General features: G+C 73.5%; 37 protein-coding genes. 23 read left to right on the top strand and 14 right to left on the bottom strand.

From position 1 onward, the window contains the following. Positions 1-341: 341 nt before the first annotated feature. Positions 342-1,364 carry a Gfo/Idh/MocA family protein gene (locus ACZ7N4_RS37395; protein ID WP_471368079.1) on the bottom strand — a complete coding sequence of 341 codons (1,023 nt, stop codon included), beginning with the start codon at positions 1,362-1,364 and terminating at the stop codon, positions 342-344. A gap of 130 nt (positions 1,365-1,494) precedes the next feature. Between ACZ7N4_RS37395 and ACZ7N4_RS37390 the strand changes: the two genes are divergently transcribed. The 8 genes from ACZ7N4_RS37390 to ACZ7N4_RS37355 all read left to right on the top strand — a co-directional run bounded on the left by ACZ7N4_RS37390 (position 1,495) and on the right by ACZ7N4_RS37355 (position 12,274). Beyond that, positions 1,495-2,232 (top strand): GntR family transcriptional regulator, encoded by a 738-nt coding sequence (locus tag ACZ7N4_RS37390; protein ID WP_471368084.1) that lies wholly within the window; start codon positions 1,495-1,497, stop codon positions 2,230-2,232. A gap of 164 nt (positions 2,233-2,396) precedes the next feature. Continuing rightward, positions 2,397-3,401 (top strand): sugar ABC transporter substrate-binding protein, encoded by a 1,005-nt coding sequence (locus tag ACZ7N4_RS37385; RefSeq protein WP_471368077.1) that lies wholly within the window; start codon positions 2,397-2,399, stop codon positions 3,399-3,401. Beyond that, on the top strand, positions 3,398-4,441 hold the full coding sequence (locus tag ACZ7N4_RS37380; protein ID WP_471368074.1) for an ABC transporter permease: 1,044 nt from the start codon (positions 3,398-3,400) through the stop codon (positions 4,439-4,441). Before ACZ7N4_RS37385 ends, ACZ7N4_RS37380 begins: the two co-directional genes overlap by 4 nt. Further along, a complete protein-coding gene (locus ACZ7N4_RS37375; RefSeq protein ID WP_471368072.1) occupies positions 4,438-5,208 on the top strand; it encodes an ATP-binding cassette domain-containing protein in 771 nt (256 codons plus the stop codon). The genes ACZ7N4_RS37380 and ACZ7N4_RS37375 overlap by 4 nt, the downstream gene beginning before the upstream one ends. Before the next feature lie 61 nt (positions 5,209-5,269). Beyond that, complete coding sequence (locus tag ACZ7N4_RS37370) at positions 5,270-6,415, top strand: ROK family glucokinase (protein WP_471368070.1); 1,146 nt, start codon at positions 5,270-5,272, stop codon at positions 6,413-6,415. After that, positions 6,412-6,993: a sugar kinase gene (locus ACZ7N4_RS37365; protein WP_471368068.1), complete on the top strand. Its 582-nt coding sequence runs from the start codon at positions 6,412-6,414 to the stop codon at positions 6,991-6,993. The genes ACZ7N4_RS37370 and ACZ7N4_RS37365 overlap by 4 nt, the downstream gene beginning before the upstream one ends. 95 nt (positions 6,994-7,088) lie before the next feature. After that, the gene (locus ACZ7N4_RS37360) at positions 7,089-9,944 is read left to right on the top strand and encodes a DEAD/DEAH box helicase (protein WP_471368066.1); all 2,856 of its coding nucleotides are present in this window, start codon (positions 7,089-7,091) and stop codon (positions 9,942-9,944) included. Positions 9,945-10,504: 560 nt separating this feature from the next. After that, the gene (locus tag ACZ7N4_RS37355) at positions 10,505-12,274 is read left to right on the top strand and encodes an SWIM zinc finger family protein (RefSeq protein ID WP_471368081.1); all 1,770 of its coding nucleotides are present in this window, start codon (positions 10,505-10,507) and stop codon (positions 12,272-12,274) included. Positions 12,275-12,320: 46 nt separating this feature from the next. Here the strand turns inward: ACZ7N4_RS37355 and ACZ7N4_RS37350 are convergent, their stop codons facing one another. From ACZ7N4_RS37350 to ACZ7N4_RS37330, 5 genes are all read right to left on the bottom strand, one after another. Continuing rightward, positions 12,321-13,532, bottom strand: a complete 1,212-nt coding sequence (locus ACZ7N4_RS37350) for an LLM class flavin-dependent oxidoreductase (RefSeq protein ID WP_471368064.1) — start codon at positions 13,530-13,532, stop codon at positions 12,321-12,323. Continuing rightward, positions 13,529-14,908: an NtaA/DmoA family FMN-dependent monooxygenase gene (locus ACZ7N4_RS37345; RefSeq protein WP_471368062.1), complete on the bottom strand. Its 1,380-nt coding sequence runs from the start codon at positions 14,906-14,908 to the stop codon at positions 13,529-13,531. Before ACZ7N4_RS37345 ends, ACZ7N4_RS37350 begins: the two co-directional genes overlap by 4 nt. 160 nt (positions 14,909-15,068) lie before the next feature. Continuing rightward, entirely contained in the window at positions 15,069-15,758 is a 690-nt protein-coding gene (locus tag ACZ7N4_RS37340) for a response regulator transcription factor (protein ID WP_471368060.1), read from the bottom strand. After that, entirely contained in the window at positions 15,755-17,002 is a 1,248-nt protein-coding gene (locus ACZ7N4_RS37335) for an IS701 family transposase (protein ID WP_471368058.1), read from the bottom strand. The genes ACZ7N4_RS37340 and ACZ7N4_RS37335 overlap by 4 nt, the downstream gene beginning before the upstream one ends. A 341-nt stretch (positions 17,003-17,343) precedes the next feature. Beyond that, positions 17,344-18,585 carry an MFS transporter gene (locus ACZ7N4_RS37330; RefSeq protein ID WP_471368056.1) on the bottom strand — a complete coding sequence of 414 codons (1,242 nt, stop codon included), beginning with the start codon at positions 18,583-18,585 and terminating at the stop codon, positions 17,344-17,346. Positions 18,586-18,830: 245 nt separating this feature from the next. On the opposite strand from ACZ7N4_RS37330, the gene ACZ7N4_RS37325 reads away from it, so the two are divergent. Beyond that, positions 18,831-22,436 carry an AfsR/SARP family transcriptional regulator gene (locus ACZ7N4_RS37325; protein WP_471368054.1) on the top strand — a complete coding sequence of 1,202 codons (3,606 nt, stop codon included), beginning with the start codon at positions 18,831-18,833 and terminating at the stop codon, positions 22,434-22,436. Between the two features lie 13 nt (positions 22,437-22,449). On the opposite strand, the gene ACZ7N4_RS37320 is transcribed toward ACZ7N4_RS37325, so the two are convergent. Beyond that, a complete protein-coding gene (locus tag ACZ7N4_RS37320) occupies positions 22,450-22,845 on the bottom strand; it encodes a MerR family transcriptional regulator (RefSeq protein ID WP_471368052.1) in 396 nt (131 codons plus the stop codon). Positions 22,846-22,946: 101 nt separating this feature from the next. Here ACZ7N4_RS37320 and ACZ7N4_RS37315 point away from each other — a divergent pair, with 101 nt between their 5' ends. The 9 genes from ACZ7N4_RS37315 (at position 22,947) to ACZ7N4_RS37275 (ending at position 31,489) form a co-directional block, all read left to right on the top strand. Further along, complete coding sequence (locus ACZ7N4_RS37315) at positions 22,947-23,687, top strand: SDR family NAD(P)-dependent oxidoreductase (RefSeq protein ID WP_471368050.1); 741 nt, start codon at positions 22,947-22,949, stop codon at positions 23,685-23,687. A gap of 259 nt (positions 23,688-23,946) precedes the next feature. Continuing rightward, positions 23,947-25,098, top strand: a complete 1,152-nt coding sequence (locus tag ACZ7N4_RS37310) for an isopropylmalate synthase (RefSeq protein ID WP_471368048.1) — start codon at positions 23,947-23,949, stop codon at positions 25,096-25,098. A gap of 99 nt (positions 25,099-25,197) precedes the next feature. Further along, the gene (locus ACZ7N4_RS37305; RefSeq protein WP_356162895.1) at positions 25,198-25,383 is read left to right on the top strand and encodes a lysine biosynthesis protein LysW; all 186 of its coding nucleotides are present in this window, start codon (positions 25,198-25,200) and stop codon (positions 25,381-25,383) included. 1 nt (position 25,384) lies between these two features. Beyond that, positions 25,385-26,233, top strand: a complete 849-nt coding sequence (locus ACZ7N4_RS37300) for an ATP-grasp domain-containing protein (RefSeq protein ID WP_471368046.1) — start codon at positions 25,385-25,387, stop codon at positions 26,231-26,233. Next, positions 26,230-27,288: an N-acetyl-gamma-glutamyl-phosphate reductase gene (gene argC / locus ACZ7N4_RS37295; RefSeq protein ID WP_471368044.1), complete on the top strand. Its 1,059-nt coding sequence runs from the start codon at positions 26,230-26,232 to the stop codon at positions 27,286-27,288. Before ACZ7N4_RS37300 ends, argC begins: the two co-directional genes overlap by 4 nt. Next, complete coding sequence (locus ACZ7N4_RS37290) at positions 27,285-28,088, top strand: amino acid kinase family protein (protein ID WP_471368041.1); 804 nt, start codon at positions 27,285-27,287, stop codon at positions 28,086-28,088. The genes argC and ACZ7N4_RS37290 overlap by 4 nt, the downstream gene beginning before the upstream one ends. 11 nt (positions 28,089-28,099) lie before the next feature. Next, positions 28,100-28,663, top strand: coding sequence for a type 1 glutamine amidotransferase (locus ACZ7N4_RS37285; protein WP_471368039.1), 564 nt, complete (start codon positions 28,100-28,102; stop codon positions 28,661-28,663). Positions 28,664-28,697: 34 nt separating this feature from the next. Continuing rightward, positions 28,698-29,819: a Glu/Leu/Phe/Val dehydrogenase dimerization domain-containing protein gene (locus ACZ7N4_RS37280; RefSeq protein WP_471368037.1), complete on the top strand. Its 1,122-nt coding sequence runs from the start codon at positions 28,698-28,700 to the stop codon at positions 29,817-29,819. After that, complete coding sequence (locus tag ACZ7N4_RS37275; RefSeq protein WP_471368035.1) at positions 29,816-31,489, top strand: AMP-binding protein; 1,674 nt, start codon at positions 29,816-29,818, stop codon at positions 31,487-31,489. Before ACZ7N4_RS37280 ends, ACZ7N4_RS37275 begins: the two co-directional genes overlap by 4 nt. 73 nt (positions 31,490-31,562) lie before the next feature. Here ACZ7N4_RS37275 and ACZ7N4_RS37270 read toward each other — a convergent pair whose 3' ends face one another. The 5 genes from ACZ7N4_RS37270 to ACZ7N4_RS37250 all read right to left on the bottom strand — a co-directional run bounded on the left by ACZ7N4_RS37270 (position 31,563) and on the right by ACZ7N4_RS37250 (position 36,421). Then, positions 31,563-32,651 carry an LLM class flavin-dependent oxidoreductase gene (locus ACZ7N4_RS37270; RefSeq protein WP_471368033.1) on the bottom strand — a complete coding sequence of 363 codons (1,089 nt, stop codon included), beginning with the start codon at positions 32,649-32,651 and terminating at the stop codon, positions 31,563-31,565. 79 nt (positions 32,652-32,730) lie between these two features. Beyond that, the gene (locus ACZ7N4_RS37265) at positions 32,731-33,624 is read right to left on the bottom strand and encodes a fumarylacetoacetate (FAA) hydrolase (protein WP_471368031.1); all 894 of its coding nucleotides are present in this window, start codon (positions 33,622-33,624) and stop codon (positions 32,731-32,733) included. Between the two features lie 16 nt (positions 33,625-33,640). Next, the gene (locus tag ACZ7N4_RS37260; protein ID WP_471368029.1) at positions 33,641-34,879 is read right to left on the bottom strand and encodes an MFS transporter; all 1,239 of its coding nucleotides are present in this window, start codon (positions 34,877-34,879) and stop codon (positions 33,641-33,643) included. 65 nt (positions 34,880-34,944) lie between these two features. After that, positions 34,945-36,231 carry a pyridoxal phosphate-dependent aminotransferase gene (locus ACZ7N4_RS37255; RefSeq protein WP_471368026.1) on the bottom strand — a complete coding sequence of 429 codons (1,287 nt, stop codon included), beginning with the start codon at positions 36,229-36,231 and terminating at the stop codon, positions 34,945-34,947. A gap of 4 nt (positions 36,232-36,235) precedes the next feature. Further along, the gene (locus ACZ7N4_RS37250; RefSeq protein ID WP_189306927.1) at positions 36,236-36,421 is read right to left on the bottom strand and encodes a lysine biosynthesis protein LysW; all 186 of its coding nucleotides are present in this window, start codon (positions 36,419-36,421) and stop codon (positions 36,236-36,238) included. A gap of 203 nt (positions 36,422-36,624) precedes the next feature. Here ACZ7N4_RS37250 and ACZ7N4_RS37245 point away from each other — a divergent pair, with 203 nt between their 5' ends. Further along, positions 36,625-37,380: a maleate cis-trans isomerase family protein gene (locus tag ACZ7N4_RS37245; RefSeq protein ID WP_471368023.1), complete on the top strand. Its 756-nt coding sequence runs from the start codon at positions 36,625-36,627 to the stop codon at positions 37,378-37,380. A 101-nt stretch (positions 37,381-37,481) separates the two neighbouring features. Beyond that, positions 37,482-38,240, top strand: a complete 759-nt coding sequence (locus ACZ7N4_RS37240; protein ID WP_471368021.1) for an SDR family NAD(P)-dependent oxidoreductase — start codon at positions 37,482-37,484, stop codon at positions 38,238-38,240. A gap of 111 nt (positions 38,241-38,351) precedes the next feature. Here ACZ7N4_RS37240 and ACZ7N4_RS37235 read toward each other — a convergent pair whose 3' ends face one another. Then, positions 38,352-39,374 carry a LuxR C-terminal-related transcriptional regulator gene (locus tag ACZ7N4_RS37235; RefSeq protein ID WP_471368019.1) on the bottom strand — a complete coding sequence of 341 codons (1,023 nt, stop codon included), beginning with the start codon at positions 39,372-39,374 and terminating at the stop codon, positions 38,352-38,354. 490 nt (positions 39,375-39,864) lie between these two features. Between ACZ7N4_RS37235 and ACZ7N4_RS37230 the strand changes: the two genes are divergently transcribed. Beyond that, a complete protein-coding gene (locus tag ACZ7N4_RS37230) occupies positions 39,865-40,800 on the top strand; it encodes an NAD(P)/FAD-dependent oxidoreductase (RefSeq protein ID WP_471368017.1) in 936 nt (311 codons plus the stop codon). Here ACZ7N4_RS37230 and ACZ7N4_RS37225 read toward each other — a convergent pair. Further along, positions 40,790-42,136 carry an aminotransferase-like domain-containing protein gene (locus ACZ7N4_RS37225; RefSeq protein ID WP_471368015.1) on the bottom strand — a complete coding sequence of 449 codons (1,347 nt, stop codon included), beginning with the start codon at positions 42,134-42,136 and terminating at the stop codon, positions 40,790-40,792. The two genes, ACZ7N4_RS37230 and ACZ7N4_RS37225, sit on opposite strands and share 11 nt — an antisense overlap. Before the next feature lie 144 nt (positions 42,137-42,280). Here ACZ7N4_RS37225 and ACZ7N4_RS37220 point away from each other — a divergent pair, with 144 nt between their 5' ends. Together ACZ7N4_RS37220 and ACZ7N4_RS37215 are read left to right on the top strand one after the other, a co-directional pair. Further along, positions 42,281-42,907, top strand: coding sequence for a hypothetical protein (locus ACZ7N4_RS37220; protein WP_471368013.1), 627 nt, complete (start codon positions 42,281-42,283; stop codon positions 42,905-42,907). Further along, the gene (locus tag ACZ7N4_RS37215) at positions 42,900-43,547 is read left to right on the top strand and encodes a LysE family translocator (protein ID WP_471368011.1); all 648 of its coding nucleotides are present in this window, start codon (positions 42,900-42,902) and stop codon (positions 43,545-43,547) included. The genes ACZ7N4_RS37220 and ACZ7N4_RS37215 overlap by 8 nt, the downstream gene beginning before the upstream one ends. The last annotated feature ends 217 nt before the right edge of the window (positions 43,548-43,764 follow it).

The following is a 43,764-nucleotide window of genomic DNA, read 5'->3' as shown; positions in this document are numbered from 1 at the left end:
CACCCCCCAGGTCATCCGATCGACAGGGGGCAACAGTCATGCCGGGCCCGGAGGCCAGCGGCCCTCTTGCAGGACCGCGAAGAAGATAACGGGGGTGTCCGGCGGGGGCCTGGGGCGGGGGCCGGATCCCCGGGCGGCGTCCGGACCGGGTCCAGGGGGCGTCCGAAGGGGCCTGGGCGCGCAGCGGATCCCGGGCGGCGACCGACGGGGCCAGCGGGCGACCCGGTCCCGACCGGACCTTGGGCGGCGTCCGGCGAAGGCCCGGGTGCGCAACGCATCCCGGGGCGGCCGACAGGGCCTGGGCGGCGTCCGACGGGCGCCGACCGGCGGTCGTACGCCTCTCAGCCGTACGCCGTCTGCCGGCCGCCCGGGATCTCCGCGAGCGGTACCGGGCGCCGCTCGCTGCGGGAGCGCTCGCAGGCCTCGGCGATCCGCAGGGCCTGCAGTGCCTCCCGGCCGTCGCAGGGGTTGGGCCGCTCGCCGCGCACGACCTCCACGAAGGCGTTCAGCTCGGCCTCGTAGGCGGGGCCGAAGCGCTCCAGGAAGCCCGTCCACGGCTTGTCCGCGGGCGGCGGGCCGGTCGGCTCGGTGGACGCGAGGGGCGTCCGGTCGTCCAGGCCGACCACGACCGTGTCGCGCTCCCCGGCCAGCTCCATGCGGACGTCGTAGCCGGCGCCGTTCAACCGGGTCGCGGTCGCCGAGGCCAGGGTGCCGTCGTCCAGTGTGAGCAGCGCCGCGCCCGTGTCGACGTCCCCGGCCTCCCGGAACATCGCGGGACCGCGGTCCGAACCGGTGGCGTACACCTCGCGGACCTCACGGCCCGTCACCCAGCGCAGCACGTCGAAGTCGTGGATCAGCGTGTCCCGGAACAGCCCGCCGGACAGCGGCAGCCACGCGGCCGGGGGAGGGGACTGGTCGCAGGTCAGGGCCCGCACGGTGTGCAGCCGGCCGAGCCGGCCGGCGCGGACGGCCTCCCGGGCGCCGGCGTAGCCCGCGTCGAACCGCCGCTGGAAGCCCATCTGCAGGATTGTCCCGGCCGTCTCCACCTCGGCGAGCGCGTGCAGGGTGCCCGGCAGGTCCAGCGCGATCGGCTTCTCGCAGAAGACCGGCAGACCCGAGCGGGCCGCCCGGCCGATGTACTCGGCGTGGGCCGCCGTCGCCGTGGTGATCACCACGGCGTCCACGCCCCACCGGAAGATCTCGTCGACGCCCGGCGCCGCCGTCTCGCCCAGCCGGTGCGCCAGCTCCTGCGCCCGCGCCGGCTCCGCGTCCGTGAGGATCAGGGATCCGACCTCGCGGTGGCGGCTGAGCGTCCTCGCGTGAAGGGCGCCGATGCGGCCCGTACCGATGACCCCGATGCGCATGGAAACAAAGTGAGGGCGGACCCCGTACCCTGTCAATGTGTATGTCCGGACAACCGGACTACACGACTTCCCGTCAACCGGGCACCGGACTACGCTCGGGCCCGTGCCGAAACCAGATGTGGACCCGACCGTGTCGCTCGACCTCCGTGTGGACCGAAGCTCCCCGGTGCCGTTGTACTTCCAGCTCTCCCAGCAGCTGGAGGCCGCCATCGAGCGGGGCAGCCTCACCCCGGGCAGCCTGCTGGGCAACGAGATCGAGCTGGCCGCACGGCTCGGCCTGTCCCGGCCCACCGTCCGCCAGGCCATCCAGTCCCTCGTGGACAAGGGGCTCCTCGTGCGGCGCCGGGGCGTGGGGACCCAGGTCGTGCACAGCCAGGTCAAGCGCCCGCTGGAGCTGAGCAGCCTCTACGACGACCTGGAGGCGGCCGGGCAGCGCCCGGCGACGAAGGTTCTCGTCAACACGGTCGTCCCGGCCTCCGCCACGGTCGCCGCCGCCCTGGGGGTCGCCGAGGGCAGTGACGTCCACCGCGTCGAGCGGCTCCGCCTCGCGCACGGCGAACCGATGGCGTACCTGCTCAACCACCTGCCGCCCGGCCTGCTCGACCTCGACACCGACCAGCTGGAGGCCACCGGCCTGTACCGGCTGATGCGCTCCGCCGGGATCACCCTGCACAGCGCCCGCCAGTCCATCGGCGCCCGCGGCGCCACGGCCGCCGAGGCCGAGCGCCTCGGCGAGTCCGAGGGAGCCCCGCTGCTGACCATGCAGCGCACCACCTACGACGACACCGGCCGCGCGGTCGAGTTCGGCGACCACACCTACCGCCCGGGCCGCTACTCCTTCGAGTTCCAGCTGCTCGTACGCCCCTGAGCGACCGCCCCGCTTCGTCGCAATGTCCGGACAAGGCGACCCCTGGGGGCTCCCCCGGTCGTGTCACGGGTGTTCCCCGTGTTCGATACTGGAGTGTTTGGGGCCGCTGACGCGATCGACGGCCCCTTGCGCATGGAAGAACACGGCAAGAAGGGCACGGCCTCGTGGCACGGTTTCGGACCTGGGTAGGCATAGCGCTGGCGGGGGCACTCTCCGTGTCCCTGGCGGCGTGCAGCAGCACCGGAGGCAAACGGGCGGAGGACGCCCGCAAGGCCGCCGCGGCCCAGGGGCGGGCGGCGGTGAACACCCCCCGCTGGACCTTCGCGATGATCACCCACTCGGGAGACGGCGACACCTTCTGGGACATCGTGCAGAGCGGTGCCAAGCAGGCCGCCGTCAAGGACAACATCAACTTCCTGTACTCGCACGACGACGAGGCCCAGCAGCAGGCCCAGCTGGTGGACGCGGCGGTGGACAAGAAGGTCGACGGCATCATCGTCACCCTCGCCAAGCCGGACGCCCTGAAGGCCGCCGTGGCCCGCGCCGAGAAGGCCGGCATCCCGGTGGTCACGGTGAACTCCGGCTCCGACGAGTCCAAGGCCTTCGGCGCGCTCACCCACATCGGCCAGGACGAGACCATCGCCGGCGAGGCCGTCGGGGACGAGCTGAACGAGCGCGGGAGGAAGAAGGCCCTGTGCGTCCTGCACGAGCAGGGCAACGTCGGCCACGAGCAGCGCTGCGACGGCGTCGCCAAGACCTTCCACGGCTCCCTGCGCAAGCTCTACGTCAACGGCACCAACATGCCCGACGTGCAGTCCGCGATCGAGGCCAAGCTCCAGGCCGACACCTCCATCGACTCCGTGGTCACCCTGGGCGCCCCCTACGCCGACACCGCCGTGAAGGCGAGGACGGACGCGGGCAGCAAGGCCGAGATCGACACCTTCGACCTCAACGCCAAGGTCGCGGCCTCGCTGAAGGACGGCACGCTCGGCTTCGCCGTGGACCAGCAGCCGTACCTCCAGGGCTACCAGGCCGTCGACCTGCTGTGGCTGTACAAGTACAACGGTGACGTCCTCGGCGGCGGCAAGCCGGTCCTGACCGGCCCGCAGATCATCACCAAGGACCAGGCGTCCGCCCTCGCCGAGTACACCGAGCGGGGCACCCGATGAGCGCGGTCACCGACGAGAAGACGTCGGACGAAAGGATTCTGCGGACCTCTCCGCTGCGGAGGCTGCCGGCCCGCCCCGAACTCGGCTCGGTCGTCGGCGCCCTCGCCGTCTTCGTCTTCTTCGCCTTCGTCGCCGACGGCTTCCTGCGCGCCTCCAGCCTCAGCACGGTCCTGTACGCCTCCTCGACCATCGGGATCATGGCCGTACCCGTGGCCCTGCTGATGATCGGCGGCGAGTTCGACCTCTCGGCGGGCGTCCTGGTGACGTCCTCCGCGCTGGTCTCCTCGATGTCCAGCTACCAGATGACGGCGAACACCTGGGTCGGCGTGGGCGTGTCCCTGCTGGTCACGCTGGCCATCGGCGCCTTCAACGGCTTCATGCTCACCCGCACCAAACTGCCCAGCTTCATCATCACGCTGGGCACCTTCCTGATGCTGACCGGCATGAACCTCGGCTTCACCAAGCTGATCGACGGCACCGTCTCCACCAAGACCATCGCCGACATGGAGGGCTTCGCGAGCGCCCGCACCGTCTTCGCCTCGACGATCGAGGTCGGCGGCGTCGACGTCAAGGTCACCATCCTGTGGTGGCTGGGCCTCGTCGCCCTCGCCTCCTGGATCCTGCTGCGCACCCGCACCGGAAACTGGATCTTCGCCGTCGGGGGCAACGAGGACGCGGCCCGCGCGGTCGGCGTCCCGGTCGCCCGCACCAAGATCGGCCTCTACATGGGCGTCGCCTTCGGCGCCTGGATCTCCGGCCAGCACCTGCTCTTCTCCTTCGACGCCGTCCAGTCCGGCGAGGGCGTCGGCAACGAGCTGATCTACATCATCGCGGCCGTCATCGGCGGCTGCCTGATCACCGGCGGCCACGGCAGCGCGATCGGCTCCGCCGTGGGCGCCCTGCTCTTCGGCATGACCAGCAAGGGCATCGTCTTCGCCGAGTGGAACCCCGACTGGTTCAAGTTCTTCCTCGGAGCGATGCTGCTCCTCGCGACCCTGCTCAACGCCTGGGTCAAGAAGCGCGCGGAGGCCACCAAGTGACACTCGTGGAGCTGACCGACGTCAGCAAGCACTACGGCACCGTCCGCGCCCTGGAAGGGGTCTCACTGGAGGTCCACGCGGGGCAGATCACCTGCGTCCTCGGCGACAACGGCGCGGGCAAGTCGACGCTGATCAAGATCATCGCGGGCCTGCACCGGCACGACGGCGGCACCCTGCGCATCGAGGGCGAGGAGACCACCCTCTCCTCCCCGCGCGACGCCCTGGACCGGGGCATCGCCACGGTCTACCAGGACCTCGCCGTCGTCCCCCTCATGCCGGTCTGGCGCAACTTCTTTCTCGGCTCCGAGCCCCGCAGGGGCACAGGCCCCTTCAAGCGCCTCGACACCGACCTCATGCGCCGCACCACCCGCGAGGCGCTCCTGCGGATGGGCATCGACCTCCGCGACGTCGACCAGCCCATCGGCACGCTGTCGGGCGGCGAGCGCCAGTGTGTCGCCATCGCGAGGGCCGTCCACTTCGGCGCGAAGGTCCTGGTCCTGGACGAGCCGACGGCGGCCCTGGGCGTGAAGCAGTCCGGTGTGGTCCTGAAATATGTGGCGGCGGCACGGGACGAGGGCCTGGGAGTCGTCTTGATCACCCACAATCCGCATCACGCGTACCTGGTGGGCGACCGTTTCGTGTTGTTGCGGCGCGGCACCATGGTGGGCCATCACACACGGGACGAGATCACCCTGGACGAGCTGACGAAGCAGATGGCGGGCGGAGCCGACCTGGACGCGCTGGTCCACGAACTGCAGCGAACCTGAGGACGCGCACCCCCCGCCCTGCGCGGCACTCGGTGTGAGCGTGCGGCAGAATCGACCAACGATGAGCACCTACCGCGACCTCACCGCCCCCATCGGCTCCCGCCGAGCCCCGGTCCTGCGCACCGTCGGCACCCGGGAGCGCAGGTCCCACCTGACCGCGCCCCGGGTGCCCACGGTCGGTATCGACATCGGCGGCACCAAGGTCATGGCGGGTGTCGTGGACGCCGACGGCAACATCCTGGAGAAGCTCCGCACGGAGACCCCGGACAAGTCCAAGAGCCCCAAGGTCGTCGAGGACACCATCGTCGAGCTGGTCCTGGACCTGTCCGACCGGCACGACGTGCACGCGGTCGGCATCGGCGCCGCGGGCTGGGTCGACGCCGACCGCAACCGCGTCCTGTTCGCCCCCCACCTGTCCTGGCGCAACGAACCCCTGCGCGACCGCATCGCCGGCCGCCTCGCCGTACCGGTCCTGGTCGACAACGACGCCAACACCGCCGCCTGGGCCGAGTGGCGCTTCGGCGCCGGCCGCGGCGAGGACCACCTGGTCATGATCACCCTCGGCACCGGCATCGGCGGCGCCATCCTGGAGGACGGCCAGGTCAAGCGCGGCAAGTTCGGTGTCGCCGGAGAGTTCGGCCACATGCAGGTCGTCCCCGGCGGGCACCGCTGCCCCTGTGGCAACCGCGGCTGCTGGGAGCAGTACAGCTCCGGCAACGCGCTCGTCCGGGAGGCGCGCGAACTGGCCGCCGCCGACTCCCCGGTCGCCTACGGGATCATCGAGCACGTCAAGGGGAACATCGGCGACATCACCGGCCCGATGATCACCGAGCTGGCCCGCGAGGGCGACGCGATGTGCGTGGAGCTGCTCCAGGACATCGGCCAGTGGCTCGGCGTCGGCATCGCCAACCTCGCCGCCGCCCTCGACCCCTCCTGCTTCGTGATCGGCGGCGGTGTCTCGGCCGCCGACGACCTGCTCATCGGCCCGGCCCGGGACGCCTTCAAGCGCCACCTCACCGGCCGCGGCTACCGCCCCGAGGCCCGCATCACCCGCGCCCAGCTCGGCCCCGAGGCCGGCATGGTGGGCGCCGCCGACCTGGCCCGGCTGGTCGCCCGCCGCTTCCGCCGCGCCAAGCGGCGCCGGGTGGAGCGGTACGAGCGCTACGAGCGGTACGTCCAGGGCCGCCGCGACCAGGACACCGCATGACCTCGTCGCTGCCCCACCAGGGCGGCCCGCCGGACGAGCCGCGGCGGCCCGCCGAGGACCCCCGGCACAAGGCGAAGCGGCGGGCCCTCACCCTGCTGATCATCGTCCTGCTCATCGGCGTCCCGGCCGGCTACCTGGTGATCTCCGCGAACCAGAGCCGCAACAGCGGCAAGGACAAGGAGGCCAAGTACTCGGCGACCGGCCTCACCCCGGGCTGGCCCTCGAAGGTCCAGCGCCGCCTGTACCAGGTGACCGTCCCGCACCCCGCCGACGACGTCGCCTACTACGAGACGAACAACTGGAAGACCAGCCGTCTCTACGTCCAGTTCCGCACCAACCCCGCCGGCCTGGACAGCTTCCTGGGCACCATGGGCGTCCGCCGCGACCAGCTGAAGAAGAACGAGATCGCCGTCGGCGAACGCGACCGGAAGGTCAGCGGCTGGACCTTCGGCGGCCCGGGCCCGTGGTACGGCCTGACCCACGAACAGCGGAACCCGGCACCCACCCAGGACGTGGTCGTCAACCTGTCCGACCCGCAGCTGCCGATGGTGTTCGTCGTCTCCCGCACGGTGCCGTAACCGGGGCCCCGACCGGCCCCGGAGCCGATTGTCAGACCCCGCCCGTAGAGTCGGAGACGAATGATCCGGGACACGGGCGGGAGGCGGCAGGACGTATGAGCGGCACGGCTGCGCAGGCCGAGCGCACAGGGGGTTCCCCGCAGGCGGGGGCCGGGCACCGGGTGCCGGTGCGCCTCGCGTCCGTCTACCTCCCCGCGCCCCTGCCCCGCCAGGGCCGCCTCGCCTTCTGGGACCCCGACGGCGCCCCGCTGCCCGAGAGCGCCGGTGCGACCGCCGAGGAACTGACGGTCGTCCGGCCGCACGGCCCCGGAGTGCGCCGACGGCAGGTGCCCGCCCTGACCCTGCCGCTCGCCGACGCCCTGCCGCTGCTGGTCCGCGCCCGGCGCGACCCGGCCGCCCACCCGGCCACCGCCTGCTGGGGCGCCGCCGCCCTGCACGCGCTGCGGCTCGTCGCCCGCGGACGGCTGCTGCCGGGCCTCACCCCGGGCGGCCACGACGCCTGGCGGGCCGGCCCGCTGGAGCCCGGGGACATCGCCCACCTGCGTGCCGTCGCCGCGGCCCTGCCCGCGGAGGGCCACGCGGTGCCGCTATCCGGCCCGGGCCCGCTGTGCCTGCCCGAGCCGGAGGCCCTGGTCCGCTCCTTCCTCGACGCGGTCGCCGACACCCTGCCCCGCACGCCCGCGGCCCCCTTCACCGCCGGCCGGCCCTACGCCGCCCGCGAGCCCCAGCACCTGCCCGACGCCCACGCGTGGGCGGCGGAGGTCGCCGCCGGGATGGACGCGGGCGTGCGGATCTCGCTGCGGCTGGACCTGTCCGCGTACGACGTGTTCGACGCCGGGGCGCGGGAGGGGACGCGTGCCGCGGGGGCGGCGATCGTGCAGGTGCACAGCCTCGCCGACCCCACGCTGGTGGCCGACGCGGCGGCGCTCTGGACGGGCGAGGCAGGCGCGGCGTTCGGGCCTCGCGCGCGCGTGGACGCGGCCCTCGCCGTCCGGCGCGCCGCCCGGGTGTGGCCGCCCCTGGACCGCCTCGCCGAACAGGACGTGCCCGACGTCCTCGCCCTCACCGAGGAGGAGCTGGGCGAACTGCTCGGCGTGGCGGCGGGCCGGCTGGCCGCCGCCGGGGTCGCCGTCCACTGGCCCCGCGACCTCGCCCGCGACCTGACCGCCACGGCGGTGGTCCGCCCGGCGCCCGGCTCGGCGACCGACGGCACCGGCTTCTTCGAGAGCGAGGAACTGCTCCGGTTCCGCTGGCAGCTGGCGCTCGGCGGCGACCCGCTCGGCGAGGCCGAGATGGACGCCCTCGCCGAGGCCCACCGCCCTGTCGTACGGCTCCGGGACCGCTGGGTGCTGGTCGACCCCGCCCTGGTCCGCAAGGCACGCAAGCGCGAACTCGGACTGCTCGACCCGGTCGACGCGCTGTCCGTCGCCCTCACCGGCGAGGCCGAGGTGGACGGCGAGACCGTCGACGTCGTCCCCGCCGGCGCGCTGGCCGCCCTCCGCGACCGGCTCACCGCCGGCCTGCACCCCGCCACCCCGCCCCCCGGCCTGAACGCCGTCCTCCGCGACTACCAGCTGCGCGGCCTGGCCTGGCTCGACCTCATGACCTCCCTCGGCCTCGGCGGCTGCCTCGCCGACGACATGGGCCTCGGCAAGACCGTCACCCTCATCGCCCTGCACCTGAAGCGGGCCCGCACCGAGCCGACCCTCGTCGTCTGCCCGGCCAGCCTCCTCGGCAACTGGCAGCGGGAGATCACCCGCTTCGCCCCCGGCGTCCCCGTCCGCCGCTTCCACGGCCCCGAGCGCACCCTGGAGGACGTGACCGGCGGCTTCGTCCTCACCACGTACGGCACCATGCGCTCCACCGCCGAGCAGCTGGCACGGCAGCCCTGGGGCATGGTCGTCGCCGACGAGGCGCAGCACGTGAAGAACCCCTACTCCGCCACCGCCAAGGCGCTGCGCACCATCCCGTCCCCCGCGCGCGTGGCGCTCACGGGCACCCCCGTGGAGAACAACCTCTCCGAACTGTGGGCCCTGCTCGACTGGACCACCCCCGGCCTCCTCGGCCCGCTGAAGTCCTTCCGTGCCCGGCACGCCCGAGCCGTCGAGAACGGCGAGGACGCGGAGGCCGTGGAGCGCCTCGCCCGCCTGGTCCGGCCCTTCCTGCTGCGCCGCAAGAAGTCCGACCCCGGCATCGTGCCCGAGCTGCCGCCCAAGACGGAGACCGACCACCCGGTGCCGCTCACCCGGGAGCAGGCCGCGCTGTACGAGGCGGTGGTGCGCGAATCGATGCTGGCCATCGAGACGGCGCAGGGCATGGCGCGCCGGGGCCTGGTGCTGAAGCTGCTCGGCGCGCTGAAGCAGATCTGCGACCACCCCGCGCTCTACCTGAAGGAGCAGCCGGACCCCGACCGCCTGGCCGCCCGCTCCGGCAAACTCGCCCTCCTGGACGAGCTGCTGGACACCCTCCTCGCGGAGGACGGTTCGGCCCTCGTCTTCACCCAGTACGTCGGCATGGCCCGCCTCCTCACCGCCCACCTGGCCGCCCGCGCGGTCCCCGTCGACCTGCTGCACGGCGGCACGCCGGTACCCGAGCGCGAGCGCATGGTCGACCGTTTCCAGAGCGGCGGCACCCCGGTCCTGGTGCTGTCCCTGAAGGCCGCCGGCACCGGTCTCAACCTCACCCGCGCGGGCCACGTCGTCCACTTCGACCGCTGGTGGAACCCGGCCGTCGAGGAACAGGCCACGGACCGCGCGTACCGCATCGGGCAGACCCAGCCCGTCCAGGTCCACCGCCTGGTCACCGAGGGCACGGTGGAGGACCGCATCGCCGAGATGCTCGCCTCCAAGCGCGCCCTAGCCGACGCGATCCTCGGCTCCGGGGAGGCCGCGCTCACCGAACTCACCGACCGTGAACTCTCCGACCTGGTCTCCCTGCGGAGGACGCCATGACCGGCTCCGACGCCCCCCGCCCCGCGGACGCCGCCCGCCGCGCCCTGCGGGCGGCCCGCCGACACGCCGACGCCGACGGCACGGAGAGGGAACCGGGGGACCTGCCGCCGCGAGTGCCATCGGATGCCGGTGCCGGTGCCGGTGCCGGTGAGGCCGGCGGTGCCGGTGAGGCGGGCGGTGTGGTGCGTGGGGCGCTGCCGGACTCCGGCGGGCTCGGGGCGGAGGAGCCGACGCGCGGGGTGCCGTCCGGTGCCGGCGGTGGTGAGGTGTCGTCCCGTGAGGGCGCGGCGCGGCCCGGGGACGTGGCGCGGGCGGCGCTCCGGGCCGCCTTCTCCACGCGGCGGGGGGACGCGTCGCCGGCTGACGGCGGGGGGCCGGCGGGTGACGTCGCCGACCCGGTGGCGGGCGAGGAACAGGAGCCTCCGGCGCGTGCCGTGACGGAAGCGGGGACGGGTGGGTCGGGTGCGGCTGGTTCCGGTTCGGCCGGTGCGGGTGCGGCTGGTTCCGGTTCGGCTGGTGCGGGTGCGAGTGTGGCCGGTTCCGGTGCCGTCGGTTCCGGGGTGGCTGGTGCGGGTGCGGCTGGTGCGGATGTGGCTGGTTCCGGGGTGGCGGGTGCGGGTGCGGCCGGGTCGGGTGCCGCTGGTTCCGGGGCGGCCGGTGCCGATGCCGGCGCTGGTGTCCGGGGTGCCGGTGCCCCGGGAGGGCGTCCCGGTGACGCCGCGCGGGAGGCGTTGCGCGCGGCCCGCCGGGAGGCCCTGCGGGCCGAGGCGGCGGAGCCCCGGCGTGCGCGGCGGACACCGGCGCCTTCCGGTCCCGCGGCGCCCGCGCCGGAGGGGGAGACCCGGGCCACCAGGGCCAAGGCCGCGCAGGAGATGCGGCACTACTTGGCGACCGCCTTCCGCATGCCCACGTGGACGGACACTTCCGACGAGCCGGAACATCACGCTCACGACACCCCCGCCGCCACCCACAACCCCGCTCCCGCCGAGCCGACCCCGCCGACGTCGGCTCCGTCGTCCCCGGCCCCCACCTCGGTCACCCCTGCCACCCCCCACACGCCCCCCACCATGGCCACCCCCCACCGCGACACCGAACTCCGGCGCACCTTCCCGGCGTTCGCGGTGCGGGAGCGGGCGGGGCAGGAGACCCCGTTCGCCGGGACCTGGTGGGGGAACGCTTGGGTGGCGGCGCTGGAGCGGGGGGCGCTGGACGGCGAGCGGCTGGCGCGCGGACGGGGCTACGCGGAGCGGGGGCACGTGGACGCGATCACAGTCACCCCGGGGCTGGTGCTGGCCTATGTGCGCGGAAGCCGGCCCCGCCCCTACCGGGTGCAGGTCCGGGTGCGGACCCTGGGGGACGAGGACTGGGAGAGGTTCCTCGACACCGCGGCCGACCGGCCCGGGCACATCGCGGCGCTGCTCGACAAGGAACTGCCCCACTCGCTCGCCGACTGCGGTGTCCCCCTGCTGCCCGGACCCGGCGACCTCACCCCCCGGTGCAGTTGCCCGGACTCCGGCCACCCCTGCAAGCACGCCGCCGCCCTCTGCTACCAGACGGCCCGCCTGCTCGACGCCGACCCGTTCGTGCTGCTCCTGCTGCGCGGCCGGGGCGAGAAGGAAATCCTGGACGCGCTGTCCCGGCGCAGCGCCGCCCGTGCCGCCCGGGAAGCACAGCCGCAGACCCTGCCCGGCGTCCGGGCCACCGAGGCCCTCGCCGCGCGTGAACGCCCGCCGCTGCCCCCGCCGGCGCCGGTGCCCCCGCACCCCGGGCAGCCCCCGGTCTATCCCTCGGCACCCGGCGGCCCGGACCCCTTCGCCCTGGACCAGCTGGCCACCGACGCCGCCGCCCGCGCCCACGCCCTGCTCGGCACCGGACGCGACCCGGTCGGCGAGCTGACCCTGTGGCAGGACGCGGTGCGGCTCGCCGCGGCCCGCCCCGGTTCCGGGCTGACCGCGGCCACGCGGGCGCTGTACGCCACGCTCGCCGACGCCGCCGGCCGCACCCCGGCCGACCTGGCGCGTGCCGTCGCCGCGTGGCGGCAGGGCGGCCCGGCCGGCCTGGCCGTCCTGGAGGAGCCGTGGGACCCGCCGGCCGGGCGTTTCGACCGGGCCCGCCCGCTGCTGCTCGCCGCCGACCTCCCGGCGTTCCGCCCCTGGCGCAACCGGCTCACCCACCCCCGCGGCCACGTCCAGCTCCGCCTCGGCCGCGACGGCCTCTGGTACGCCTACGAGTCGGAGCCCGGCCAGGACGACTGGTGGCCCCGCGGCACCCCGGACCTCGACCCGGTGGGCGCGCTGACCGGGCTCGGCACACCCGACGACGCGCGGTGAACGACACCCGCTGAAGGATGCCCCGCGCACCGCCGGCCGGCCGTGATCAGCCCTGCCGCGCGTACCGGTTGCGGGGTCTCGGCAGGCCCAGCCGCTCGCGCAGGGTCCCGGTGCCGTACGCGCTGCGGAACGCGCCGCGGCGGCGCAGTTCCGGGACCAGCCGCCGGGTGACCGCGGTGAGGTCGTGCGGCAGCGCGCCGGGGCGCAGACGGAACCCGTCCAGTCCGGCGGTGCGCCAGTCCAGCAGCAGGTCGGCCAGTTCACCGGGGGTGCCCGTGAAGACCAGGGCGTCCGAGGTGTACTCCGCGCCGTCCAGCGCGTCCAGGCGCTCCTTGCGGCGGGCGGCGGCGCCGGGCTCGTCGTCCAGGAAGACGACCAGGTCCGCGAACCTGCGCAGCGGCCGGTCCCGCAGGTCCCGGCCCTCCCGGTCGGCGGCCTCGTCCACCTGCGCCAGGACGGCCTTGGCGCCCGCGCGGTCGAACGGCGTCACGAAGACGACGTCGCTGCCGCGCGCCGCGAACTCGTACGGCGTCGAGGCGTGCGCGAGGCTCGCCACCACCGGCTGGCCCTGCGGCGGGCGCGGGGTGATCGAGGGGCCCTTGACGCTGAAGGAGGCCCCCTCGAAGTCGATGTGGTGCAGCTTGTCGCGGTCGAGGAAACGGCCCGTGGCCGTGTCCCGTATCTCCGCGTCGTCCTCCCAGCTGTCCCACAGCCGCCGGGCCACCTCCACCACGTCGGTGGCCTCCGCGAACAGCGGGCGCAGCCGCGCGGCGATCAGCTCGGGGTCGCGGAGGTCGTCGTCGGTCAGCTGCGGGGTCGTGCGGCGGCCGAAGTGGGCGGCGTCGGCGGCACGCGCGGCGATCTGCGGACGCCAGCCCGCGCGGCCCTCGCTGACATGGTCGAGGGTGGCGATGCCCACGGCGACGTGGAAGGGCTCGGTGTGGGTGACGTTGACCGTGGGGACCAGGCCGATGTGCGTGGTGAGCAGGGCGAGATGGGAGGCGAGCAGGGCCGCGTCCAGGCTGCCGCGGACCTGGTCGGTCCGGTCGTCGGGACGGTGCGGTGCGGCGGACTGCGGGCCGAGCGCGTCCTCGAAGGTGACGAGGTCGACCAGGCCGCGCTCGGCTTCGGCGACCAGGTCCGCCCAGTACCCGGGCGTGAACAGGGCGCCGGGCCGGGCTCCGTCGGACCGCCAGGCCGCGGGATGCCAGCCGGCGCCGTCCAGGGCGACGGCGAGGTGCAGGGAGTCGTCGTTCACGATGCGCTGCCTTCCCGTGGGGCCGAAGCGGCTGCGGACGTGCGCCCGGTGCCCGGCAGCCCGGGCAGGCCGAGGTGGTCCCGCAGCGTCGTGCCGGTGTAGTCGGGGCGGTGGACACCCTTCTCCTGGAGCAGGGGCACCACCCGGTCGACGAAGTCGTCCAGGCCGCCGGGCGTCAGGTGTGTGGCGAAGACGAAGCCGTCCGCGCCGTCGGTCTGCACGAAGTGGTCGATGGCGTCGGCGACGGTGTGCGGGCTGCCGACGAAGGTCTGTCCGCCGTGCACCTCGATGACCAGTTCGCGGATGCTCAGCCCGCGTTCCCCGGCGAGGGCCCGCCAGCGCCGGGCGGTCTCGGCCCGGCCCGTGCGGAACACGGAGTGCCCCTTCAGGACCAGTGAATCCGGTTCGGGGTCGATGTCGGGCAGCGGGCCGTCCGGGTCGTACGCGGACAGGTCGCGGCCCCAGACGGCCTCCAGGTGGGCGATCGCGGTCTGCGGGCTCACCTGGGCGCGGGTGATCTCGTCGGCGTAGGCCGCGGCCTCCGCGTCGGTGTCGGCGACGACGACCGTGGCGGTGGGCATGATCCGCAGGTCGTCCGGTGACCGGCCGTACCGGGCGAGCCGGCCCTTGACGTCCCGGTAGAAGGCGCGGGCCTCCTCCAGCCGGTTGTACTTGCTGAACACGACCTCGGCGTCCGACGCCGCGAAGTCACGGCCCGCGTCGGACTCCCCGGCCTGGATGACCACGGGGTGCCCCTGCGGACTGCGCGGGGTGGTGAACCGCCCGGCGATGTCGAAGTGCCCGCCGTGGTGGACGAACTCACCGGCCCCGGACCGCACGAACCGCCCGGCCACCGGGTCCGCGGGAACGTCCCCGGCGGCCCAGCTGTCCCACAGCTCACGCGCCGTGGCCAGGAACTCGGCGGCGCGGGTGTAGCGGTCGGACTCGGCGAGGAAGCCGCCGCGGCGGAAGTTCTCCCCGGTGAAGGCGTCGAAGCTGGTCACCACGTTCCAGCCGGCCCGTCCGCCGCTGAGGTGGTCCAGGGTCGCCAGCCGGCGCGCCACCTCGTACGGTTCGTTGAACGTGGCGTTGACGGTGGCGGCGACCCCGAGCCGTGTGGTGGCGGCGGCCAGGGCGCTCAGCATGGTCAGGTTGTCCGGGCGACCGGCCACGTCCAACTCGTAGACGACGCCCTTGTGTTCGCGCAGTCGCAGTCCTTCGGCAAGGAAGAAGAAATCGAACTTCCCGCGTTCCGCGGTCCGCGCGAGGTGCACGAAGGAGCCGATGGCGATCTGGCTCCCGGAGCGCGGGTCCGACCAGACGGTGACGTTGTGGATGCCCGGCAGCTGGGCCGCGAGATGGATCTGTTTCGGCACGATGCTCCTTCTGAAGCGCGGGTCTCAAGTACGGGGCCTGAGTACGGGGTCTCGCGCGCGGGCCTCACGCGCGCGCTTCCGAGCGCAGGGGAACGGCCCCGGGCACGCGCGGTGACCGGCACCGCGCGTGCCCGGGGTCCTCGACAACGGTCCGGGCGGGTCAGCCCGCGGACACCTCGGGGAGCTGCCCGACGTGTCCCATGCGGTAGCCGACTCCGCGCACCGTGATGATCCAGCGGCTGGAGCCGAGTTTCGCCCGCAGGCTGCTCACGTGCGTGTCGATGGTGCGGCTGGTGCTCACCCAGTTGCTGCCCCAGACCTTGGCCATCAGCTCCTTGCGCGAGACGACGGAGTCGGGCCGGGCGGCCAGGGTGTAGAGCAACTCGAACTCCGTGGCCGTCACGTCGACGACACGGTCGCGCAGCCGCACCTCCCGCGTCCGCGGGTCGATGTGCAGCGGCCGGAGCGAGATGCTGTCGGCGCCGACGGAGTGCGGGCGGGTCCGCCGCAGCACCGCTTCGATCCGCGCGCCGATCTCACGTGGACTCCAGGTCCTCAGCACACAGTCGTCCGCTCCCGCCTTGAGCGCGAGCACTCTTTCCAGTTCGTTGTCCCGGTGCGTGCAGGCGATCAGCGGAATATCGCTTTCCGCCCGCAGCGTGCGGCAGACCTCCAGTCCGTCGATGTCGGGCAGGTCCAGGGACAGCAGGACCAGATCGGCGTCGTGGTAGGAACGCAGGATCCGTGACCCCCGGTCGACGGTGTGGGCGGCATAGCCCTGCCGACGCAGATCACCCGCCGTAGTCTCGGCCGCGGTGGCGTCCGGCTCTACGACCAGCACTTTCTTCACGCTCCCAGGCCTTTCGCTCCGGCGTCCGCCCAATAGCCCGCGGCATCGGCGCCGGCCGCGGCCAGCCCCGTGGCCGGCGCGGGAACGGCGCCGGGAGCGCCGTGCAGCTGCTGGTAGGCGTACGCTGCCGAGACCATGGTCATGTGGTGGTGCCAGCCGGGGAAGGAACGGCCCTCGAAGTCGAGCACCCCGTACCCCTCCCGCAGCGTGGTGACGGTCCGGCGGGCGAGGGCCTGGCTCCGGGCCAGTGCGAGGACCTCCTCCACGCCCCGGTCCATCAGGCTGGTGACCCAGTACCGGGCGGGCTGCCCGCCGTCGGCGGAGACCTGTTCGAGGACGTGGTACGTCCGCGAGACGCCGTCCTTGGCGGCCCCGCGCTGGGACAGACGGACCGGCCCCGTGTACACGTTGACCCGTACGGCCCGGGAAACTCCCTGCTCGGTCGGGCGCAGCAGCACATGCGGCTGCCGTGCGTGCGGTTCCTCCATCAGCTCCCCGACGGTGATCACCCTCGGGGAGGGACGTCCGACGAGGACGATCTGCCCGGAGTCGACCTCGCACACGAAGTCGAGGCCCCGGCGGGCGAGTCCGGCCATGACACCGCTCGCGTCGTCGCACCGCTGGGTCAGGTTCAGCACCCAGGGCGCCGTGGGCAGCGGCGGGTGCGCCGCGGTGACCCCGGCGGCGAAACCGAGGACGAACGCCCCCACGGGGCGCCCGGTCTCCGTGTCCGGTATCCGTGCACGGCGCCTGCGCAGATCGTCCCAGTCCCAGGCTCCGTCGAGGACGAGGCTCCAGTCGACGGGGAAGCACCGGGTGCCCGTCGACAGGAAGAGCACCACCCCACGCTGGCAGTTGACGGTGCGTCCGGTCGCCTGGTCCAGACGACGGTGCACCCCCACCGAGTGCTCGCCCTGCTTCGGGATCAGGAGATCGGCGACCGTCCAGGCGTACGCCGGCCGGTGCGCCGCGATGGTCCGGCCGAGCGCGCGGCGCACCGGTTCCCAGCCCCAGGTGCTGCTGTTGATGAACTGGTGCAGACCGTGGGCCGCGCCGGTCGGCAATAAACCGGCCTCGGCCATGCGCCGCGGGGTCTTCTTGCCGGGGGTGTGGATGAGTCCCCACAAGTAGGCCCTGGCCCAGCGGCGTTGTTCCGCCCGGTGCAGCGGATTGAATACGCTTTCAACAAACGTCTGTATGCGCTCGCGATCCCCGGCAGCGACGCGCACTCCCAATGACGACATGTTGAACTACGCCCCCTCGCAGTCGTGTCGCCCCACTGTGTTCGTGTGGTTGTACGGACAGTCGTACGAGGGATAAAGCTACCGGCTGCATCGCCATTTTCACGCCTTGTGCTGTCACTTTGACATTTCGGCCGCTGACCTGCGGAAACGCGGTCGGGGGAGGGATGGGGCCGGAAGCGGTCGGGAGGCCCGGGAAAGCCCTTGCGACCCTCCCGCCACCTGCGGAGAACGACCGGTTTCCACTGGTCAGGAGGCGTGAACCGGGCATTCCGCCGGCGGCCCGGGCCGCCGGCGGAGAAGGTCCGAAAGAAAGCCCACGTACCCTCACCGGTGTGTGAACATCACATTGCGCGCCGTCGCGCCGGGAAGCCATGGCGGCGCGCGGCGAGCACCACGGCCAGCACCGGCCCCAGGAGCAGCAGCACCGTCCAGGGGAACGAACCGCTGCCCGTCGCGTCGAGCAGCACGCCGCCCAGCACGCCGCCGCCGGCCATGGCCACGTTCCAGAGCGTGACGAGCATCGCCTGCGCGGCGTCGGCCTGGTCACCGCCCGCGTCGCCGACGGCGGTCTGCAGCAGGGTGGGCAGTCCGCCCCAGCCCAGTCCCCACAGGGCGGCGGCGACGTACACCAGGGGGCCGCCGTCGCCCAGCACCGCGAACAGCGCGGCGGCGGCGGCCACCAGCAGCGTGCTGGCGACGGTCAGCGCGCGCAGCCGGTGCTGGATCCGGGCGCCCACGATCCAGATGCCGAGCAGCGAGGTCGCACCGAAGGCGAGCAGGACCAGATCGGTCTGGCCGCCCATGCCCAGGTCGTCCAGGAAGGTGGCGATGTACGCGTACAGCACCGTGTGGGCCAGCACGAAGACGAGCGTGACGAAGAGCACCGGGCGGACGCCCGGGACACCCAGCGCCCGCAGCATCCGGGGGCGTTCGCCTCGCCGCTGGCCCGGGTGGTCGGGCACGGCGGCGGTGATCCACAGCAGCAGCACCACCGTGAGCGCCGTCATCGCCAGGAACGCCACGCGCCAGCCGAGGGCCTGGCCGAGGAAGGTCCCGGCGGGCACGCCGAGGGAGAGCGCCACCGGGATGCCCGCCATGGCGACGGCGATGGCCCGGCCCTGGAGGGGGGCCGGCGCCATGCGCCGCGCGTAGCCGGCGAGCAGGGCCCACGCGAGTCCCGCGGCGACGCCCGCGAGGAAGCGGGCCACCATCGTCAGGCCGTAGACGGACGACAGGGCCGTGACCGTGTTGGCCACGGCGAAGCCCGCGACGGCGGTGAGCAGCAGCCGCTTGCGCCGCCAGCCCGCGGTGGCCGCCGTCAGCGGGATCGCGGTGAGCGCGGTGCCGATGGCGTAGATCGTGACCGTCTGCCCGGTCGCGGACTCGCTCACCCTCAGGTCGTGGCTCATGTCGGGGAGCAGGCCCGCGGGCAGCGTCTCGGTCAGGCTGGTGATGAACACCGCGGTGGCCAGGGCGAGCAGCGCGAGCATCGGCAGTCTCTGCCGCGGCTCCTCGCCCGCCCGCCCGGTGGGCGGCGCGGCACCGGGGGCGGCAGCGGCGGCGGTCTCGGGTGAGGCGCTCATGGGGGTGTACTCCGTCTCTGCTGGTGCGATGCCCGTGGGTCACGGCCGGGGGAGGGGGCCTGCCGTGACGCCGCCGGGCACACCCGGCAGCCGGACATCCGGGGAGTCACGACTGTGCGCGCGGCCGCTTCGGGAATGCTTCGGAAAGCCTTCGGGAACGCTTCGGGACCGGTGCCGGAACGGATCGGGCCCGGTACGGAACCGGAACCGAGCGGACGCATTACGGAACGGGTACGGTGGTGCACATGCGGTTAGGGGTGCTCGGACCACTCGCGGTGTGGGACGACGACGGGGAGCGGCTTCAGGTCCCCGAGACCAAGGTGCGGGCGCTGCTGGCGGATCTGCTCGCACACGACGGCGGCCCCGTCTCCGCGGACCGGCTCATCGACGACCTGTGGGGCGACCGCCTCCCCGGCAATCCGGCGGGCGCGCTGCAGGCCAAGGTCTCGCAGCTGCGCCGGGTGCTCGGCCGGGAACGGCTGCTGCGGCAGCCGCCGGGGTACGGGCTGCGGCTCGACCCCTCCGACGACGTGGACGCCGACCGCTTCGGCCGGCTCGTCACCGAGGCCCGTTCCGTCGCGGACCCGCGGACGCGGGCCGACCTGCTCACCGAGGCCCTCGGACTGTGGCGCGGACCGGCGTACGCGGACTTCGCCGACGAGGAGTTCGTCCGCGCGGCCCGGGAGTGCCTCGCGGAACAGCGGCTGGCCGTGCTGGAGGAGCGGGCCGAGGCCCGCCTGGCGGCGGGGGACCACCTGCTGCTCGCCGGCGAACTGGCCGCGCTCGTGGCCGAGCATCCGCTGCGGGAGCGGCTGCGGGCGGTGCAGATGCGGGCGCTGTACCGGGCCGGCCACCAGGGCGAGGCCCTCGCGTCGTACGAGGACCTGCGCACCCGCCTCGCCACCGAACTCGGCGCCTGCCCCGCCCCCGTCCTGAGCGCCCTCCACCAGGCGATGCTCCGTCAGGACCCGGCCCTGGACGCGGCGCAGCCGTACCCGGGTTCCTCGCGGGGGGCGCGGGTGTACGCGAGATCAGCGCAGGGGGTGCCGCCGCACGCCGCTTCACTGAAGGGTGCGTCGCCGCCCGTGGGTTCGCCGGCGGGGGCGCCGCCGCACGCCGCGCCCCCGCACACCGGTCAGACCTCCGCCGCGCCGCCGCCCGCGCCGCTGACGAACGCCGGGCCCGCACACACCGACCCGCGCCACACCGACCGGCCGCGGGCCGCCGCGGACACCCCCGCCGACCCGCAGCACGTCGGCGCCCAGCATGCCGGTCCGCCGCAGGCCGCGGCCGTGCCCGGCGCGCCCCCGTCCGCCCCGTCGGCGCCGCCGCCGCCCGCCGCGCCCCCCTCCGCCCCGTCCGCCGCGCCGGCCCCGCACCCCGGAGTCCCGCAGGTCGCCGTCCCGTCGGCCAACCTGCCCGTCCCCCTCACCGCGCTCATCGGGCGGGAGGAGGCGCTCGGGCTGATCTCCCGGATGCTCGGGCGGCAGCGGCTCGTGACGCTCACCGGGCCCGGCGGGGTCGGCAAGACCCGCCTGGCCGTGGCCGCCGCGCAGGACGCGGTGACCGGGGGCGGGGGGCTCCCCGACGGGGCCTGGTTCGTGGAGTTCGCGGGGGTGCGCAGCGCCACCCCGGACGACCTCGCCGGCCTCGTCGCCGCGACCCTCGGCATCCGGGACGACGCCCCCTCCGCCCCGCCCGCCACCGGCACCGGAGCCACCTCCCCCGTGCACCGGCTGACCGCCGCCCTGCGGGACCGCCGTACCCTGCTGGTCCTGGACAACTGCGAGCACGTCGTCGCGGCCGCCGCCGAGCTGGTCGCGCTGCTGCTGCGCAGCGCCCCGCAGCTGCGCATCCTCACCACCAGCCAGGAACCGCTGGCCTTGGCCGGCGAGGCCGTGTTCCTGGTCGAGCCGCTCCCCACCCCGGACGCGGTACGCCTGTTCACCGAGCGGGCCGCCGCCTGCGCCCCCGGCTTCCGGCTCGGCGCGGGCGAGGGAGCCGAGCACGCCGCCGTCGCCGAGATCTGCCGCCGCCTGGACGGCATTCCGCTCGCCCTGGAACTGGCGGCGACCCGGGTACGCGCCCTGGGCGTGCGGGAACTGGCCGCCCGCCTCGGCGACCGGTTCCGGGTGCTGACCTCCGGGCAGCGGGGCGCGCCCGCCCGCCAGCAGACCCTGCGGGCGATGATCGACTGGAGCTGGGAGCTGCTCAGCCCGCCCGAACGCCTGGTCCTGAGCCGCCTCGCCGTGCACCGCGACGGCTGCGGACTCGACGCGGCGGAGGCGGTGTGCGCGGGCGAGGGCGTGGCCGGCGCCGACGTGCTCGACCTCGTCACCCGGCTGGTGGAGAAGTCCCTCGTGGTGGTCACGGACGGCCCCGCCGGCCCCCGCTACCGCCTCCTGGAGTCCGTCGCCGCCTACGCCGCCGAGCGGTTGCGCGAGTCCGCCGACGAGGCCGCGGCCCGCGAACGCCACCTGCGCCACTACCTCGCGCTCGCCGAACACGCCGAGCACCGGCTGCGCGGTCCCGAACAGCGGGACTGGCTCACCCGCCTGGACACCGAGGCGTGCAACCTGCGCGCCGCCCTCGACGAGGCGGTACGGCGGGCCGCCGACGGGCGCAGCGAGGAGGCCGTACGGCTCGCCACCGCCCTGTCCTGGTGGTGGCTGCTGCGCGGCCGGCTCACCGAGGCCCGCCGCGCCCTGGCCGCCGTCCTCGCGGCCACCGCCGGCCACTGCGATCCGGAACTCGCCCTGCTGCACGGCGGTTTCGTGCTGCTGACCGGGGAGCGCACGGTGACCTGCCGCGCCGACGCCGTACCCGACCGCGTGCGCCGCGCCCGGGCGCTGTGGCTGAACGCCTACGGCCGGTTCGGCGTCGGCGACCTGGACGGCAGCCGCGCGCTGAACACCCGCGCGCTGCTGCACTTCGAGGCCGCGGACGAGCAGTGGGGCATCGCCGCGGCGCTGGGCCTGCGGGCGGCGCTCGCCCTTGTCCGCGGCGACCTGGACGGCCTGGCCCGCGACGGACGGCGCAGCCGCGCCCTCTTCCGCGAACTGGGCGACCGCTGGGGGGAGCTGCAGACCGTCTCACCGCTCGCCGCGCTCGCCGAGATCAAGGGGGAGTACGCGCAGGCGGCGCACCGCCAGCACGAAGGGCTGCAGATCGCGCGGGAGTTGAGCCTGGAGGCGGAGGTGTCGGCCCGGCTGTCCGGACTCGGCCGGCTCGCGCTGCTCGCCCAGGACTTCGACCGCGCCCGGGAACTGCACGAGCAGGCCCGTCGTATCGCCGTCGAACAGGGCTACAAGTACGGCGAGATCCACGCCGACATGGGCCTGGCGCTCGGCGCCCGGCGCTCCGGGGACATCGACGCGGCCGAGGCGCACCTGCTGCGCATCCGCGACGCCCACGCCGACGTCTCCTCACCGGCCGGTGACCACCTGCTCCACGCCGAACTCGGGTTCATCGCCGAACTCCGAGGCGACGCCGCCCGGTCCGCCGCCCACCACCTGCGCGGTCTGCGCATCGCCCGCTGCCTGGACGAGCCCCGCGCCCTCGCCCTGTCCCTGGAGGGCCTCGCCGGCACGGCCGCGTTGTGCGGGCACCGCTCCGGCGCCGCCTGCGCGGCCCTGCTCCTCGGCGCCGCCCACGCCGCGCGCCGCAGCGTGGGCGCGCCCCTGCCGCCCGCGGAACGCGGTGACGTCGACCGGATCACCGCGGCGGCCCAGGACGTCCTGGGCGGGCGGGCCTTCACCGAGGCGTTCGAGCGCGGGGCGTGGCTGAGCCCCGCCGAGGCGGAGCGCCACGCGCGCACCGCCCTGGCCGCACTCGCGGACAAGGCGGCCTGAACCACACCGGGGGTCAGCCGCCGCCGGTGCCGGAGAGGGTGGCGGCGCCCAGGCCCTGGGAGGCGGTGCTGATGACGCCGTCCAGGACGTCGCGGGAGCGGACCAGGTCGGCGATCATCCGGTCGAGCCGGTCGCGTTCCGCGGTCAGCTCGTCCACGAGCCGGGGGGTCGCGCTCGCGCTCGGTGTGCCGTCGCCGTCGCGCATGCACGGCAGCAGCTGGGCGATCTTCTTGCTGTTCAGGCCGGCGGCGTAGAGCGCCTGGATGCGGATGACCCGGTCGACGGCCCACTCGCCGTAGTCGCGGTGGCCGCCGGGGGTGCGCTCGGACGTGAGCAGCCCCTGGGCCTCGTAGTAGCGCAGCGACCGCTCACTCACCCCGCTGCGCCTGGCCAGTTCACCGATCCGCATCTTCCAACCCCCTGTCCTCAGGAAGGACTTGAATCTCACACCGGTGTCAGCTTCTAGCGTAGCGGTGCGACGAACATCGAGCCGTCTACGGAGGAAGTCCCATGAGTGACCTGACCGGCAAAGTGGCGTTGGTGACCGGCGGCAGCCGCGGTATCGGCGCGGCGGTGGCGAGGCGGCTGGCCGACGCGGGTGCCGCGGTCGCGCTGACCTACGTGCAGGCGGAGGACCAGGCCCGCGGGGTCGCCAAGAGCATCGAGGAGAGCGGCGGCAGGGCCGCGGTCATCCGGGCCGACCTGACCCGGCCGAACGACGCGGCCGAGGCCGTGGAGCAGACGGTGCGCGAGCTGGGCGGCATCGACATCCTGGTGAACAACGCGGGCTTCCTCGCCTACGGCCCGCTGGACGAGGTGACCACCGAGTACCTGGACAAGGTGCTCGCCGCCGACGTCCGGTCGGTGTTCCTCGCCGCCCAGGCCGCCGCCCGGCACATGGGCGACGGCGGCCGGATCATCAGCATCGGCTCCTGCTTCAACGGCCGCGTCCCCGCCGGGAACTTCGTCCTCCAGGCGATGGCCAAGACCGCGCTCGTCGGCCTGACCAAGGGTCTCGCCCGGGAGCTGGGGCCGCGCGGGATCACCGCCACCGTCGTGGACCCGGGCCCGATCGACACCGACATGAACCCGGCCGACGGCGACTCCGCCGAGTGGCAGGCCTCCCTCACCGCCCTGGGCCGCTACGGCGAGGCCGAGGACATCGCCGCCGCGGTGGCCTACCTGGCGGGCCCGGCCGGCCGCTACATCACCGGCACCGCCCTCGCCGTGGACGGCGGTTACACCGCCTGACGGATCCCGTCCCGTACGACGGCCCCCGAACCGCCCCCGCCGGCCCAGCCGGCGGGGGCGGTTCTTTATTCAAAGACAAACAACAAGTGGTTCCCGGAATGGTCCGAGCCTGAGAATCATTCGCACTTCTTGCCGGGCGTGACATTCCCTGACAGCCCTTGACACAGCTCTGACAGAGCGGCCATCGCTTCTTTGCACGAGGTCGCGCAGCATGTTCCGTGTCGAAAAGGAAGCAGCTTCCGGAAAAGGAGGGAACGCAATGGCTGAATCAGAGAACGAGGGCAGCCTTCCGTATCTGCCCCGTCTGTCCGACGCGACCCTGCGCGACTCCGCCCACATGGGAGGTGTCGAATTCGGTCCGAAGGACGCCACGGTCATCTCCGAGCTGTTGGTGAGGACCGGTATCGACCTGGTCGAGGTCGGCATGGTCTCCGGTCCCAACTCCAAGGACGCCGACCTGGTGCTCGCCACGCACGAGGCGATCGGGCCGGAGCGCAGCATGACCCTCGTGGTGGTGCGCGACCGCGAGCAGGTCGGGAAGGCTCTGGACGAGGCCGAGCGCCTGGGCGTGCGGCACATCATGTACTCCATCCCCACCTCCGAGCAGCACGCCAAGCTGAAGCTCGGCTCGCCCAGCGCCAAGTTCCTGCAGGTGTTGGCACGTTCGGCGATCGAGCAGGCCAAGGAGCGCGGCTTCCACGTCACCTTCAGCGGTGAGGACGGCGCCCGCACCCCCAAGGGCCGGCTCGTGCCCTACGTCACCTCCGGCTTCGAGGCCGGAGCCGACCGGTTCCGGCTCGCGGAGACCGTCGCCTACCTCTCGCCCTGGCAGATGGAGGAGGTGATCTCCGACCTCACCGCCATCGACGGCTCCGAGATCGAGATCCACTCCCACAACATGCTGGGCATGGCCGTCGCCAACTCCCTCGCCGCCGTCCGCGCGGGAGCCAAGTGGATCTCGGCCACCGTCGGCGGCATCGGCGAGCGCGGCGGCAACGCCCCCCTGGCCGAGCTGCTCACCTCGCTGCGCGTCATCCACGGCGACACCCGCTTCGACCTGACCCACCTCACGGAGCTGTCCCGGGCGGCCCTCAAGGGCGCCGGTCTCGGCAGCGCCTTCCAGTCCGGCCCGACGACACCGCACGCCTTCGCCTACGAGCTGCCGGGCCAGCTCAGCAACCCGGAGGCGTACGAGACGCTGCCGGCCGAACTCGTCGGCAACACCCGGGAACTGCGGGTCCGCACCCGCCTCACCCCGGCCCTCGTCAAGTGGGCGCTGGCCGGCTCGGGCATCGACGTCGACACCGAGGCCTTCACCGCCTGGCTCGTCCGGCGGCAGGAGAGCAACGGCGCCCCCGTGCTGGACCAGGAGGCGGTCCGCAAGGCCGCCATCGACTTCCAGGCCGCCTGAGCGCGTCCCGCACGGCGACCGTACGAAGCTCGCCCCTTTCTCTCACCCCTCACTCTCCACCTTCCACTCTCCACCCCTCACCGTGAACGGAGTTCCGCGATGAGCACCGCTGTTCTCACCGGCTCGTGCCCCGAGTGCGAGACCGACCTGACCGTGCCCGAGATGGTCGAGGGCGAGACCCTCTCCTGCCCCGAGTGCATGCTGACCCTGCGCATCGAGGGCATCGAGGACGGCCGGCTGACCCTCCAGATGGTCGAGGTCCAGCTCCGCGACTGGGGCCAGTGACATGGCTAACCGAGTCGCCATCGTCGCGGACCGGGTCGGCTGGGAGGAACGCCGGCTGATCGAGACCGCCCAGGACTTCGGCCTGCGGATCGACTGGGTCAACGACGAGTCCCTGTGCGCCGGCCACCGCGACGCCCTGTCCGTCAAGGGCTACGACGCCCTCATGGTGCGCAGCCGCAGCTACACCCGGGGCGGCCTGATCGCCACCCTCGCCGAGGCCGACGGCTTCCGCGTCCTCAACTCGGCCTCCGCGATCCACTCCTGCGAGAACAAGCTGGTCCTGCGGGCCGTCCTGCGCGAGGCCGGCGTCCCGGTGCCGGACTTCCGGCTCGCCCTGTCCCGCAAGGACTTCGAGAAGGCCCTGGACGACCTCGGCGTACCGGTCGTGCTCAAGCCGGTCTACGGCGGCATGGGCAAGCGGGTGACGCTGGTCCGCGACGCCGACCTGGCGCAGTCCGTCTACGACTACGTCGAGGACCTCGGCCACGCCTTCGAGCAGGCCTGCCTGGTGGAGCCCTACCTCGGCGGCGGCTCGATCCGCTGCCTGGTCGTCGGCCGGGAGATCGTCGCCGCCGCCGAGTTCGAGAGCGCGGGCGCGGACTGGCGCAGCAACGCGGCCCTCGGCAACCAGAGCCGGGCCCTCGCCCACGACCCCGACGTGCAGAAGATCGTGGACGGCGTCGTGGACCGGCTCGGCAGCGGCATCTACGGGGTCGACCTGTTCAAGACCCCGTCGGGCCATCTCGTCAACGAGGTCAACCACGCCCCCGCCTGGCGGGGAGTGGCCTCCACGACCGGGGTCGACATCGCGTCGGTCGTGGTCCGTTACGTCCAGGAGACACTCGAATGATCCGTGTGGGAATCGCCGGCGCCTCCGGGCTCGCCGGCGGGGAACTCATCAGGCTGGTCACCCAGCACCCCGAGATGGAACTGACCTTCCTGGGCGGCGCCTCCAGTGCCGGCCGGCGGCCCGCCGAGCTGCACCCGGGACTCCGTCTCGACCTGGGCCTGACCGTCGAGCCCGTCACGGCCGACCGGGTGGCCGAGCGGTGCGACGTGGTGTTCCTCGCCACGCCCGCCCCCGTCTCCGCCCGGCTCGCCGCGGAACTCGCCGACCGCGTCCCGTGCGTGGCCGACCTCAGCGGCGCCTTCCGGATCCGCACCCCGGAGCTGCACGACCGCTGGTACCCGAAGGCCGAGCGGGCCACCGAGCTGGCCGACCGCTTCGTCTACGGGGTGCCGGAACTGGTCGGCGACCAGCTGGCGGACGCCGCGCTGATCTCGGTGCCCGGCTGCTACGCCACCGCCATCACGCTGGGGCTCGCCCCGCTCACCCTCGGGCTCGGCCTGAACCTGCGCACCGTGGTGATCGACGGCAAGAGCGGTTCCAGCGGCGGCGGTCTGCAGATGCGCGTCCCGGACCTGCACCCGCTGCGCAACGGCGCCATCGCGCCGTACGCCCCCACCGGCCACCGGCACGCCGCCGAGGTCAGTGACTTCCTGCAGCGCAGCAAGCCCGGCAGCGTCGGCTCCCTGGCCATGTCGGCGTACGGGGTGTCGCATGTGCGCGGACTGCTGGCCAGCTGCTACGTGTACACCGACGAGCAGGTGGACCAGCGGGACCTCCAGCGCGCCTACATCAGGTTCTACAAGGAGCACCGGTTCGTCCGGGTGCGCCGGCACAACGAGACGCTGATCCCGGTGCCCGACCCGCAGGCCGTGCTCGGCTCCAACTACTGCGACGTCACCGCCCTGCACGACCCGGACGGCGGCCGGATCGTCGTCCTCGCCGCCCTCGACAACCTGGTCAAGGGCGCCGCCGGCCAGGCCGTGCAGGCAGTGAACAAGCGCTTCCGCCTGCCCGAGGACACGGGCCTGACCATGCAGCCGGTGATGCCCGCATGAACGGTACGGACGCAACGCTCCCCCCGACCGTGGTCAAGCTCGGCGGCAGCTGCCTGGCCGACCTCGACGGCGGCTGGTGGGACGACCTCGCCAAGCACGGCCAGGAGCGACCGCTGGTCCTCGTGCACGGCTGGTCCAAGCCGCTGAAGCAGCTCAGCCCCCGCTACAGCGAACCCTCGGCGATCCTGCGCGACCGCTACGGCAACCAGAGCCGCTGGACCACCCCGGAGGTCATCGGCGACATCAAGACCGTCAGCGCCGAGCTGGGCCGGGAGGTGCTGGACCGGCTCGGACAGCGCGGCATCACCGCCCGGCGGCTGCTCGGCAGCGACGGCCTGGTCCGGGCCGGCGCCGGCGAGCGCTGGTGGTGGAAGGACAAGCAGCTGGTCGAGCTGGAGAACCTGGTCGGCCCGATCACCGGCGTCGACCCGGCACCGCTGACCGAACTGCGGCCCGGACACGCCTACCTCGTCACACCGCTGGCCCGGAACGAGGCGGGCCAGGAGGTGAACACCGACGCCGACCGGGCCGCCGCCGCCATCGCCGGGGCCACCGGCGCCACCGACCTGATCCTCGTCACCGACGTCGCCCACCTGCTGATCGACGGCGAGCCGGTGTCCGAGATCACCGCCGAGGCGGCGGCCGATTTCCGCGACAAGGGGGCCACCGGCGGCATGCGCAAGAAGCTGCGGGCCGCGGGCGAGGCCCTGGACCGGGGCGTGGAGCGGGTCGTCATTGGCAGCGCGCCGGTCACGGACCTGCTCGCCGCCCGCACCGGCACCGTCATCACGCGAACCTGAGGAGCACCACCGTGGCGAAATCCCGTGTGCTGGTTGTCAACAACCGCACCCTGTCCCTGAAACAGCTCCGCGGCCGTTTCGAAGCGCTGGGCTCGGACACCGACACCGTCGACGCGGCCTCCGTGCCCGCCCGGCTCGACGGCCGCTACCAGGCGATCGTCCTGAGCGGCACCAAGGTACGGGCCTACGACCAGGAGTACTACAAGCCGCTCGTGGACCTCGTCATGAACGCCGACGTCCCCGTGTTCGGCATCTGCGGCGGCATGCAGATCCTCGCGGTCGCGAACGGCGGCAAGCTGGCCGAGGGCCCGCAACGGGTCGGTGGCTACGAGGTCCAGGTCGACAAGGAAGAGCCCCTCTTCACCCATGTGAAGCCCACGGTGACGGTCTTCCACCGGCACACCCTCTACCTGCAGGAGGCCCCGCAGGGCTTCCGCTCCATCGGCCGCTCCGAGCACGCGCCCGTGGAGTTCCTGCGCTCCGACGACGGCCGGATCCACGGCTCCCAGGCGCACCTGGAGTTCCGCAGCGACGGCCTGGAGATCCTGCGGGGCTTCGCCCAGCTCTACCAGTGAACACACCTCACGAACCGACGGGAGTACTCGGCACATGAGCCTCGACGACACCACCACGCAGGATCCCGCGCTCGTCGTGCACCTGAACGGCAGCGGCGGCACCATCAAGAGCTGGGTCGTGATCGACACGCTGGTCGACGGCCTCGCGATGGGCGGCGTCCGGATGACCCCCGGAGTGACCCAGGAGGAGGTGGCCGGCCTCGCCCGCGACATGACCCACAAGTTCACCCTCGCGGGCCTGCGCATCGGCGGCGCCAAGGGCGGCATCGTCTCCGACGGCAGCGACCGCGAGCAAACCTTCCGCACCTTCGGACGCACCGTCAAGCCGCTGCTGCACGGTGGCATCCACCTCGGCATCGACATGGGCGTCACCCCCGCCGACCGGGCCGTCTTCTTCGACGAGGCGGGCTACGACCCGCGCTACCGGCTGGGCGCCCCGAACATGCCGATCGACTGGCGCACCTACTACGAGCCGCTCATCGACGTCACCGGGCACGGCGTCGGCGTCGCCGCCGTCACCGCCCTGGAGGCGAGCGGCCGTACCGAGCCCGCCCGGGTCGTGGTGCAGGGCTTCGGCGCGGTGGGCCGCGCGGTCGCCCGGTTCCTGGAGGACCGCGGCCACGTCGTCGTGGGTGTCGCGGACGCCCAGGGCACCATCAGCGCCGACCGGCTGCCGGTGGCCGACCTGATCGCCGTCACCGACGAGTTCGGGCTGATCGACCGCTCCCGCCTGCCGCAGCACGTCACCCTCTCCAGCGCCCCCGACGCCTGGCTCGACGTCGACGCCGACCTGCTGGTCCTCGCCGCCCAGAAGCACGCCCTGAACGCCGAGAACGCGCACCGCCTGCGCGCCGGCCTGGTGGTCGAGGGCGCCAACCTCGCCTCCGACGCCGAGGCGCGGGAGAAGGCCCGGGCGGCCGGCGCCACCCTGGTGCCGGGCGTCATCGCCAACATCGGCGGCGCCGGCGCGGCGGCCCTCGCCGTCACCCGGGTCGTGCCCTTCGAGCTGGCGGCCGAGGCGCGCAAGGCCTGGGTCTTCGACTGGATCGGCGACCGGGTACGCGACAACACCCGGGCCCTGCTGGAGATCGCCGCCGGACGCGCCGGCGACCCGCTGCCCGAGCTGCTCGCGGTACGACGTGGAGAACTGCGATGACGACGATCGTTCCCCCCGCACACATACCGGCGCCGGCCCCGGCCCCGGCGCCGGCCCCGGACCGCGCGGCCGAGTACCGGTCGCGCGGCTGGTGGAGGGACGAGACGTTCCTCGACGACCTGCGCCGGCAGGCCCGGATACGGCCGCGCAAGCTGGCCGTCGCCGGGCGCCGCCTGGGCGAGGCGCGCACCGACACCTTCGACTACGCGGAACTCTCCCTCCTCACCGACCGGTTCGCCGGAGCGCTGCTCGAACTCGACGTCCGGCGGGGGGACGTCGTCGCGGTCCAGCTGCCCAACCGGTGGGAGATGGTGCCGCTGATGTACGCGTGCATGGCCGTCGGCGCCGTCATCTGCCCCATCGCGCCGGAGTGCCAGGGCGAGGAGCTGCGCCACCGCCTCGAACTCACCGGGGCCCGGCTGTGCGTCACGGTCGCCGAGTGGGACGGACACCCCCTCGCCCGGGACGTCGCCGCGCTCCGCTCCGAACTGCCGCTGGAGCGCGTGGCGGTGATCGGCGGCCAGGCTCCCGAGGGCACGCTCGACTTCCACGAGCACTTCGTGGCGGTGCCCTGGGAGGACACGCACATGGGCGACCTGGAGGGCCGCGCGCTCGGCCCCGACGAGCCGTTCGTGGTGCTGTTCACCTCCGGTACCACCGGCTTCTCCAAGGGAGTCGTGCACAGCCAGAACACCGTGCACTCGGGCGTGCGCGGCTACGTGGACACCTTCCTGCTCCGCGACGACCTGGTGGCCGTCGTCACCACGCCGCTGGTGCACTACTCCGGCTTCGGCCAGGGCGTCCTCGCGGGCGTGATGCTCGGCGGGACGGTCGCCTTCCAGGACGGCAGGAACCACACCAGCCTGCTGGACCTGGCCGAGCGGTACCGGGCCACCCTGCTGTACGGCCCGCCCCCCACCCTCTTCGGAGTGGCGGCGGCCCAGCGCGCCGACCGGCACGACGTGTCCAGCCTGCGCTACACCGTCACCGGAGCCCAACCGGTGCTGCAGGAGCTGGTGGACGAGCTGCGCGACACCTTCGACACCGCCACCTACTCGGTGTGGGGGATGTCGGAGTTCGGCCCGATCACCATCAGCCGGCTCGACTACGACCAGGACTGGTCCGCGCACAGCCACGGCCGGGCGATCGACGCCATGCAGATCCGCATCGACCGGTGCGACGACCCCGGCCGGCGGGCGCGGGTGGGCCGGCTGCGGGTGCGCGGCGCGTCCCAGGCGCTCGGCTACTACCGCAACCAGCGCGCCTTCGACGCGGAACTGACCGCGGACGGCTGGTTCGACACCGGCGATGTGGCGCGGGAGGACGGCCGCGGCGGCATCCGCGTGCTGGGCCGGGCGAAGGACGCCGTCCTGCGGGACGGGGAGGTCGTCCCGATGGCCGAGCTGGAGGCGATCCTCTGCGCCCACCCGAAGATCGCCGAGGCGACGCTGGTCGGGCCCACCGGGCGGACGGACGACCCCGTGGTGGCCTTCGTCGTCCCGCGCGGCGGAGGCCGGCCCACGCTCCGGGAGATGCGGGAGCACCTGCTCGACCGCGGGCAGGACCCCCGCTTCCTGCCGGACCGCCTGGAACTGGCCGAGGCCCTGCCCAAGACCCTCACCGGCAAGGTGAAGAAGGCGGAACTGCGGCGGCGCCTCGCCGGAGCCTGACCCGCCCGTCCCGCACAGCGCGGCGGCACTGCCCATGGGCGGTGCCGCCGCGCTGTCGCGTGGGTACGGCGTCCTACGCCGGCCCGGGACCCGAGCCGGGAAGCCCGTAGCTGTCGGCGATCAGGGACAGCGACGTGAGCCGCTCCTCCAGGCCGTGCGCGTTGGAGGCCAGCATGAGCTCGTCGGCGTCCGTCCGCTTCGCCAGCGCGTCCAGCTGCTCCCGCACCGCGTCCGGCGTGCCGTGGACGGCGTTCTCCAGCCAGCCGGCGAGGATCTCCTCCTCGTACGCGGTGAACACATGGGACCTGGCCTCCTCGGGGGTGGGCACGAGCCCCGGGCGTCCGCTGCGGAACCGCACCGTGGTCAGGGCCCCGGTGCGCGCCTGGTCCCGGGCCTCCTCCTCGGTCCGCGCGGCGAACGTGAAGACGCCCACGACGGTGTACGGCTCGGCCAGTACGGGGGAGGGGCGGAAGGACTGCCGGTACAGCTCCAGCGCGGGGATCGTGTTGCGGGCGGCGAAATGGTGCGCGAAGGCGAACGGCAGCCCCAGCAGACCGGCCAGCTGGGCGCTGAACCCGGAGGAGCCGAGCAGCCACACGGCGGGCCGTCCGACCGCGTCCCCCTGGACCGGGCCGGGCACCGCGTGCACGCGGCGGTACGGGTGCCCTTCGGGGAAGTCGTCGTGGAGGAAGGCCATGAGTTCGGCCACGTCGGCCGGGAAGGAGTGGCCCGTCGCCGGCGCGTCGGTCCGCCGCAGCGCCCGCGCGGTCACCTGGTCGGTGCCCGGCGCGCGCCCGAGACCCAGGTCCACCCGGCCGGGGGCCATCGCCTCCAGGGTGTGGAACTGCTCGGCGACGACCAGAGGGGCGTGGTTGGGCAGCATGACGCCCCCGGAACCCAGCCGGATCCGGTCGGTCTGGGCGGCGAGGTACGCCAGGATCACCGCGGGGCTGCTGCTGGCTATGCCGGGCATCGAGTGGTGTTCGGCGACCCAGTAGCGCCGGAACCCGCGGGCTTCGGCCAGGCGGGCGAGGCGCGCGGAGGTCCGCAGCGCCTCCCGCGGGGTGTGGCCCTCTCCGACCGCCACCAGGTCGAGAACGGACAGGCCGTAGGCCATCGTGGGTGTCCCTTCGTCGTCGCGCACGCGTGCGCGGTCCGTCATGGAAAAAGGCCCGGGCCGGGGTGTGCGGGGGAAGCGAACCCGCACACCCCGGCCCGAGCGCCTGAGGGGTCTGTCCCGGTTACCTGGGGGCCGTGGTCCCGTACCGGACCTCGTTGGCCAGGACGACGCCGTGGCTGGAGACGTCCAGGACCATCCGGTCGCCGTTCTCGATCCGGAACCCGTCGTGGTACGTGGCCTTGTCCGCACCGAGGAACAGGTAGTTGACCAGGCCGGGGCGGCGCAGCAGCGGGTGCGAGAACAGGTACTCCGCCATGTCCGGGATCCGGTGGAAGAGGGAGTCGGCGCCGCACGAGAAGTCGCCCTGCCAGGCCCGGGCGCCGTCACGTTCGATGGTGACGCTGCCGGTCACCTTCTCGGGCGGGGTGCCGAGGAACAGCCACGGCGTGATCGAGGTCTCGCACAGCTTGGCGTACGGCGTCCACGCCCACGGGTTCTTCAGGTGCAGGCCGATGTCGTTCAGGTCGTTGCCGAAGGTGTAGCCGGCGTAGTGCGGGACTCCCTCGTCGTCGTTGGCGTACACCAGGACGACCTCGGGCTCCTCCAGCAGCCAGACGGGGTCGGCCGGGGTGGTGAGCGGTTCGTCCGGCATCCTCAGCCAGGAACCGAAGCCCTTGATGTAGTAGTTCGGGGCGGTGAACTCCTCGTCCGGTTCCGGGGCCCGGTCGAACTTGGAGCGGTGGGTGCCCATGAAGCCGTTGACCAGGGCGTTGTTGGAGGCGGTGGGCAGCAGCGGCGGGAGGAACCTCAGGCCGGAGTCGCCCGGTTCCACCTCGGTCCGGCCGCTCTGGCCGGCCACGGCGGACAGCAGGTCCTCCGGGCCGTGGCCGGCGACGAGCGCGGCCCGCAACTGGCCGTCGGTCACCGGGTACAGGGTGAGGGGGCTGCCGGGCACCGGCAGGCCGTGGCCCGCGTACCGCCGGCCCTGGTACTCGCACTCGAAGATGATGGACATGGCTGTCAGGGTCTCCTCAGGAGTGGGCGGATGAGTGGGGGGCCGGGAACCCGTGGGTACGGGAGGCGAGCACGATCCCGAGGACCGGGACCAGGAGGATCAGCACCGTCCAGGGGAAGGCGTCCGCTCCCACGGCGTCCAGCAGGAGGCCGCCGGCGATGCCGCCGCCGGCCATGGCGACGTTCCACAGGGTGACCAGCATGGCCTGGGCCGCCTCGGCGGCCTCCCCGCCGGCCTGGCCGCCCGCGGTCTGCAGCAGGGTGGGCACCCCGCCCCAGCCCAGCCCCCACAGGGCGGCGGCGACGTAGACCAGGGCGTCGGTCCCGGAGAAGGCGCCCATCACGGCGACGGCGACGCCGACCAGCAGGGTGCTGACGATGGTCAGGGTGCGCAGGTGCCGGTGGATGCTCGCGCCGACGACCCAGATGCTGACCAGGCAGGCGACGCCGAAGACGAGCAGGACCGCGTCCGCCCGGTCGCCCATGCCGATGTCGTCGAGGAAGGAGGCGATGTAGGCGTACAGGAGGGTGTGGGCCAGGACGAAGACCAGGGTGACGGTCAGCACCGCGGCGACCCCCGGCACGCGCAGGGTGCTGCGCATCGGGATCTTGCCGCCGGCCTGCTGACCGGGGTAGTCGGGTGCGACGGCCGTGATCCACACGAGCAGCACCACGGTCAGGGCGGTCATCGCGAGGAAGGCGGCCTGCCAGGAGACCACCTGCCCCAGGAAGGTCCCGGCCGGCACGCCCAGGGACAGGGCGACGGGGATCCCGGCCATGGCGATCGCGATGGCGCGGCCCTCCTGCTGCGGGGCGACCATGCGGCGGGCGTAGCCGGCCAGCAGGGCCCATGCCAGGCCGGCGGCGACACCGGCGACGAACCGGGCGGCCAGGGTGAGCGGGTAGTTCGCCGACAGGGCGGTCACGGTGTTGGCGACGGCGAAGCCGGCCATCGCGGTCAGCAGCAGCCGCTTGCGGTGCCAGCCCGCGGTGGCCGCGGACAGCGGGATCGCGGTGAGCACCGTGCCCAGCGCGTAGATGGTCACCGTCTGACCGGTGGCCGACTCGCTGGTGTGCAGGCTGGAACTCATGTCGGGCAGGAGCCCGGCGGGCAGGGTCTCGGTGAGACTGGTGATGAACACCGCGACGGCCAGCGCGAGCAGCGCTGCCATCGGCAGCTTCTGCTCCGCTGCCGGAGTCTGTCCGGACGCGGGGACGGGGGCGGCGGTGCCGGTGGTCGGCTCGGCGCTTGTCATGATGGGTGCCTTCGATGTGAGGGTCGAGCCCGGCGTGGAAGGGTCCTCCCGGGGCGGGGAACGGATCAGGCCCGCGCGGTGCGGGCACCGGTGAGATCGGTCAGCGCGGTGCCGAACTGCTCCAGGTTCTTGCGGATCCAGGGCAGTTCGAGCGGGTCCGGCGCGGTGAGCGCGGCGGTGCGCTGCTCGTCGTCCTCGCCGTACAGACGGCTGGTCGCGATCCGGATCCGCAAGGGGTCGCCGGGCTCCCCGAAGGCGCTCGCCGGGAGCACCCCGACGCCGTGCCGCTCGACCAGGAACCGGACCAGGTCCGCACCGCCGTGCACGTCGTGGGTCCGGGCCAGCCGGTCCCCGAGCGGTGCGAAGTCCGGGTACAGGTAACAGGTCGCGCGGACCGGGGCGAGGAGCGCGCCCGCGTCGGTGAGCCGGCCGGCGACCGCGCGCACCACACTCTCGTGCAGCCGGCGGCTCGCGGCGACACGTTCGGTGATCTCCGGCGGCTCGCCGAAGGCGTACGCGGCAGCGGCCTGCACCGGCGCCGGCGGGCTGGACCAGATCTGGCTGGCGACCGAGACGAGACGGCCGTGCAGAGAACGCCCCGGCCCGCTGTCGGGGAGCCGGGCCACACCGGTGCGCCAGCCGCCGACCGCGAGGTTCTTGGTGAGCCCGGTGGTGACGACGGTGCGCTCGGGGGCGTGCCGGGCCGGGGACTCGGCGGGCGGCGAGGCGTCGTAGACGAGGTCGCAGTAGATCTCGTCGGAGACGATGACGAGGTCGAGTTCGCGGGCCGCGGCCGCCAGGCGGCGCACCGTGTCGGGCGAGGCGACGGTTCCGGTCGGGTTGTCCGGCAGGGTCACCACCACGCACCGGGGGTCCCGGCCGGCCGCGCGCGCCGCGGTGACGGCCGTACGCAGCCGCTCCGGGTCCGGCACTCCGCCCTGGCCCGCGGCGATCGGCACGGGGACGGGACGCGCCCCCGCGAGCCGGGCCTGGGCGGCGTAGCTGACCCAGCTGGGCACGGGCACGACCACGTCTCCGCCGATGGCCAGCAGCAGCGCGAACAGCAGGGGCTTGCTGCCCGGGCCGGCCACGACCAGCCCGGGGTCGATGACGAGACCGCGCCGCCCCCAGTACCCGGCGGCCGCGGCACGCAGGGCCTGGCTGCCGGACACGGGGCCGTACGCGTTCTCGTCCGCGGCGGCGGCGAGCCGCCGGCGCAGCGCGGGCAGCACGGGCAGACCGATCTCCCCGCCGGCCATCGCCAGCACCTGTTCCCCGGCTCGGCGCCTGCGGTCCAGGGCCTCGTCGGCGGCCAGGGTCGCCGACATGGATACGGACGGGGCGTCGGACATGCTGTCACTGCCCCCAGTCGCGCAGCTGGACCTCGACCATCTCCAGGGTCAGCCGGCCGTCGGTGACGTCCTCCACGCGGAGGGTCAGCATGCACTCGGGGCAGGAGAGCGTCTCGCCCTGGACGACCGGCGGGACCGTCAGATCGGTCTCGCACTCGGGGCAGGCGCCGGTGAGGGTGGCGCTGGACATGGATCGACTCCGTTCGTGAGGTGGGTGACGGTCCACTACCTTCCAACGCACCGCCGGAAAGAGTAAGAGCGAGCCCGTCAATTCTCTGTAGTGGATTGTCAAGGAATGTCAAGACGAAGCGGAGTTGCAAGATTGCCCTGGCGGAATGTCAAGTCCGCGGGATTACGGCCGCCGAGGCCCTGAGCAGCAACTAACGTGCCGCCATGGACATTTTCCCGCTGCCCCGCCTCGGGCTGGTCGTGCCTCCGGAAAATCCTTTGGCGGAACCGGAGTTCAACCGTCTCGTCGGTACCGAGCTGAATGTGTACACCGCGCGTTTCCCGCTGACTCCGGGAATGGGCGTGAAGGAAACGATGCTGCGGTACAACGACGTTCTCGCGGACACGCTCGGCACCTTCGGCCGTATGCGTCTGGACGCCGCCGTGGTGGCGTGCAACGCGTCGCACTATCTGCTGGGCCCCGAGGGCGACCGCGCTTTCGTCGCCGAACTGTCGGAACGGTTCGGCTACCCCGTGCAGTCGACGACGCGGGCCATCCTCGCGGTGTGCGAACACTTCGGGATATCCCGCCTGACCCTCGTCTCGCCCTACTGGGACTGGCTGACGGAGACCTCCCGTTCCTTCTGGGAGCAGGCCGGTGTGGCGGTCGACCGGGTCGTCCTCGCCCCGGCCGTGCCGGACCCGGAGGAGAAGGACCACGAATTCGACCCGTACCGGGTGACGACCCGGACACTCCTGGAGCGGATCCGCGCCGCCGGCCTGCCCGACGACGGGGCCGTCCTCTTCACCGGCACGGGCATGGGCACGCTGGCCGCCCTCGCCGAACTCGACCGCGAGTTCGGCCGGACCACGCTGCTGACGTCCAACCTCGCGGCGGCCTGGTGGGCGCGGCGCGCGGTGGGGGCCGCCGGCGCGGAGGTCCACCCGCTCCTGGAGCGCCTGGAACGCGGCGCGCGCTGAGGGCCCGCCGAGCTTCCCGTTCTTCCCGTTCTCCCTGTTCTTCCCGTTCCCCCCTCGTTCCCTTCCCCGATCCGCAGACCGTTTCCAAGGAGGCGCCGGCCGTGGTCACCGACAGCGCAGCACAGCAGACGTCCGATTCCCTCGTGGCCGTGGTGAGCGGCGGCGCGTCCGGTATCGGGGCGGCCGCCGCGGCCGCGCTCACCGCCCGGGGCGTGCGGGTCGCCGCCCTCGACCTGAAACCCGAGGAGGTGGCCGCGCCCGCCGTCGGCATCGCCTGCGACGTCACCGACGACGCCTCCGTGCGCGGTGCAGTGGCCGAGGCCGTGGGGCGTTTCGGCCGCATCGACATCGTCGTCAACAACGCCGGTGTCGCCGCCCAGGGCACGGTCGCCGAGAACGCGGACGAGGAGTGGCACCGCGTGCTGGACGTGAACGTCGTCGGCATGGTCAGGCTGGCCCGCGCCGCGCTGCCGTACCTGCGCCGGTCCCCGGCCGCCGCGATCGTCAACACCTGTTCCGTCTTCGCCTCGATGGGCGTGCCGCGCCGGGTCCTGTACTCCGCCTCCAAGGGCGCCGTCCACTCCCTGACCCTCGCGATGGCAGCCGACCACGTCCGGGAGGGCATCCGCGTCAACGCCGTGGCCCCCGGCGCCGTCGACACCCCCTGGATCCAGCGGGTGCTGGCGCTGAACGCCGACCCGCAGGCGGCGCGGGAAGCGCTGGACGACCGCCACCCGCTGGGCCGTCTGGCGCGGCCCGCGGAGGTCGGCGAGGCCATCGCGTACCTGGCCGTCGACGCCTCCGGCACCACCGGGACGGTCCTCGCCGTCGACGGGGGCATCCACGACCTGCGCCTGTGAGACGGGTGCCGGAGCGCGCGGGACGACGACGCCCCGCCGGGATCCCCGGCGGGGCGTCCGCCCGTCACGGCCGGGCGGTCGCGCCGGTCCGCCACGGCCGCACCTGTCCCGTCAGGCGGAACCGACCGGTTCCTCCAGGACGAGCAGGCGGCGCTGGCAGATGAGGTAGCCGAGTTCGGCGCGGCTGCGGCTGCCCAGAACCTCGGCGACCTTCTTGATGTGGGCCGAGACCGTACGCGAACTCATGCCCAGGCGGGCGGCGATCGCCTCGTCGGTGTGGCCGGTGACGACCATGCGGAGCACGGCGGCGCGGACCGAGTCGGTCACCAGGTCCGGGCGGTGCTGTTCCGGCGCGATGGAGACCGGTCTGGCGCGCGCCCAGGTGTGTTCGAAGACCGTGACGAGGAAGGCGACGGCGCCGGGGTGCCGGACGGCCAGCGCCGCGTTCTTGCGTTCGGGGATGCCGGGGATGAAGGCCACCGAGCGGTCACAGATGATGAGGCGTTCGAACACCTCGTCCACGGTGCGGACCTGTGCGCCCTCGGCCGTCACGCGCTCGATGTAGGCGAGGGTCGGCTGGTGGGAGCGGACGCTGTGCTGGTAGAGCGTCCGCTGGGTGACGCCGCGCCGGAGGATCGCCAGGTCGCGGGGCAGGGCCTCGGCGAGCAGGGCGGGGGAGCGGCCGCCGCCCGGCTGCGCCGTGAGCAGTTCCTCCGTGCAGGCCTCGACGACCAGCCGCAGCGACTGGCTGATCACGTCGGCGCCCCGCAGGGACTCGATGGGGACCCCGGTGTCGTGCTGGGCCCGGTGATACAGGCTCTGGGCGGCCACGAAGGACGAGCGCAGTGACGACAGCGTATTCTCGTGGTGTTCGATCTCTCGGACCACGGAGCGGGAGAGTTCCGCCTCGGCGACTTTCGGGGGGATCGGGACGTACAGTCCGGCGACGCCCGGAATGGGGCGCAGCAGCCGGTAAGCGATGAGGCATTCGGGAACGTCCCCCGAGATCGTTCCGTCATTGAGGGCTTCGCGGTAACGCTCCAGTCCCTGAGCGCAGAAATACACGCCCGGCGATGTTCCGTCGGCGCGCTTTCGGCCGTCGTCCTTCTCCTCGATGTCCTCTTCCTGGCACATATGTCCCACCTTCGTGTTGGCGCGTTGCGTGATCCCGACGCCTGTCGCCCTCGCTTCCCCGGCCGCACGTCAGCATCATTGATCACGTGGGGGGACGCGGTCGAGCGGGCCCCTGCCAGGCCATTCGGCCTGGCCAGGGCCGCGAATGATCATCACCGCCAGCCACGCGGGATATTGCTAAACATGGAACTACTCACACTGGCGAGGTATCGAAGATGTACCAGACTGCCCGGTACGGCCGCGTCTGCACCGCCGTTGTCGTGGGTATCGCCACGACGGGCGACGACTCGGCCTGGGGCTGATTTCAGCCAACCAGACCGAATTTCGCCGAGAGGGAATTCTCTGTTCCGTGCCCGGGGGGATGTGCCGGGGGACACGGGGGGCTTTCCGTAGTTCTTTCGGGGGGATGAGCGGTTTCCCGAAGGAGTGTCAGCAGTTCGCGTCGGAGTACAAGATTTCACTGTGCACCGGCCCGGGGAGGGAAAGAGGTATGTCCAGCGAGCCGTACGACGTCGTGGTCGCCGGCGCGGGCCCCGCCGGGCTGCTCACGGCGGCCCTGGTGGCCGGCCGGGGTCACCGGGTGCTCCTGCTGGAGCGGGACCCGGGTCCGGGGCTCCTCCCGGGCGGGGTCGTACGAGAGCGGTCCACCGCGGTCAACGTCGTCGTCGAGGACGAGCGCGTGACCGGGCTGCGCCACCTCCCGGAGGGGGAGCCGGCCCGCACCGTGCGGGCCCGCTGTGTCGTGGACGCCTCGGGCCACGACAGCCTGCTGCGCCGTCATGTCGCCGGCGAACGCGGGTCGTCCGGGCTGGCCGTGTACGCCTGCTTCAGGGCGGACACCGGCCGGGCGGAGGCCCCCCGGCGCTTCCCGTTCGGCAACGGCTGGTTCTGGACCGCACCGGCCGGCGACGGGCTCACCCAGGTGGGCGCCGTGGTACGTCCGGACGTGGCGGACCGGGTGCGCACGGACCCGGAGGGCGCGCTGTCCGGCTTCGCCGAGGCCTGCCCGCCGGTCAGGGACCTCCTGGCCGGGGCCGCCCGGGCGACCGGCGGGCCCGGCCGGTTCCGGGTGCGCCCGCACTGGTCGTACGCCGACCACCGGCTGTGGCGCCGCGGGATGCTGCTCGTCGGCGACGCCGCGTGCGCGGTCGGGGCGCGGTCGCTGCCGTCCCCCGGGACGCACCTGGCGTGCCGGGGCGCCGGACTCGCGGCCCGCGCCCTCGACGGGTTCCTGCGCGGAACGGCGGACGAGGCGGAGGCCTTCGCGGAGTTCGAACGCCGCTGCCGGGAGGCGTACGACAGCGTCCTGCACGACGGGCTTCTCCCGGAGGAGGGCCTTCCCCACGAGGGCCGTCCCCACGAGGAGGCGCTCCCGTCGCCACCCCGCCCGTTCGCCGGTGCGCCGCGGGCCCGCGTCAGTCGGTGACGAGGTCGTCCGGCGCCGACCGGGCGAGTTCGACCAGCTTGCCGAGGGCCTGCGACAGGACCTCCGGCTGGGGGGAGGCGAGGCCCAGGCGCACGGCGTTGGGTGCCTGGCTGCCGCCGACGGTGAACGCGGCGGCGGGCACCACCCCGATGCCGTGCCGCGCCGCCGCGGCGACGAACGTGTCCGCCCGCCACGGGCGGGGCAGTTGCCACCAGCAGTGATAGGAGCGCGGATGGCTCCGCACCGCGAAACCGGCGAGGTGCCGGCCCGCGATCTCCTGACGTACCGCCGCTTCCCGCTGCTTGGCGGCCACCAGCTTCTTCACGGTGCCGTCCTGCTGCCAGCGGTGGGCCGCCTCCAGCGCGAACCGCATGGGGGACCAGCCGCCCGAGCGCAGCGAGACGGCGATCTCGCTCGTCAGGGCCGGCGGCGCCACCGCGAAGCCGAGCGTCAGACCGGGCGCGATGCGCTTGGAGAGGCTGTCGATCAGCACGGTCCGCTCGGGGGCGTAGGCCGCGAGCGGCGGCAGTTCGTCGCGCAGGAACGCCCAGATGGCGTCCTCGACCGCCGGGATCCCGAGCCGCAGCAGGACCTCCGCCAACTGCTCGACGCGCTGCTCGGGCATCGTCAGCGAGAGCGGGTTGTGCAGCCTCGGCTGGACGTAGACGGCGTGCAGCGGGGCCGCGGCGTGGGCCTCCGCCACGGCCTCCGGGACCAGTCCGTCGTCGTCCATGGCCAGCGGGACGAGGGTGATGGCGAGCCGGGCGGCCACGGCCTTGACGACCGGATAGGTCAGCTCCTCGACGCCGAGGCGGCCGCCGGGCGGCACCAGGGCGGTGATGACGGCCGAGATGGCCTGCCGCCCGTTGCCCGCGAAGAGGACCTGCGCGGGGGCGGGGCGCCAGCCGCCGCGGGCGAGGGTGTCGGCGGCGGACTCCTGGACGGCCGGCAGGCCGGACGTGCCGACCGGCAGCAGGGCGTACCCGAGGGCGTCGGGGCGCAGCAGGCCGCCGAGCCCCTCGGCGAGCAGCGTGCTCTGCTCGGGCACGGCGGGGTAGTTCAGCTCCAGGTCGACCCGGCCGGCCGCCGGCTCGGTGAGCGCGGGCGGGGCGGTACCGGACGCCGCGGACACCGCGCGCACGAACGTGCCGCGTCCCACCTCGCCCACGGTCAGGCCGCGCCGGGCCAGCTCCTGGTACACGCGGGTGGCGGTGGAGTTGGCGATGCCCTGCTGGCGGGCGAACTCGCGCTGCGGGGGGAGGCGGTCGCCGGGCCGGAGGACGCCGGACCGGATGTCCTCGGCCACCGCGTCGGCGACGCTCTGATAGTCCTTCACGCCTCGTGCTCCCCTCGTCCGCTCCGGGCCGCCTCCATCCAACCACAGCATTGCACTCGGTGCAATGAGTCGGTTGCATCGAGCTATTGCCCTGTCCTAAGCTCCGAGTATTGCCCCGAGGTCAGGAAGGGAGTCCTGGGCTCAGTGAAGACGACCCCGACCCCGGCCCGGTCACCGCTCGGCCGCGCTCCCGCACCCCTGCCCGACTGTCGCCGGTGCGGCTTCCGATCCCATCTGATCAGGCAGGACGTCATCGCCGACGCGCTGCGGGAGTACGCCGCCGCCTGGCAGGCGACGCTCCGCGACCCGGCCCTCGGCGGTCGACGCACGGGCGCCTCCGCCTGGACGCCCTTGGAGTGCGGCTGTCACGTCCGGGACATGTGTCTGCTCTTCCCCGCCCGGCTCGATGCAATCCTGGGGCAATCCAGGATTGCCCCGACACCGGTCCTCGGTGTGCCGCCCGGAGCATCCGCGGACGACCCCGACAGCCCCCCGCGCTACCGGGACGAGGAGCCCCGGCACGTCGCGGAGGAGCTGGGACGGGCCGCCGAGGCCCTGGCCCGCCGCCTGGCCCGGCTGACCACCGACGACTGGCACCGCGACGACCCGCGCCTGGGCGATCCGCGGCTCACCGTCGACTTCTTCACCCGCCACCTCCTGCACGACATCGTCCACGACCTCGCCGAGGCCGGGCACGACGCCGGCGCCGACACGGCGCACGCGGAGAACGGCGACACAACGCACCTACGAATGAGGGGTTTTCATGGTTGAACTGAGCGGGATCCTCGGCGTCTCGGTGGTGGCACTCGGCATGGTGCTCACCCCCGGCCCCAACATGATCTACCTCGTCTCCCGCAGCATCACCCAGGGCAGGCGCGCCGGGATCATCTCCCTCGGCGGTGTGGCCCTGGGCTTCATGATGTACCTGCTCGCGGCGAACCTGGGCCTGTCGGTCGTCTTCCTCGCCGTGCCCGAGCTGTACGTCGCGGTCAAGCTGGCGGGCGCCGCCTACCTCGCCTACCTGGCCTGGAACGCCCTGAAGCCGGGCGGCGTCTCCGTCTTCGACCCGCAGGACGTGCCGCACGACTCGCCGCGCAAGCTGTTCACCATGGGCCTGATGACGAACCTGCTCAACCCGAAGATCGCCATCATGTACCTGTCGCTGATCCCCCAGTTCATCGACCTGGACCGGGGCCACGTCCTGCTCCAGGGCATCATCCTCGGTTCGTTCCAGATCGTGGTCAGCATCGCGGTCAACCTGACCATCGTGCTCGCCGCCGGCACCATCGCCGTCTTCCTCTCCCGCCGCCCCTCCTGGCTGAAGGTGCAGCGCTACATGATGGGCACGGTGCTCGGCGCCCTCGCCGTCACCCTGGCCATCGACACCTCCGGTCCGACCGTCAGCAGCTGACGGACACCGGCGCACACGCCGAGGGGGGACACCGACTCCGGTGTCCCCCCTCGGCGTTGTGCCGTGTCAGGAGTGCTCGCGGGACGGACCGCAGGACTGCGCGCGGGCTGCGGTGAGGTGTTCCGCGTGTTCCTGGAGGGAGCGGACGCCCACGTCGCCGTGGTTCAGGGCGTCGATGCCCTGGACGGCCGCGGCGAGTGCCTGGACGGTGGTCAGG

Source organism: Streptomyces sp. NPDC107654, assembly GCF_055639035.1.
This window is presented reverse-complemented; position numbering and strand designations above follow the sequence as displayed.

Excerpts from the sequence above, each read along its gene's own strand:
- ACZ7N4_RS37395 (WP_471368079.1), bottom strand. The coding sequence starts at position 1,364 with ATGCGCATCGGGGTCATCGGTACGGGCCGCATCGGCGCCCTTCACGCG.
- ACZ7N4_RS37380 (WP_471368074.1), top strand. The coding sequence starts at position 3,398 with ATGAGCGCGGTCACCGACGAGAAGACGTCGGACGAAAGGATTCTGCGG.
- ACZ7N4_RS37370 (WP_471368070.1), top strand. The coding sequence starts at position 5,270 with ATGAGCACCTACCGCGACCTCACCGCCCCCATCGGCTCCCGCCGAGCC.
- ACZ7N4_RS37365 (WP_471368068.1), top strand. The coding sequence starts at position 6,412 with ATGACCTCGTCGCTGCCCCACCAGGGCGGCCCGCCGGACGAGCCGCGG.
- ACZ7N4_RS37360 (WP_471368066.1), top strand. The coding sequence starts at position 7,089 with ATGAGCGGCACGGCTGCGCAGGCCGAGCGCACAGGGGGTTCCCCGCAG.
- ACZ7N4_RS37335 (WP_471368058.1), bottom strand. The coding sequence starts at position 17,002 with ATGTCGTCATTGGGAGTGCGCGTCGCTGCCGGGGATCGCGAGCGCATA.
- ACZ7N4_RS37330 (WP_471368056.1), bottom strand. The coding sequence starts at position 18,585 with ATGAGCGCCTCACCCGAGACCGCCGCCGCTGCCGCCCCCGGTGCCGCG.
- ACZ7N4_RS37325 (WP_471368054.1), top strand. The coding sequence starts at position 18,831 with ATGCGGTTAGGGGTGCTCGGACCACTCGCGGTGTGGGACGACGACGGG.
- ACZ7N4_RS37320 (WP_471368052.1), bottom strand. The coding sequence starts at position 22,845 with ATGCGGATCGGTGAACTGGCCAGGCGCAGCGGGGTGAGTGAGCGGTCG.
- ACZ7N4_RS37315 (WP_471368050.1), top strand. The coding sequence starts at position 22,947 with ATGAGTGACCTGACCGGCAAAGTGGCGTTGGTGACCGGCGGCAGCCGC.
- ACZ7N4_RS37310 (WP_471368048.1), top strand. The coding sequence starts at position 23,947 with ATGGCTGAATCAGAGAACGAGGGCAGCCTTCCGTATCTGCCCCGTCTG.
- ACZ7N4_RS37305 (WP_356162895.1), top strand. The coding sequence starts at position 25,198 with ATGAGCACCGCTGTTCTCACCGGCTCGTGCCCCGAGTGCGAGACCGAC.
- ACZ7N4_RS37300 (WP_471368046.1), top strand. The coding sequence starts at position 25,385 with ATGGCTAACCGAGTCGCCATCGTCGCGGACCGGGTCGGCTGGGAGGAA.
- argC (WP_471368044.1), top strand. The coding sequence starts at position 26,230 with ATGATCCGTGTGGGAATCGCCGGCGCCTCCGGGCTCGCCGGCGGGGAA.
- ACZ7N4_RS37290 (WP_471368041.1), top strand. The coding sequence starts at position 27,285 with ATGAACGGTACGGACGCAACGCTCCCCCCGACCGTGGTCAAGCTCGGC.
- ACZ7N4_RS37280 (WP_471368037.1), top strand. The coding sequence starts at position 28,698 with ATGAGCCTCGACGACACCACCACGCAGGATCCCGCGCTCGTCGTGCAC.
- ACZ7N4_RS37275 (WP_471368035.1), top strand. The coding sequence starts at position 29,816 with ATGACGACGATCGTTCCCCCCGCACACATACCGGCGCCGGCCCCGGCC.
- ACZ7N4_RS37270 (WP_471368033.1), bottom strand. The coding sequence starts at position 32,651 with ATGACGGACCGCGCACGCGTGCGCGACGACGAAGGGACACCCACGATG.
- ACZ7N4_RS37265 (WP_471368031.1), bottom strand. The coding sequence starts at position 33,624 with ATGTCCATCATCTTCGAGTGCGAGTACCAGGGCCGGCGGTACGCGGGC.
- ACZ7N4_RS37260 (WP_471368029.1), bottom strand. The coding sequence starts at position 34,879 with ATGACAAGCGCCGAGCCGACCACCGGCACCGCCGCCCCCGTCCCCGCG.
- ACZ7N4_RS37255 (WP_471368026.1), bottom strand. The coding sequence starts at position 36,231 with ATGTCCGACGCCCCGTCCGTATCCATGTCGGCGACCCTGGCCGCCGAC.
- ACZ7N4_RS37250 (WP_189306927.1), bottom strand. The coding sequence starts at position 36,421 with ATGTCCAGCGCCACCCTCACCGGCGCCTGCCCCGAGTGCGAGACCGAT.
- ACZ7N4_RS37245 (WP_471368023.1), top strand. The coding sequence starts at position 36,625 with ATGGACATTTTCCCGCTGCCCCGCCTCGGGCTGGTCGTGCCTCCGGAA.
- ACZ7N4_RS37235 (WP_471368019.1), bottom strand. The coding sequence starts at position 39,374 with ATGTGCCAGGAAGAGGACATCGAGGAGAAGGACGACGGCCGAAAGCGC.
- ACZ7N4_RS37230 (WP_471368017.1), top strand. The coding sequence starts at position 39,865 with ATGTCCAGCGAGCCGTACGACGTCGTGGTCGCCGGCGCGGGCCCCGCC.
- ACZ7N4_RS37215 (WP_471368011.1), top strand. The coding sequence starts at position 42,900 with ATGGTTGAACTGAGCGGGATCCTCGGCGTCTCGGTGGTGGCACTCGGC.